The sequence below is a fragment of the uncultured Chloroflexus sp. genome (assembly GCF_937951745.1).
GTDB lineage: Bacteria > Chloroflexota > Chloroflexia > Chloroflexales > Chloroflexaceae > Chloroflexus.
Genome location: NZ_CALFBQ010000007.1, coordinates 1 through 57,671, shown reverse-complemented (window position 1 = coordinate 57,671; position 57,671 = coordinate 1). Strand labels below are relative to the sequence as shown.

Annotated in this window: 43 protein-coding genes and 1 pseudogene (1 of these 44 running past the window's edge); 28 read left to right on the top strand and 16 right to left on the bottom strand. The window is 59.5% G+C overall.

What is annotated here, in order from left to right; genetic code table 11:
* The 6 genes from Q1A59_RS02465 to lepB all read right to left on the bottom strand — a co-directional run.
* On the bottom strand, nt 1-797 hold the 5' portion of the coding sequence (locus Q1A59_RS02465) for an alpha/beta fold hydrolase (protein ID WP_299643704.1). Its footprint begins 34 nt before the window's first position; the window shows 797 of its 831 coding nt (coding positions 1-797); its start codon is at nt 795-797; its stop codon lies beyond the left edge, outside the window.
* Complete coding sequence (locus Q1A59_RS02460) at nt 794-2,272, bottom strand: S10 family peptidase (RefSeq protein WP_299643701.1); 1,479 nt, start codon at nt 2,270-2,272, stop codon at nt 794-796. Before Q1A59_RS02460 ends, Q1A59_RS02465 begins: the two co-directional genes overlap by 4 nt.
* On the bottom strand, nt 2,269-3,588 hold the full coding sequence (gene obgE, locus Q1A59_RS02455) for a GTPase ObgE (RefSeq protein WP_298404571.1): 1,320 nt from the start codon (nt 3,586-3,588) through the stop codon (nt 2,269-2,271). The genes Q1A59_RS02460 and obgE overlap by 4 nt, the downstream gene beginning before the upstream one ends.
* 414 nt (nt 3,589-4,002) lie before the next feature.
* Nucleotides 4,003-4,191 (bottom strand): twin-arginine translocase TatA/TatE family subunit, encoded by a 189-nt coding sequence (gene tatA / locus Q1A59_RS02450; RefSeq protein WP_066791399.1) that lies wholly within the window; start codon nt 4,189-4,191, stop codon nt 4,003-4,005.
* Between the two features lie 114 nt (nt 4,192-4,305).
* A complete protein-coding gene (locus Q1A59_RS02445; protein ID WP_298404572.1) occupies nt 4,306-5,439 on the bottom strand; it encodes a glycosyltransferase family 1 protein in 1,134 nt (377 codons plus the stop codon).
* 11 nt (nt 5,440-5,450) lie between these two features.
* Nucleotides 5,451-6,161, bottom strand: a complete 711-nt coding sequence (lepB, locus tag Q1A59_RS02440; protein ID WP_298404574.1) for a signal peptidase I — start codon at nt 6,159-6,161, stop codon at nt 5,451-5,453.
* A 494-nt stretch (nt 6,162-6,655) separates the two neighbouring features.
* On the opposite strand from lepB, the gene Q1A59_RS02435 reads away from it, so the two are divergent.
* The 5 genes and pseudogenes from Q1A59_RS02435 to Q1A59_RS18120 all read left to right on the top strand — a co-directional run.
* Nucleotides 6,656-7,657: a radical SAM protein gene (locus Q1A59_RS02435; protein WP_298404576.1), complete on the top strand. Its 1,002-nt coding sequence runs from the start codon at nt 6,656-6,658 to the stop codon at nt 7,655-7,657.
* Nucleotides 7,658-7,690: 33 nt separating this feature from the next.
* Nucleotides 7,691-10,192 (top strand): DUF3656 domain-containing protein, encoded by a 2,502-nt coding sequence (locus Q1A59_RS02430; protein ID WP_367280889.1) that lies wholly within the window; start codon nt 7,691-7,693, stop codon nt 10,190-10,192.
* Between the two features lie 11 nt (nt 10,193-10,203).
* A complete protein-coding gene (locus Q1A59_RS02425; RefSeq protein WP_298404580.1) occupies nt 10,204-11,280 on the top strand; it encodes an aminopeptidase in 1,077 nt (358 codons plus the stop codon).
* Nucleotides 11,281-11,428: 148 nt separating this feature from the next.
* Nucleotides 11,429-11,650, top strand: a complete 222-nt coding sequence (locus Q1A59_RS02420) for a hypothetical protein (RefSeq protein ID WP_298404582.1) — start codon at nt 11,429-11,431, stop codon at nt 11,648-11,650.
* 111 nt (nt 11,651-11,761) lie between these two features.
* A pseudogene (locus Q1A59_RS18120) lies at nt 11,762-11,848 on the top strand (hypothetical protein); the annotation flags it as partial.
* Nucleotides 11,849-12,132: 284 nt separating this feature from the next.
* Here the strand turns inward: Q1A59_RS18120 and hutH are convergent.
* From hutH to Q1A59_RS02395, 5 genes are all read right to left on the bottom strand, one after another.
* Nucleotides 12,133-13,686: a histidine ammonia-lyase gene (hutH, locus tag Q1A59_RS02415; protein WP_298404584.1), complete on the bottom strand. Its 1,554-nt coding sequence runs from the start codon at nt 13,684-13,686 to the stop codon at nt 12,133-12,135.
* A 428-nt stretch (nt 13,687-14,114) separates the two neighbouring features.
* Nucleotides 14,115-15,401: an imidazolonepropionase gene (hutI, locus tag Q1A59_RS02410; RefSeq protein WP_298404586.1), complete on the bottom strand. Its 1,287-nt coding sequence runs from the start codon at nt 15,399-15,401 to the stop codon at nt 14,115-14,117.
* A 44-nt stretch (nt 15,402-15,445) separates the two neighbouring features.
* Complete coding sequence (gene hutU, locus Q1A59_RS02405) at nt 15,446-17,098, bottom strand: urocanate hydratase (protein WP_366144838.1); 1,653 nt, start codon at nt 17,096-17,098, stop codon at nt 15,446-15,448.
* 103 nt (nt 17,099-17,201) lie between these two features.
* A complete protein-coding gene (locus Q1A59_RS02400) occupies nt 17,202-17,927 on the bottom strand; it encodes an MBL fold metallo-hydrolase (RefSeq protein ID WP_298404588.1) in 726 nt (241 codons plus the stop codon).
* A gap of 227 nt (nt 17,928-18,154) precedes the next feature.
* Entirely contained in the window at nt 18,155-19,408 is a 1,254-nt protein-coding gene (locus tag Q1A59_RS02395) for a hypothetical protein (protein ID WP_298404590.1), read from the bottom strand.
* 128 nt (nt 19,409-19,536) lie between these two features.
* Here Q1A59_RS02395 and Q1A59_RS02390 point away from each other — a divergent pair, with 128 nt between their 5' ends.
* From Q1A59_RS02390 to Q1A59_RS02345, 10 genes are all read left to right on the top strand, one after another.
* Nucleotides 19,537-20,724, top strand: a complete 1,188-nt coding sequence (locus Q1A59_RS02390; protein ID WP_298404592.1) for a THUMP-like domain-containing protein — start codon at nt 19,537-19,539, stop codon at nt 20,722-20,724.
* Between the two features lie 341 nt (nt 20,725-21,065).
* Complete coding sequence (locus Q1A59_RS02385) at nt 21,066-22,283, top strand: MFS transporter (protein WP_299643691.1); 1,218 nt, start codon at nt 21,066-21,068, stop codon at nt 22,281-22,283.
* A gap of 94 nt (nt 22,284-22,377) precedes the next feature.
* The gene (locus Q1A59_RS02380; protein WP_298404597.1) at nt 22,378-23,301 is read left to right on the top strand and encodes a branched-chain amino acid transaminase; all 924 of its coding nucleotides are present in this window, start codon (nt 22,378-22,380) and stop codon (nt 23,299-23,301) included.
* Between the two features lie 210 nt (nt 23,302-23,511).
* Nucleotides 23,512-25,098, top strand: coding sequence for a diguanylate cyclase (locus tag Q1A59_RS02375; RefSeq protein WP_298482283.1), 1,587 nt, complete (start codon nt 23,512-23,514; stop codon nt 25,096-25,098).
* Between the two features lie 149 nt (nt 25,099-25,247).
* Complete coding sequence (locus tag Q1A59_RS02370) at nt 25,248-25,640, top strand: isoamylase early set domain-containing protein (RefSeq protein ID WP_298404603.1); 393 nt, start codon at nt 25,248-25,250, stop codon at nt 25,638-25,640.
* A 111-nt stretch (nt 25,641-25,751) separates the two neighbouring features.
* On the top strand, nt 25,752-27,293 hold the full coding sequence (gene guaA, locus Q1A59_RS02365; RefSeq protein WP_298404605.1) for a glutamine-hydrolyzing GMP synthase: 1,542 nt from the start codon (nt 25,752-25,754) through the stop codon (nt 27,291-27,293).
* A 33-nt stretch (nt 27,294-27,326) separates the two neighbouring features.
* Nucleotides 27,327-28,019, top strand: coding sequence for a (d)CMP kinase (gene cmk, locus Q1A59_RS02360; protein ID WP_298404608.1), 693 nt, complete (start codon nt 27,327-27,329; stop codon nt 28,017-28,019).
* Between the two features lie 39 nt (nt 28,020-28,058).
* On the top strand, nt 28,059-29,750 hold the full coding sequence (locus Q1A59_RS02355) for a PH domain-containing protein (protein WP_298404610.1): 1,692 nt from the start codon (nt 28,059-28,061) through the stop codon (nt 29,748-29,750).
* Nucleotides 29,747-31,618 (top strand): hypothetical protein, encoded by a 1,872-nt coding sequence (locus tag Q1A59_RS02350; protein WP_299643685.1) that lies wholly within the window; start codon nt 29,747-29,749, stop codon nt 31,616-31,618. Before Q1A59_RS02355 ends, Q1A59_RS02350 begins: the two co-directional genes overlap by 4 nt.
* A gap of 16 nt (nt 31,619-31,634) precedes the next feature.
* Nucleotides 31,635-32,582, top strand: coding sequence for an ABC transporter ATP-binding protein (locus Q1A59_RS02345; RefSeq protein ID WP_298404615.1), 948 nt, complete (start codon nt 31,635-31,637; stop codon nt 32,580-32,582).
* Between the two features lie 238 nt (nt 32,583-32,820).
* On the opposite strand, the gene Q1A59_RS02340 is transcribed toward Q1A59_RS02345, so the two are convergent.
* Both Q1A59_RS02340 and purB read right to left on the bottom strand, forming a co-directional pair.
* The gene (locus tag Q1A59_RS02340; protein ID WP_298404618.1) at nt 32,821-33,099 is read right to left on the bottom strand and encodes an NAD(P)H-dependent oxidoreductase subunit E; all 279 of its coding nucleotides are present in this window, start codon (nt 33,097-33,099) and stop codon (nt 32,821-32,823) included.
* A gap of 441 nt (nt 33,100-33,540) precedes the next feature.
* On the bottom strand, nt 33,541-34,941 hold the full coding sequence (gene purB / locus Q1A59_RS02335) for an adenylosuccinate lyase (protein ID WP_298404620.1): 1,401 nt from the start codon (nt 34,939-34,941) through the stop codon (nt 33,541-33,543).
* Between the two features lie 206 nt (nt 34,942-35,147).
* On the opposite strand from purB, the gene Q1A59_RS02330 reads away from it, so the two are divergent.
* The 11 genes from Q1A59_RS02330 (at nt 35,148) to Q1A59_RS02280 (ending at nt 47,999) form a co-directional block, all read left to right on the top strand.
* Nucleotides 35,148-35,669 carry a MarR family winged helix-turn-helix transcriptional regulator gene (locus Q1A59_RS02330; protein WP_298482286.1) on the top strand — a complete coding sequence of 174 codons (522 nt, stop codon included), beginning with the start codon at nt 35,148-35,150 and terminating at the stop codon, nt 35,667-35,669.
* A 120-nt stretch (nt 35,670-35,789) separates the two neighbouring features.
* Nucleotides 35,790-37,616 (top strand): efflux RND transporter periplasmic adaptor subunit, encoded by a 1,827-nt coding sequence (locus Q1A59_RS02325; RefSeq protein WP_298404623.1) that lies wholly within the window; start codon nt 35,790-35,792, stop codon nt 37,614-37,616.
* 18 nt (nt 37,617-37,634) lie between these two features.
* Entirely contained in the window at nt 37,635-38,882 is a 1,248-nt protein-coding gene (locus tag Q1A59_RS02320) for an ABC transporter permease (protein WP_298404626.1), read from the top strand.
* A gap of 60 nt (nt 38,883-38,942) precedes the next feature.
* Nucleotides 38,943-39,887, top strand: a complete 945-nt coding sequence (locus Q1A59_RS02315; RefSeq protein WP_298404628.1) for an NAD(P)-dependent oxidoreductase — start codon at nt 38,943-38,945, stop codon at nt 39,885-39,887.
* Nucleotides 39,884-42,088: an ATP-binding protein gene (locus tag Q1A59_RS02310; protein WP_298404630.1), complete on the top strand. Its 2,205-nt coding sequence runs from the start codon at nt 39,884-39,886 to the stop codon at nt 42,086-42,088. The genes Q1A59_RS02315 and Q1A59_RS02310 overlap by 4 nt, the downstream gene beginning before the upstream one ends.
* A 408-nt stretch (nt 42,089-42,496) precedes the next feature.
* Entirely contained in the window at nt 42,497-43,444 is a 948-nt protein-coding gene (locus Q1A59_RS02305) for a histidinol-phosphate transaminase (protein ID WP_299643678.1), read from the top strand.
* A 286-nt stretch (nt 43,445-43,730) separates the two neighbouring features.
* Nucleotides 43,731-44,834 (top strand): zinc-ribbon domain-containing protein, encoded by a 1,104-nt coding sequence (locus tag Q1A59_RS02300; RefSeq protein ID WP_299643676.1) that lies wholly within the window; start codon nt 43,731-43,733, stop codon nt 44,832-44,834.
* Between the two features lie 503 nt (nt 44,835-45,337).
* A complete protein-coding gene (locus Q1A59_RS02295) occupies nt 45,338-45,946 on the top strand; it encodes a hypothetical protein (protein WP_299643673.1) in 609 nt (202 codons plus the stop codon).
* A gap of 30 nt (nt 45,947-45,976) precedes the next feature.
* The gene (locus Q1A59_RS02290; protein ID WP_298404640.1) at nt 45,977-46,294 is read left to right on the top strand and encodes a transcriptional regulator; all 318 of its coding nucleotides are present in this window, start codon (nt 45,977-45,979) and stop codon (nt 46,292-46,294) included.
* A gap of 42 nt (nt 46,295-46,336) precedes the next feature.
* Nucleotides 46,337-47,278: an ABC transporter ATP-binding protein gene (locus Q1A59_RS02285; RefSeq protein WP_299643670.1), complete on the top strand. Its 942-nt coding sequence runs from the start codon at nt 46,337-46,339 to the stop codon at nt 47,276-47,278.
* Entirely contained in the window at nt 47,268-47,999 is a 732-nt protein-coding gene (locus tag Q1A59_RS02280) for an ABC transporter permease subunit (protein WP_298404649.1), read from the top strand. The genes Q1A59_RS02285 and Q1A59_RS02280 overlap by 11 nt, the downstream gene beginning before the upstream one ends.
* A gap of 139 nt (nt 48,000-48,138) precedes the next feature.
* On the opposite strand, the gene Q1A59_RS02275 is transcribed toward Q1A59_RS02280, so the two are convergent.
* From Q1A59_RS02275 to Q1A59_RS02265, 3 genes are all read right to left on the bottom strand, one after another.
* Nucleotides 48,139-50,535 (bottom strand): ATP-binding protein, encoded by a 2,397-nt coding sequence (locus Q1A59_RS02275; protein WP_298404652.1) that lies wholly within the window; start codon nt 50,533-50,535, stop codon nt 48,139-48,141.
* 245 nt (nt 50,536-50,780) lie between these two features.
* A complete protein-coding gene (locus tag Q1A59_RS02270) occupies nt 50,781-51,707 on the bottom strand; it encodes an A/G-specific adenine glycosylase (protein ID WP_298404655.1) in 927 nt (308 codons plus the stop codon).
* A gap of 15 nt (nt 51,708-51,722) precedes the next feature.
* The gene (locus tag Q1A59_RS02265; RefSeq protein ID WP_366144842.1) at nt 51,723-54,047 is read right to left on the bottom strand and encodes a bifunctional (p)ppGpp synthetase/guanosine-3',5'-bis(diphosphate) 3'-pyrophosphohydrolase; all 2,325 of its coding nucleotides are present in this window, start codon (nt 54,045-54,047) and stop codon (nt 51,723-51,725) included.
* Nucleotides 54,048-54,532: 485 nt separating this feature from the next.
* Here Q1A59_RS02265 and Q1A59_RS02260 point away from each other — a divergent pair, with 485 nt between their 5' ends.
* Entirely contained in the window at nt 54,533-56,143 is a 1,611-nt protein-coding gene (locus Q1A59_RS02260; RefSeq protein WP_298404659.1) for a gamma-glutamyltransferase family protein, read from the top strand.
* Nucleotides 56,144-56,178: 35 nt separating this feature from the next.
* Nucleotides 56,179-57,671 (top strand): acyl--CoA ligase (locus Q1A59_RS02255; RefSeq protein ID WP_299643664.1); only part of this gene is annotated, 1,493 nt, incomplete at its 3' end.

Here is a 57,671-nt window from a genome sequence, read left to right as displayed (position 1 = left end):
GCCGCGTATGTTGGGCCATACCCCGGCCCGCGCAGCATATTATGATTCGTGCCGGGAATAAGCTGCATCCAAACGAGACCCGGCGGCGCCGCAGCCCGTAATTCGGCTTGCACCGCCGGCGGTACTATCGTGTACGCCGGTTCGGCCAGCAAGATCAGCAACGGCACCTGCACCTGCCCAATCCGCGGCGCCAGCGTCCAGTCATCCGGGATGAGGAACAAGCCGGCCACTTGCTCATAGCGGCACTCGGCTAACGCCTGCGCCTTCCAATGATAGTCACACGGATGCCAATCAGGGTTTGTCTCACGTAGCATCGGCAAGGTCGCTTCCGGTGGCTCACCCACTCCTCGGCTAAACTGGGGCAGCCACGACGGCGCCACCGCCGCTTCTTGCCGGATCAGCGGGTCGATCAGCACAGCCCGCTGCACGGCTGCCCGCGCCGGATGGTCACGGCTTAACAAGGCAAGCGTTGTTGCCCCACCCCACGAATGACCAACCATCACTACGTCGCTTAACCCCAACGTCACGATCAGATCACCCACAATGCCGGCCACCGTATCAATATCGTAGGCCGGGCTGAGATCACTCTGGCCGTGGCCGGGCATATCAATCGCGATCACCCGCCAGCCCTCGGCAGCCAGATCCTCCCCCAACCGCCACATCGTAACAGCGCTGCTGGTGATACCGTGGCAAAGCAGGGCCGTAGGGCCGGCGTTGGGCCATTCGAGAAAACTGACCCGGCCATGGCCGAGTTGGGCAACATGGCGTAGGGCGTTGATATGGCATGGTTCGGTCATTGGCTTGCTCCCTCTGGCGCAACAGCGACGAAATCGGCCAGCACCGCCTTGAGTGCCGCTAATGACGATTCCTGAATGTACATCATGTGGCCAGCAGGGTAGAAGCTCTCGCTGATCTGGCTGCGCAACGCCGGATCGAGGGCGAGATGGTTGAGCGTATAGCGAGTAGCGAAGTAGGGCGTTGCCAGATCGTAATAGCCGCTGGCGACATGCACCCGCAGCGCCGGGTTACGGTGCATGGCCCGCCGCAACGTCTCGGCGACATCAACGTAGCGATTTTGGTGATCGTTGAAACTCCACGGCCACACTCGCTCGGTGAGGATTTCGTAGGGCAGATCGCTGCTAAAACCCAACTGCTCGCGCACGTAATGATTGAGTGCGGCAGTATAAGGGCCGGTAATCGCCGCAAGGCTCGGGTCGAACTCGACCGTCTCGCCTGCCGCGTCGCGGTCGCGGCCGATAAACCGGCTGTCGAGCCGGCCCACCGTGCGGTGCTGATCGCGTAGCAATTCCTTCACAAACCGGTCGTCGCGAATCCGCAAGCGCGAGCGGGTAATATAGTCGTAGTTGAGGCCGGTGTAGCGGGCTAATTGAATGGCGATGCGATCAAAGGTGTCCGGATCGAGCTGATCGCCTTGCAACAAGGCCAGCGCATAGTCGCCGAGCGCAAACGCTTCAGCAGCGCGCAGAGTCGCGACCAAATCGCGCTGCAATGCTGGTTCGAGCCGGTAGTGGTAGAAGGCAGTGGCGGTGTAGGCCGGCAAAAAGAGCATGTACGGCAAATCGTTGCCGTGATCGAACGAGAGGGTCTGAAAGTGCAACACTGCTGAGATCAGCATCAGGCCATTGAGGTAGAGGCCGTGCCGTTCTTGCAGATAGCCGGCCAAGCCGGCGGCCCGGGTGGTGCCATAACTCTCGCCGGCCAGATACTTGGGTGATAGCCAGCGCCCGTAACGGCTGGTGTACAGCCGGATAAAATCGCCCACCGACTCGATATCTTTGCGGAAATCGTGAAACTGCTTGGCAGACTCGCCAGCAACGGGACGGCTATAGCCGGTGCTGACCGGATCGATAAAGACCAGATCGCTGACATCGAGCAACGAGTACGGGTTAGGCGCGAGACGTCCGGGAGGTGGCAACGGCCTCCCCTCTTCGTTCATCAGCACCCGCTGCGGGCCAAGTAAGCCGAGGTGCAGCCACACCGACGACGAGCCGGGACCGCCGTTGAAGGCAAAGGTAATCGGGCGCCGGCTATAATCGCTCACATCATCGCGGGTATAAGCGACGAAGAAGATACCGGCTCGCGCCTGCTCACCGGCGCTGACGCCATCCTTCTCCGCCTCCTCCTTCATAATGATCACGCCGGCGGTGGCCGTATACGCGATCTCAACGCCATTGATTACCACCGTATGCTGGGTCTGCACAAGCTGATCGGCGGGTGGCGACGCCGGGGCAGTAGGTTGCGTTGTTGTCATGCGATATGCCGTCCGCTATCATCCCACACCAATTCGGCGCGCCCAATGCGCACCAGATCACCATCTTGGACGCCAGCCGCGATCAGGGCCTCGTTAATGCCGCTCGCTTCCAGCACGCGCTGAATCCGGTCGAGCGCCTCATCTTGGTCGAGATTACTCATCGCGATCAGGCGCTCAATCTTGACCCCGCGCACCCGGAATGCATCGCCTTCGCGCTCGATGGTAAAGGCATTTTCATCAACCGGCGGCAACGGCCACTCGAGCGGCGGCTCATCGGGATCAACCGGATCGCGCTGGGGCGGCGGATCGGCGCGCAACAGCTCGGCCACCCGCTGCAAGAGCGGTTCGATACCGGCGCCGGTTGCTGCCGAAATCACAAACAGATCCTCTGGCGCCACTGGCAGGCGGGCACGCAAGATAGGCACGTTTTCCTGCGCCGCAGGCAGATCGGCCTTATTGAGCGCCACCACCTGCTTGCGCTGGGCCAATTCAGGCTGGTACAGGCGCAGTTCGGTATTGATCTGCTCGTAGTCATCCCACGGCGCACGGCCATCGACACCAGCGGCATCGATGATATGAATGAGCAAGCGTGTACGCTCGACATGGCGGAGAAAATCGTGACCAAGACCGACGCCAGCATGCGCCCCTTCGATCAAACCGGGAATATCGGCCACTACAAACCGCTGCAACCCAACCTCGACAATACCGAGATTGGGGGTAAGAGTGGTAAACGGGTAGGCGGCAATCTTGGGTCGAGCGGCGCTGATGACTGAAAGCAGGGTTGATTTGCCGGCGTTTGGAAAGCCAACCAACCCCACATCAGCCAGCATCTTCAGCTCGAGCTCCAGCGTCAGTTCTTGGCCGGGTTCGCCCAACTCAGCCAGCCGCGGCGCTTGGCGGGTAGGCGTAGCAAAATGGATATTCCCCAAGCCGCCGCGCCCACCGCGCGCAGCAAGCAGCCGCTGGCCGGGCCGGGCAAGATCAACGGTGTAAGGTACGCCATTGATCGTGGCCCGCACCACCGTACCGGGAGGCACCGGTACATAGACATCGGCGCCATTGCGGCCATGCATCGCATTTTTGCCGCCATGGCCGCCATTCTCGGCGATAAACTTGCGCTGATAGCGAAAATGCAGCAGAGTATTGTATTCAGGGTCGGCGACGAGGTAAACATGGCCGCCGCGCCCGCCATCGCCGCCATTGGGGCCGCCACGTGGCACATACTTCTCGCGGCGGAAGGTCGCCGCCCCGTTGCCGCCATTGCCGGCTCGCACCACGATGGTTGCCTGATCAAAAAAATCGGTGGTCATACGCAAACAGCACGAGGGCGCGGATCAACGCGCCCCGTTTCTTTTTAGCAACAATGTCACGGATACGGTTATTTTCGTGATGCTCCCTCTTCAGGCAGTAATCGCGCTAGCGAAGGGGGCTGCGTTGACGCATGGAGGGATCATGCGCCGCATTTCCCTCTGCGCTGCACGCAATCACAAGGGAGTGAGCGCACCGTTACCGGTACAACCCAAGAAATTGGACAACAAAGCTATGCTCGGGCTTGCCTTACCGGAAGCTGCGCGACATAAGCAGTGGATTGCCGCTATCAGAAAACGTTTGCGACCCTATCACAACAGGGCAGCAGCTAAACTGCCACACTTCATAGAGCAGCATCTACGTTGAGAGTTCACCGCAACCAGTGAACACGTGAATGTACTCAATTTTCGCCAAACCCACCGCTACGCTTTGGTTTCGCCCTCGGTTTTGGCGTCATTGCGCGGCTCTTCGTCACCCTTTACCGCCTTGCGAAACTCGCGGATGCTGCTGCCGAGCGCGCCGCCGAGGCCAGCCAGCTTGCCAGCGCCAAAGATCGCAATCACGATCACGAGGATAATTAACAATTCACCCCAACCAAGACCGCCAATCATACTCGCACTCCTTCCTCGTGCAACCGGCGCGCACCAGCGATGCGCGTCCCTCATCATTATACCCTAGTGTAAAGGTGTGTCAACGCAAAGGGTAACGTTGCGGCGGCAACACCCCTACCTCGCCACCGCTTCCCGATAGGCCGCCAGTGTCTTGGCAGCGGTATCCGCCCACGAAAAGCGGCGAGCATGGACCAAACCGCGTTGGCGCAACTCGGCACGGAGATCGGCGTCAACCAACACGCGCCGGATCGCCTCGGCCAGCGCGATCGGATCGGTAGGCGCGACCATCAACCCCGCCTCACCGACCACTTCAGGTAGGCTCGAGGTATTGGAAGTAATCACCGGCGTGCCGCAGGCCATCGCCTCAAGCGGCGGCATCCCAAACCCCTCATAGATCGAAGGAAAGACGAAGACGGTCGCCGCCGCGTACCAGAGCGGCAACTCCTCTTCAGGAATATAGCCGGCAAACTTCACCCGATCGCGCAGATTCAACTGTTCCAGCCGGACGAAGATCGGCTCATACATCCAGCCCTTGCCGCCACCGATCAACAACGGCACATCAGGCACGCTCCGGCTCACCAATGCGAACGCCTCCAGCAGTGTGGTCAGATTCTTGCGCGGCTCCAGCGTACCGACATAAAGCACAAACCGCTCAGGCAAGCCATACCGTGCGCGCAACTGCTCGATGGCCGCCGGCGCCGGTGGGCGAAAATGGCTGCGGGCAGCGTTCGGCGTCACAATCACCCGCTCTGGCGGAATGCCGAGCAGACCAACCACCTCGCGCTTGGTGTGTTCGGAAACCGCCAAAATCCGGCTCGCGCGGCGGGCGCTCAGCCGGGTCGCCAGATCGAGATAGATGCGATTGTAGGCGCGAAAGGTCTGCGGGAAGCGGATAAAGGCCAGATCGTGGATCGTAATTACCGTTGGCACCGGGCTGAGCAGCGGGGCCACGTTGAGACAGCCATGGTAGAGATCAGCCGTCCCGCGCAACATCAGCGGCGCAATCCCCTGTTCCCAAGGAATCCGCACCCGCGGATTGATCGTCGGCAAACGGGACGGCTTCACTACAAAATTGGCCGGCAGACCCAACGCCGCCTGATCAAGGCCGCGAGTGGTATACACGGTATAGTGATTGGTGGGATCGATCTGCGCCAAATGGAGCAATACCTGCTCGATATAGTGCGAAACACCGGCCCGGCGAAACGAACGGGTATGAGCAAGGAGATGGGCATTAACAGCAATGCGCATAGCAACACATCTTACGGCGTCGCGGCGGTCACGGTATCGTAGCGATGGTGGGGTACCAACCCCCAATCGCTGAAAGGAAAATAGATCAGCCACGCCTGCCCGACCACCCGATCGAGCGGCAGCGCATCCCATTCCCGCGAATCGGAGCTATTGCCGCGATTGTCTCCCATCACAAAGATCGAACCGGACGGCACAGTGATCGGCCCCCGCGCGCAGGGATAGCCGCCGAGACAGTAGGTAAACGCGCCGCGCAGGTACGGCTCGTCGAGCAGCTCGCCATTGACATAGACCCGACCCTCGCGGAATTCGAGCACATCGCCGGGCAAACCGATTACGCGCTTGATATAATCTTTCCGTACATCACGCGGATACTCAAAGACGACAATATCACCACGTTGCGGCGGTCGGAAGGGGTAGACCACGCGTGGCGGCAAATCGGCCTGACCGGGAAGCAGGCGCAGCGGCGCATTCAGGTCAAAGTGAAAATAGATCAGCTTATTGACCAGAATATACTGGCCTGTATGAAGCGTTGGCTCCATACTTGAGCCTTCGATCTTAAAATTCTGCACTACGCCGCGCACGATCAGAAAGATGAGCAGAATAAAGATCGCTGTCTCAAGCAATTCGCGCACCACATAGCGTAACGGCGCACGCGGATGGCGCACCGGCTCAACCTCAAGGGAAGTAGCCAATGGATCTGGTGACGAATGACTGTCGCTCATAGCACCGTTTTGCGTGCTCTATGCTACACTACAGGATAGAGCGCAACATGAGAATGGCGTGCGGAGGGAAGGTTTCCCTCCGCAATCGTTGGCATTATACTCGAACACGGGGCAAATTGCCAACCCATACCTATAGATAAAGTGTAGATAAAGGCGTGACAAGCCGCAAACAACGCAAAACCGGGAAGGTCTTGAGGAGCGATTATGACGCGCTGGGTGACAGGCGGCGGGCTTGCTGCTCTGCCAGCCGACAGATCGCGTTGGTACAAGCATCCCTGCTGTAGGATGAGCCGGTTCACCCTCACCCCCAGCCCTTCTCCTACCAACGCGGGAGAGGGGAGCGCGGAGGCGAGCGTCGAGGCATCGCCCAGCAATCAACGGTTATACTTTATCAAATGTTCTGACTACGCCCCTCTCCGCGAGGGGGAAGAGCAAGCATAGGCATTCGTTTGGCACTCGCACATCTTGATTGAAGATAGAAGAAAGCTGAGATTATGTCATCGCTGGCCACCTTAGCACAGCCGCTTGGCGAGGGAAGCTTTCAGTGTCTGGCCTGCCATTGGAGATGCACACTGGCGCCGGGAGAGGTAGGACGCTGCCAGATGCGGGTCGGGAGTACAGATGGCATCAAGCTGCTCAATCATGGCTTGATTAGCGGCGCCGCCATTGGCCCAATCGAAGATCATCGCCTTTGGCACTTCTTCCCTGACACCACGGCGCTAGCTATCGGCGGCTGGGGCTATGCATTGCCGGTTGATCAACAGCGCGGCTCATACGGCGCGTTGCCCACTGATCCGGCCAAACAACGACGGCTTGATCCGCAACGCGCAGCCGACTTCGCCCTCGAACGGCTCTGTCGCGGCGTGGTGTGGGCGTTTGGCGAGCCAGCGGTGAACTTTGAATACCTGCTCGCGTTGCTGCAACTGAGCCGCGCTGTCAGCCGCTATACCGCTATTGTCACCAGCGGCATGCTGAGTAGCGAGGCGCTGAGCGAGTTAGGGCCGTACCTGCACGGCATCAGCCTCGATCTGCGCGGCTTTTCCGATAATGCCTACCACCGGCTAGGCGGGATCAGCGACTGGCGGCAGATTTTGCGTTTCGCCGAAGAGGCGCAACAACGCTGGCAGTGCCATATCGAAGTAACGACCCGCATCCACCACGGCGTTAACGATCATCCCGATGAGCTACGTGAGATGGTCAATTGGATCAAGACCACGCTCGGCGAGGACACGCCGTGGCACGTTTTGCCGGGTGATGCCGGCAGTGAAACTGCCGCCGCAACCATGCGCGCGCGCCGCATCGGGCACGAAAGCGGTTTGCAGTTTATCTATGGGCCGGAACCTAACCAGCCAACGCGCTGCCCAGTATGCCAAGCAACCTTGATTAGCCGGCAGAACGGGGTAAGCCGGAAGGTCGGGCTAGAAGGCAACCGCTGCACGAGTTGCGGTTATGCAGCGAATGTGTATCTGTCGATTTTTAAGGTACATCGTGGATGACGGCGACGCGATCATCCTATGGAACAATCAACCATGCGCAAGCCTGAGATTATGAGTCCCGCCGGCTATTGGCCGCAATTGCACGCCGCGATTGAAGCCGGCGCCGACGCGGTCTACTTTGGTTTGACCCATTTCACCGCCCGCGCCAAAGTAGGCTTTACGCTTGATGAGCTGCCAGAGGTGATGAAGACGCTGCACCGGCGGGGGGTGAAAGGGTATGTGACCTTTAACACGCTCGTGTTTGACCACGAGTTGCGTGCAGCGGCGACGGCGCTAGCCGCGATTGCCGCTGCCGGGGCCGATGCGATTATCGTGCAAGATGTAGGCATCGCGGTGCTGGCCCGCCGGATCGCGCCCGATCTGCCGATCCACGGCAGTACCCAGATGAGCATTACCAGCGCCGAGGGAGTCGCACTAGCCGCTCGTTACGGTGTGTCGCGGGTGGTGTTGGCTCGCGAGTTATCGCTGGCAGAAGTCGCGGCGATCCGTGCCCGCAGCCCGATCGAACTGGAAATCTTCGTCCATGGTGCGCTCTGTGTCTCGTACTCCGGCCAGTGCTTTTCATCCGAAGCATGGGGCGGGCGCAGCGCCAATCGCGGCCAGTGCGCCCAAGCCTGCCGGTTGCCTTACGATCTGATCGTTGACGGCCAACATCAGCCGCTCGGCGCAGCCCGTTACCTGCTCTCACCCGGCGATTTGGCGGCGATTGACGAGATGGCGACGATTGCCCGCCTCGGTGTGAGCGCGCTCAAGATCGAGGGCCGCTACAAAGATGCCGAGTATGTGGCGATTACCACCAACGCCTACCGCCGCGCGCTTGATGCGGCGTGGGCCGGTCTGCCGCCCGATCTAACTAGTGCCGACCGCTTACACCTCGAGCAGGTCTATTCACGCGGGTTAGGGCCGCACTTCCTGCGCGGCACCAACCATCAGGCGGTCGTGGAGGGCCGCGCGCCGCGCCATCGCGGCTTGTTGATGGGCCGGGTGGTGAAGGTGCGGCCCGACGCCATTCTTATCGCACCGGAGCCGGGCCGCGATGCGGCTCCACTCAAACCCGGCGATGGGGTGGTGTTTGATGCCGCCGATTGGCGCAGCCCGGAAGAGCCGGAAGAGGGCGGGCGCATTTTTACCGTCACCCCAGCCGGCAATGGCCTGCTGGCGCTGACCTTTGCCAAAGGCGCGATCAACCGGCGCCGCATCCGCGCTGGCGATCTGCTCTGGCGCACCAGCGACCCGCAGACCGAACGGGTGGCCCGTCCGTTCGTGCAGCCCGCCGCGCCGGTGCGCCGCCAACCGGTGCGGGTGGACGCTAGCGCCTGCGCCGGCGCGCCGCTCATACTGCGCTGGACGCTGATTGATCAGCCAGACCTCACCGTTGTGGTGCAGAGTGCGGAACCGCTGACGACAGCGCAAAACCGCCCGCTTGATGAAGCAACGCTGCGCGACCAGTTGGGCCGGTTGGGTGACACAGCGTATCAGTTAACCGAACTCACTGCCGTGATCGAGGGCAAGCCGTTCGTGCCGGTTTCGCTGCTCAACCAGTTGCGCCGGCAAGCTACCGCCGCCCTCGCCGAATTGCAAGGCCAACCGCCGGCTATCACCATCCACGACCCGACGCGCGTGCTCGATGAGATGCTGGCCACTGTGGCGCCGGCAGCGCCGCCGGACACCACCCATCTCCATCTGCTCATCCGCTCACCTGACCAGCTTGCAGCAGCGATTGCGCTGCGTCCGGACAGCATTACGCTCGACTATCTCGATCTGGAAGGGCTAAAGCCGGCGTTAGCGCAAGTGCGCGCCGCCGGCATCGCCGTTCGCATCGCTGCACCGCGCGTGCTCAAGCCGGAAGACGATCGGGTCGTGCGCTTCTTGCGCAAACTCGACGCGCCGCTCTTGGTGCGCTCGACCGGTTTGCTCAACATGCTGCGCGACGATCCGGCAGTAGAGTTGACCGGCGACTTCAGCCTCAACGCTGCCAACATTCTTACCGCCGATCTGCTGCTTGGTCTAGGCTTGCGACGGCTCACCCTGACGCACGACCTCAACGCCGACCAGATCGCCCATCTGGCCGAGCAGATCGGTGGTAGCCGGTTGGAAGCGATCGCCTATCACCATCTGCCCGTGTTCCATACCGAACACTGCGTCTTCTGCCGCTTCTTGTCGAACGGTACCAGCTACAAAGATTGTGGCCGCCCGTGCGAACGGCACCGAGTAGCGTTGCGCGACGCGCAGGGCCGCGCGCATCCGGTGATCGCCGACGTCGGCTGCCGCAACACCGTGTTTGGCGCTGAAGCGCAAGAGGCGAGCAAATACCTCGACCGCTGGCGAGCCGCCGGCATCGCCCACTACCGACTCGAATTCGTGCATGAATCGGCAGCGCAGATCACTGCTGTCACCGAAGCGTTCCGTGCCTATCTCAACCAGCAGATCGACGCCGCCGAATTAGGCCGGCGCTGGCGGCACAGCGCGCCGCAAGGCGTCACCGAAGGTAGCTTCTTTGTGCCGGCGAATTACCAGTACATTCCGTTGATGTAAGGAGATCAGCCATGGCCGAGAGTTTGTGGAATCAACTAGCAGCGCGGCTAGTTGATGCGCTCGGCGCGCAGCGCGGCGAATTGGTCGAGGTGCGCGATGAGGCGGGTAATCAGCGCCTGTTGCATGCGGTGTTACTGGCGCTGGAAAGCATTGGTGCTGAGCCGCTGGTCGCTATTCTGCCGGCGCAGCACGTCGAACGATTGTTGGTCACAACCTCGCCAGACATCCTCGCCTCCCGTGACCGGCGGCGGATGGAGTGGCTACAGCACGTAGATCGCTCGTTGGCATTGATCGGCGCGCAACCCGATCTGCGCCGCGCGCCGGACGCAGCGTTGCGCGCGTTTACAACCACGTACAACCAGCTTGAAACGATCCGGTGCGAACGCCGCATCCCGCAAGTGATCGCCGCCATTCCCTCCATCGGCAAAGCGGCCCAGCTCGGTCTCAGCCATGAAGACTTGGAATTGCGCATAATGCCGGCGCTACTGCTTGATCCGGCAGCATTGGTCGCAGCCAGCGAGCGGGTGCTAAGCACGTTGGCACAGGTGCAGACTATCACCATCACCAGCGGGCCGGGTTACAAACTGCGCGTGCAGCGCGGCGAGCGGTCATGGCTGCGCGATACGGGCCGGTTGGAAACGACCAGCGGAACCGCAGACACGATTGTGAGCAACGTGCCGGCAGGCTTGCTCTACACCACGATCGTTGAGGAGAGCGCCGAGGGTGAACTCTTCCTGCCGGTGGCTGGCCCAGCGCGCGCCGCCCATCTCCAATTCAACTACGGTCGTATCACCCGCATTGAAGCTGCCAGCGGCGGTGATCAGCTCACGGCGCTCTTGGCCCAACGCAGTGGTGAACTGGGCCGGATCAGCACGATCGGGATTGGCCTTAACCCACACCTGCGCCAGCCGATTGGCTGGCCGCTGGTTGACCGGCACATTCAGGGGGCGATCAGCATCGCGTTTGGCGAGAACCAGTATCTCGGCGGGGTCAATGTCTCGTCACTCGCGATCGACTTCGCCACCACTGCCGCCAGCTTGCGCGCCGATGATCGGGTGATCGTGGACGGGGGCAGGTTGGTGGTATGATCGAGGTAGGCAAGGCTACGTTTCAACCCGAATGCTATGAGCAATACGCCGGTTGATCGTAATCGCCTGCTGCATGATCCTAGGCAGCAGATGGTCGCCATCGCCCACCTGCGCCGCAGCATCCTCTTTGGATCGATAGCGCGGTCAAATGCATGCTGACAGCGATATTGACATCCCCATCGCGATGCCTGATGGCGTCCATCGCCGACAGACAGCGCAACATCTGTACCACGATTTGATGGCTCTTGGCGTAGCGAAAGATCTGATTGTTGTCACCAAGAGCGATGTCCAACGTTACAGCGACTACCTATCGCTGGGGTTATATCCGGCGCTGCGTGAAGGGAAAGAACTCTATGCCGCCAAGGGATAGCCCTATGCCCGACGATCCGGCAGAATGGCTGCGCCGCGCTCGCTCTGATCTCGCAATTGCGAGCATCACGCTGCCACCTGATAGCGTTTACGAAATTAATGTTTTCATGCTCAGCAAACAGCGGAGAACGCCATTAAAGCTATCTACCACCCTGACCGCTGGCATTTTCAGTACACTCACGATATCAAGAGTTATTAGCCGGTTTACACCGCAACGGTCTTGCGCTACCGCCAGAGGTGTATGAAGCGGTGACGCTGACCATTTTGCGCAGTAAGCTCGCCACCCCGGCTTCGAAGAGCCGGTGACCGAGCAAGAGCATGCGGCTGCGGTTGCGCGTGCCCGGCGTGTGGTTGAGTGGGCAAGCCGATGTATTGAAGGCTCGTCACCGGCTTGATTGGCTAGCCGTTCTCTTGCAAAGGCAGCCGTCTCACTACGACAACCACCAGTGCTTCACCACCAGCGCACGATACAAGCCCCAACCCTCATCCTCCCTGCTGGGCAGCGGCCACGATCCGGCCCTGCGCGACCAGTTCGCTGATGGCAGTAATGTAGGGATGCAGCAGCGTATCCTCGGCCACGAACGGCACGTGGCGGCGGATCAGCTCGTAGACCGGGCCGGTGCCGCGCCCCAGCCGGGCTTGCGCTCCTAGCTCTTGGCGGCGGAAATCAATCCCCTGCGCTGCGGCAAACAGCTCAAGCGCCAAAATCTGGCTGACATTATCGAGAATCGTGCGCAATTTGAGGCCAGCAGTCAGACCCATACTGACGTGATCTTCGACGTTGGCTGAGGTGGGAATACTATCAACACTGGCCGGATGGGCCAGCACTTTGTTCTCAGTCGCGAGAGCCGCCGCCGTATACTGCACAATCATAAAGCCCGAATTGAGACCACCAGCGCGAGTGAGAAAGGCCGGCAAGACATGTGTATTCGAGGCTTCGTCGGTCAGACGCATCAGCCGCCGCTCGGCGATATTACCCAACTCGGCTACCGCAAGCCCCAGATAATCGAGCGCAATCGCCAGCGGCTCACCGTGAAAATTGCCGCCGGAGATCACCTCAACCGCGCCATCATCGCCAACAAAGAGCAGCGGGTTATCGGTGACAGCATTCAATTCGATCTCAAACACCCAGCGGGCATAAGCGATTGCGTCGCGCACCGCACCGTGAACCTGCGGAATGCAGCGCAAAGTATAGGCATCTTGCACGTGGCGCGGATCGTTGTGGCGGACAAATTCGCTGCCGGCCAGCAACTGGCGCAGATGAGCCGCGCACTCGATCTGGCGGGGGAAGGGACGCAAGGCGTGCAGACGCTCATCAAACGCTGCCGGCGTGCCATAGAGCGCTTCGAGGCTGAGACAGCCGGCAATATCAGCCGTGGCGCTGAGCAACTCGGCCCGCGCAGTTGCGAGCACGCCGAGCGCGCACATCACTGCGGTGCCATTGGTCAAGGCCAACCCCTCTTTAGCGGCTAGTTGCAGCGGCTGCCAACCGAGCCGCTCGAACGCAACGGCGGCTGGCATCACCTCGCCCCGCCATTCAACCTCGCCCAAGCCGATCAGCGGCAGCGCCATGTGGGCCAACGGCGCTAAATCACCGCTCGCGCCGAGCGACCCCTTGCTGGGGATGCGGGGATGCACCCCGGCGTTAAGTAGATCGATCAACCGTTCGAGCGTCGCGAGGCGCACACCCGAATGGCCGCGGGCGAGGGTATTAGCCCGGATGAGCATGATTGCGCGGGTAGTGGGAATATCGAAGACCGGCCCTACTCCCACCGCATGGCTGACCAGAATGTTGTATTGCAACTGCTCAACCTGCTCAAGCGTAATCACCCGATCCTTAAACGCACCGAAGCCAGTGGTAATACCATACGCCATCACCCCACGCGCCAACAAATCTTGCACCGCCTGCGCCGCCCGCACCACCCGCTCGCGGGCAGATGGCGCCAAGCGCACCGCCGGAGCACCGGGTTGACCATAGGCAACTGCTAAGCTCTGTTCGATGGTCAGGCTGGCACCGTCGAGAAGAATGTCGTTCATAACCCCTCAGCCGTTTGTGCAAAACACGTAGGAACGCGAGCCACCGGCCCGCATGAAACATATTGCCCCCCTAGCCCCTCGGTTGCCCCACCCCTAGCCCCTCCCCGCTGCGGGAGGAAATGGGGAGGGTAAGGACAACCGCAGAGGAGCTACACGCAAAAGATTCGATAGAACGCAACCAAGCGCACTTGTGCCCCGCCCTCCTCCGTGTCCTCTGCGCCCTCGGCGGTAAACAACGATGTTGTCCCACCTCCGCTAAGGGATGGGAGTGCTATTGGAGCCCGTACAGGCATCCTTCCCGCTGAAGTGGGAGATTGCTGCGGGGGCGCAGGCAGTGCGGCGCACTACCCGCTACACCCCCTCGCAATGACAACAGGGCACGGCATCAGGGCACGCCCCACCCCTCCGCTATCATCTCGCAGAAAACATCATTCATTATCCCCCACCACAACCTGCCCGCGCTTAATCACCAGCTCAACCGGCGTCCCGCCCAATTCGTACATCAACCAACGATAATCCGCCTCGGCCAGCAGCAGCAGATCGGCCTGCATCCCCGGCATGATAGCGCCAACCTGCCCACCCAAGCTGATCGCATGCGCGGCGTTGACCGTTGTCGCTAGCAGCGCCTCAGCAGGGACCATACGCATGTAGCGGCAGGCAATCGCCATCGTCAACGGCAACGACAGCGACGGAGCCGAACCGGGGTTGGCATCGGTGCTGAGTGCCACAGCGACGCCGGCGTCGATCATCTGCCGAGCGGCGGCAAAGTGGCTCAGGCCAAGGTTGAGCGAGACTAATGGCAGCAAGACGGCGACCGTAGCGCTCGCAGCCAGCGCAGGGAACAGCGCCGGACTCGTTACGTCAAGATGATCAACCGACGTTGCGCCGAGTTCGAGCGCCATTGCCAACCCACCCAACTCGGCAAACTCATCAACGTGTGCCTTGAGCGGAAAACCAAGCGCCTGCGCCGCTGCCAACACGCGCCGGCTTTGGACGACATCGAACGCGCCGCGTTCACAGAAGACATCGACGAAAAGCGGGATGCCGCGAGCAGCAAATGACGAGGTGCGGTACCAGTCGCGAGCGAGGGGCAACATCTCTTCAATCACAAGATCGACATAGGCATCAGCTCGTCCGGTAAACTCCGGCGGCACTGCGTGGGCCGGCAAGAAGGTCGGCACGAGTTCGACCGGTTGGGCGGCGGCCAGCAACACAATTGCCGCCAATTGGCGCAGCTCGGGATCGCGTGCGAGACCATAGCCGGTTTTGACTTCGGTGGTCGTGGTACCGAGGCGCAGCATCTGCTTCAGGCGAGGCAGCGTCGCCTCGACCAACTCGGCGGTAGTAGCGGCGCGGGTGAGGCGCATAGTGCGCAGAATCCCGCCGCCGGCAGCCATAATCTCTTGGTAGGTCGCACCGGCGCAGCGTTGTTCAAACTCGGCCACCCGATCGCCGGCATAGACGATATGGGTATGGCAATCGACCAGACCGGGGCAGACGGCGCGGCCACGGGCATTGATCTCACGGGCCGGGTGAAACCGGCGGCGCAATTCGGTGCTCGGCCCCACACCAACAATCGTCGCGCCGCGGATGGCTACGGCGCCATCGCTGATGATGCCGAGTTCGCGCATAGCCACACCCCGCCGGGGGCCGGGAGGGCCGGCGCAGGTGACAACCTGCGCGGCGGAATGGATAAGCAGGTCGCATGGTTCCATAAGGTTCCTCGGAAACACGAGCAACGTATGGGTCGCCCCGACGATTATGGCGCGATCATCGGCATATCAATTCCATAGCGACGAGCGAATACAATCGCTTCAGAGTAGCCAGCGTCGGCATGACGCACCACCCCCATACCGGGATCGGTTGTCAACACCCGCTCGATCCGGCGGGCTGCTTCGGGGGTACCATCGGCCACAATTACCTGCCCGGCGTGGATGCTGTAGCCAATCCCCACCCCGCCACCGTGGTGGATGCTGACCCACGTCGCCCCGCCGACCGCGTTGATCAATGCGTTGAGCAGCGGCCAATCGGCGATCGCATCGGAACCGTCGCGCATGCCTTCGGTTTCGCGGTTGGGGCTGGCCACCGAGCCGGCATCGAGATGGTCGCGCCCGATCACAATTGGCGCTTTGACCGCACCGCTGGCGACGAGATCGTTGAGCAGCAAACCGGCCTTAGCCCGCTCGCCATAGCCGAGCCAGCAGATCCGGGCAGGCAGCCCCTGAAAAGCAACGTAGTCGCGGGCCAGTCGCAGCCAACGACCAAGATGCTCGTCGTGGGGGAACAGCGCGCTGATCGCGCGGTCGGTCACGTAAATATCTTCGGGGTCGCCAGAGAGAGCCACCCAGCGGAACGGCCCCTTCCCTTCGCAGAAGAGCGGACGAATATAGGCCGGCACGAAACCGGGGTAGCTAAAAGCATCGCTGACACCAGCATCAAAGGCGCGCTGGCGCAGATTGTTGCCGTAATCGAACACAATGCAACCGCGTCGCTGCCACTCGAGCAACACGCGCACGTGCTCGGCCATCGAGGCCATAGCGCGGCGGTCGTACTCAGCAGGCTCGCGTTCGCGCAACGCGGCGGCTTCGGCCAGCGACAACCCGGCGGGAATATAGCCATAACGCACATCGTGGGCGCTGGTCTGGTCGGTCGCCACATCGGGGGTAACACCCCGGCGGAGCATGTCGGGCAACAACTCGCTCGCATTGCCGATCAGCGCAATCGAAAGCGGTCTACCAGCAGCACGAGCCTCTTCAGCCCATGTCATCGCTTCTTCCAAATCATCGCTCAACCGGTCAACCTGCCGTAAACGTAGCCGGCGCTCGGCTCGCCAGCGATCGATCTCAACGGCAATCACCACGCCTTCATTCAGCGTCACAGCCAACGGCTGCGCGCCACCCATCTCACCCAAACCAGCCGTCACCACTAGTTTGCCGCGCAGCGTCCCCCAGCCAGCCGAGCGAGCCAGCGCGCCGAAGGTCTCGTAGGTGCCTTGCAAAATGCCCTGCGTACCGATATAGATCCAACTCCCCGCCGTCATCTGGCCGTACATCGTCAGCCCAGCCGCTTCCCAGCGATCAAAATTGGCCTGTATTGCCCATGCCGGCACTAAATTGGAATTGGCCAGCAACACTCGCGGCGCATCGGGGTGGGTACGGAAGACGGCGACCGGCTTGCCCGACTGCACAAGCAGCGTCTCGTCGGGTTTGAGCCGGCGTAGCGTAGCAAGGATAGCGTCAAAGCATTCCCAATTGCGGGCCGCGCGCCCGCGCCCGCCATAGACGATCAAGTTGTCAGGATCAAACGCTACATCAGGGTCGAGGTTATTTTGGATCATGCGGTACGCCGCTTCGATCAGCCAATTGGCGCAAGTTAGGGTCGTACCGCGAGGCGCGCGGATAGTGCGGGGCATAACGTACCTCCTTGTACGGGAATGGCATGCGTTGCCGGTATGGCGCTATGGTACCGTAAAATGAGGCGTGCGGCAAGCGTTTGCCGAATGCAGCAACACAAAGCTACCTCGCCTGTACTGCTACATAGCGATGAAAAGCCGCGGCGGCATTCTCGCTCAGGACCGGGCCGTGACCAAAGCAAAGAGTCGTAAACTGGTAGCGATCGAGGCGGGCAAGACTGGTGATCGCCGCCGTTTCGTCTTCAAGCACGATCGGCGACTGTAACCCCTTGCCGCGATACATTACCGCATCGGCGGCAAAGAGTACTTGCTGCGCCAGCCAATACAACCCGATCTGACCGGCACTATGTCCGGGAATGTGAATCACATTGAGACCACCAGCGACCGGAATAACAGCGCCATCGGTGACCAGCCGGTCAACGCGAGCCGGATTGATCGTCGCCGGCATCAGCCATTTGCCCACCCCAAACGCCAACCGGTTAACCCAACCGGCAGCGCTGTGAGCGGTTGACCGCAGTGCCTGCCCTTGTGCAACCAGCTCGGCATCGAGCGGATGCATCCACACGGTTGCGCCGGTACGTGATTGCAATGTGGCAACATTCCCCGCGTGATCGATGTGATGATGAGTGACAATAATGTGCTGCACATCTTCTGGCTTGCGGCCTAACGCAGCCAACCCGGCGAGCGCCCCGGCACCGCGATCGGGGTAGCCGGTATCGATCAAGATCACGCCGCTCGCCGTCAGTATGAAAAAGACGTTGACCGATCCCAGCGGGATCGGTAACGACAGCTCGTACAATCCGGGCAGAATCAGGCGCGGCGCTGGCATACGGGGTGCTCCTTCCTTACAATGATGAATCCGGACGGGTGGACGGTACTAGGTTTTACGCCGTCTTGGAGACGGCCATCTGTCGCTCAATGTACGGTAGCGGATCCGGAAGGCCGTCCGGCGCTACGTTTTGCGACGTGGTGATGGCGTTACCTCTACCGCCCGCCCCCCTTCCCGCTGCGTGGGCGTGTCCATCGCTGAGGAGACGGCCGGCCATCGCTACTGGGTCAATAATTTTCTTGCAGCCACTGCCGCCAGCCGGCATCAAATTCGGCGTAGGTCATGCCAAACGCCTTCTGCAACGCCTTATCGTAGAACTCGATCCCGGTACCCGGCGTATCGCGCACTGCCGCGGCAAGACGCCAGAAGCCATCAAGCCCGCCCTGCGTCTCGACGATATAGGCCACGAGCGAGTAGGCAAACCCATAGGCAAGGCTCCGATCGACTTCGAGCGTCGTCATGTGATCCATATCTTGCGGGCGCACACCACCATTCGGATCAACCAGCGGGATGATCCGACCCATCCGCACTGCGGCACTCACTGCGTTGCGGCGCGGATTGTTTGAGACATATTCAGCCAACCCTTCGCTCATCCAGTCGGTAATCCGGTACTCTTGGGCAAAGGCGCGAGTATAAGCCCAGTGGGTCAATTCATGCACAATCGTGCCGTACAAATCCTCCTCCCAACCGGCCTGCGGATCGTAGAAGCCAAAGGCATACGAGAAGGGGGCAAAGATATCAACCCGATCGTTGCGCGGGCGCGAACCGGCAGAGTACCACGCCAGCGAGTTGGGATTGACCGGCGGCGTGATACCGAAGATTGGGCGCAGGTACACATTGAACTTATTTTCAGGTGTGCGGCCAAGGGTATCGATCACCTGTTGGCGCGCCCGCAGCACCATATCTTCGATCACCTCATTCACTTCCGCCGACCATTCGTAGGTATTGAGCGTGAAATACTCGTTGTCAATCTTGATCTTCGCACCCAACTGCTCTTCGGTCGGCTCACTCATCACCCAGCGTCCATCCTCCATCTGGCAGAAGAGAATGTCACGCCGGTAGCCGCCATCATCGATCGCCGCCTGCCAGAAGCCGTGTTCACGTTGCTTGACTTCAAGCACGCGCATGCGGCTAAACCGCGAACCGCTGAACGATGATTGTTGAAACGTGTTGAACCGCTCTTCGACCAAGCGCCGGAATGGGGCGTTAGTCTGGTCAACGACTGAGCGGAGCAGTTCAATGTTGTTGGTGTTGTAAGCTTCGACATAGCTATCGAGCGCCGTTTGAATACCAGACGCAACCGCTTCCGGCGTCAATGCACCGGTAACCGGCGTTGGTTCGCTCGGCGCTGGCACCGGTGTATTGGTGGCTGGCACCGTTGTGGGCGGCAGGGCGACTGTAGCGGTTGGCGATTGGGTGGTTGGAGTAGTACAAGCCGCCAACACAAAAGCAACAAGGATGAACCAGCTAATCCTGCGCATCACAGAACCTCCCCAGAGAGCATTTGATCTCGTTCATTTATTGTACCGCGCTTGCGGTGGGTTTGGGGTATACTACGCAGCGCAACGCGAGAAGTTGCAGGAAAGCCATTTATAAACGTCACCTCACTATGGATCTCGACCTCATCAACTGGCTGCGTTCAGCCGCAGGCGCGGCACTGCTGGCCGACCTAGCCGGACGCGACCTGCGCGAGAGTGATGTCTTGGCTGAATTGAGCCGGTTGCGCCGCCATTTGCCTGCTGAACGGGCGCGAGCAGCAGTTGAGCAGGCATTGCTGCGACGAAAAGCGGCGACCAAGTTTCCCAATGCCGACCGCATGCTCTTCACCCGCGAGGCGCTTGAGCAGGCATCAGCAGCGCCAGTGGCAGCCCAACGCGCGCAGCGTTTGGCCCAAGCTGGGTTGGTAGCTGATCTCGGCTGCGGCATCGGTGGTGACACGATTGCCTTGGCCGCCGCCGGCGCGCAGGTGATAGCCGTTGATCGCGATCCGGTGCGGCTGGCGCTGGCGCATGCGAACGTTGCGGCGCTAGAGCTGAGCGAACGGGTGACGTTCCTTGAACGCGATCTGCTGCGTGAACCGCCGCCACCGGCATCGGCGTTATTTTGCGATCCGGCCCGCCGCGCCGGCGACCGGCGCGTGTTCGATCCTGAATCATTCCAACCGCCGCTTAGTCACGTGCTGGGTTGGCGGCAACAGACTGCAGCGCTGGCGGTGAAACTGGCACCGGGGATTGATCTGGCACACCTGCCGATTGATGCCGAGGTGGAGTTTGTTTCACTTGATGGTGAACTGAAAGAAGCAGTGCTCTGGTGCGGGCCGTTGGCGACGGCCAACCGGCGAGCGACGGTGCTGCGCAGCGATGGTGCAACGGCAACAATGGCGGACGCCGCCGCATCGCCACCGCCGTTGAGCGCACCGCTGGCCATCCTCTACGAACCCGACCCGGCGGTGATTCGCGCCGGCTTGGTGGCCGCCTTGGCCGCCGAACTCGGCGCAGCCCAACTCGCGCCCGATATTGCTTACCTCACCGCACCGGCCTATCGCCCGACGCCATTTGCCCGCGCATGGCCGGTGATCACGTGGATTCCGTTCCAACTCAAGCGGCTGCGCACATTGCTGCGCGACCTCAACGCCGGGCCGGTGACAGTCAAGAAGCGCGGTTCGCCCCTCGATCCCGATGCGCTGGCGCGCCAACTAAGCGGGAAGGGTCGCCGGGCGTTAGTGGTGGTGTTGACGCAGATGCCAAGCGGGCCGGTAGCGGTGGTGTGTGCTGAGGGAGTGGGGAGGGGGGTGTAGGGAGGTGGGGATAACGTATTTTACCGCAAAGAACGCAGAGGGCGCGAAGGATTAGGAAACGGATCGCTGCGTCCTCCGCGCCCTTCGCGGGGCAACTCGTCCGGCGGCAGCTTCCCTCACCCCCCAGCCCCCTCGCCCACCTGACGGCGGGCGAGGGTGAGCCGCTGCACTGCCGGCCAAGCCATACCCTCCGCCGAACGCAATGATTGCCCCTCTCCCACGAAGTGAGAGAGGGACAGGGGATGAGGGACGCAACGATCCATCCAACGATTGATCGCAAACCACAACCGGCTATGGTACTGTATACCGAGATTAGTTGACGGATCAGAAAGTTGTACGCCATGACCCTCTCGCGCGCCGCCCGTTACCGGGGCTTGATTCTCTTGATCGTCATCAACTTCATGATGTATGCCGGCTTTTTTATGGTCATCCCGCTGGTGTCGGTGCATTACGTGCAAACGCTCGGCTTTGCCGCGGTAACGGTAGGAATAGCGCTAGCGTTACGCCAATTGGTGCAGCAAGGGGTCAGCGTCGGCGGCGGCGTGCTCTCAGATCGGTTTGGCGGGCGCAGCTTGATCACTGCCGGCGTCTTGGTGCGCGCTGCCGGTTTTGCCAGTCTCGCGTTCGCCAACACGCCGCCGTTTCTGTTCTTCGCTATGCTGCTCTCGGCGTTGGGCGGCGCACTGTTTGAAGCGCCGAGCCGGGCCGGGATCGCCACCCTCACCACCGAAGACGAACGGGCGCGCGCCTTTTCGATCAACGGCGTTGGCGGCGGGCTAGGCATGGTCATTGGCCCCTTTACAGGATCACTACTGCTCGAATTCGGCTTCAGTACCGTGGCGCTGGCGGCGGCAGCCTGTTTCGCCCTGATCGGCGCGATGAGCCTGCTCTTGCCCCCGATCGAGACGGCCACCGACCGTAGCCGCCTCGGCTTCGGCTTAAGGCTGGCGTTGCACGACCGACCCTTCCTCATCTTCACCGCCCTGCTGATGGGTTTCTGGTATATGTGGGTGCAACTGACCATCAGCTTACCATTGGCCGGCGAACGGCTGGCCAACGCTGCCGATGCGGTGCGCTGGATTTATGGTGTCAACGCTGGGATGACGGTCATATTGCAATTGCCGCTAATCGGATTCTTGGAACGGTGGCTGCGCCCGCTCAGCATTCTCATTCTTGGCATTGCCCTGATGGCGTTGGGGCTGGGCATGGTGGCACTGGCCGACTCGTTCCCACGCTTGATCGGCTGCGTCATCGTCTTCACCCTCGGCACTCTCCTCGCTACCCCCTCGCAACAGAGTGTGACCGCAGCACTGGCCGATCCGCGCGCGCTTGGCTCATACTTCGGCGTCAACGCGCTGGCCTTGGCTGTCGGCGGCGGATTGGGCAATCTCAGCGGCGGCCTGCTGATTGACCTCGCCAATGCGCTCCAAGCGCCGGCCCTGCCGTGGATCGCCTTCACCTGTATCGGGTTGGCCAGCGCGATTGGTTTGATGATCCTCGGCAACTACCTGCAACAACGTCGTGCCACCGCCCATCTGGTCGGGGTGCAACAGCGGTAACAAAGCATACGCCGCGCTACCGGCGCTACCATGCATCGGCATCGATGTTTTACAATAGGTGCCACACCTTGTTAGCCAAGAAAGGATAACCACCGTGCCCAATAATCGTTTCGCCTTTTTTAACGGAGAGATTGTACCCATTGAGCAAGCGCAGGTCAGCGTGATGACCAATGCGCTCAATTATGGAACTGGCTGTTTTGAAGGTATTCGCGGCTACTGGAACCCTGACTACCAACAGCTCTACGTCTTCTGTCTGCGCGAACACATGGAGCGGCTCCACCGCTCGGCCCGCATTTTGTTGATGAAATTGCCATACAGTGTTGATGAACTGTGCCACATTACGATTGATCTGCTGCGGCGCGAAGAGTTTCGCGAAGATGTCTACATTCGCCCGCTGCTCTACAAGAGCGATCCGGCGATTGCGGTGCAGATGCATCATCTGACTGACAGCTTCACCATGTTCGCAGTCGGTTTCGGCCAGTATCTCGCCGGTTCAGCTATCAGAGCATGCATCTCATCGTGGCGGCGGATCGACGACAACATCATTCCTTCGCGGGCCAAAGCCTGCGGCTCGTACCTCAACTCGGCGCTGGCTAAGAGCGAGGCGCTGCTCAATGGCTACGACGAGGCGATCGTGCTCAGCAATGATGGCCACGTGGCCGAAGCGTCGGCAGCGAACCTCTTTATTGTGCGCAATGGCGTGCTGATCACGCCGCCTACCAGCGGCGACATTCTCGAAGGTATCACCCGGCAGGTGGTAATGGAACTGGCTCGCAACCAGTTGGGCATTCCGGTGCGGGAAGCGCCGATTGACCGCACCGAACTCTACGTCGCCGACGAAGCCTTCTTCTGCGGCACCGGGGCCGAGATTAAGCCGATTATCGAGATTGACCGCCGCCCGATCGGTACCGGTGCGATCGGCCCGATCGGTACGATGCTGGTCAATTTGTACGCCGACGTGGTGCGCGGACGGATCGGCGCGTACCGCCACTGGTGTACGCCGGTGTACGCAGCGTGAGTGGCAACACCATCACAGCGAAATCATACGGAGTGCGGCAGTGATCCTGCCGCATCCAAATCTTATAGCACCACTATTCCGCGTGAACTTGTTCACCCCTCAACGTGCATCTACACTGCGGTATGATATAAGCCAAACTTGATCCGTACACGTTGCCGCTGCACTCCCCAATCATTCCACTCCCAACCATCAGCGCAAAGGAGCTAGTCCTTGCCAGAGCATTTCTTCCTAGCAACTACCACCTTAGTTCCACCAGTGCTCTGGTATGGGACAGCGCTTTTCGCAATCGGGCTGATATGCCTCATCCTAGCCTTGCAGATTTTCCTACTTGCGCGCCACTCGCCGGACGCCATCACTCTAGGATTACTCCTGATTGCCCTCAGTTGGTGGGACATCACCTATGCGTTGTACTGGATTGACGCACCGGCGCCCACTGACCAATTCTGGGTTGATGTGACCTACGTTGGCGTCGTCAGCACGCCAACGCTCATCTTCATCTTTGCGATCCAGATCAGTGGCCTGTTCGACTCCTCACGGCTGCTGCGCTGGCCCTTCTTTCTCGTGATGGCGATTGAGCCAATCCTCACCTTGCTGGCATTATGGACTGACCAGTGGCACAACCTCTTTTTTGCCGGGTTGCGCACCAACTATCAAGGCGTGATTTTACGCGGCGGTCTATTGTTCTGGAGCAATGTCATCTATTCATATCTGCTCTTGTTGCTCAGTCTGAGCATTCTGGCCGCCGGTTATGCGCGAGCCAACGGCATCTTCCGCAAACAGATTCTGATCGTCTTGCTGAGCTTTGCCATCACGTGGGCCAACAGCATCATCTTCGTCACCGGTATCAATCCGCTGCCGGGAACCGATAACACGCCCTTTGCCTTTTCAATCGCAAGTAGCCTCTTTGCGTATGCCTTGTTCCGTTATCGCCTATTCGATGTTGTGCCGATAGCGCGCAGTTTAGTCATCGAACAAATGAAAGATGGCGTGTTAGTGCTCGATGCCAACAAGCGGATCGTTGATATCAACTTAGCGGGTCAACAATGGTTGCCATATGTCGCGATTGGAGACTCGCTCAACCAACTGCGGGATCAATTACCGGTCACATTGCAACAGCTTCCGCTCGATCACGACCAGCGGCTCGAAGTCACCCTCGAACGAACGGGGCGTGTGCTCGACCTACAAGTGACCCAAATTTACGATCTACGTCACCGACTGCTCGGGCATTTGATTGTGTGGCGTGAGATTACCGACTTCAAACATCTGCAAGCCCAATTGCAACATTTCGCCAACTATGACCCCCTGACCGGCATCTACAACCGGCGTGAATTCGTGCGGCTGGCTGCTATTGAACTCGGGCGCGCGCAACGCTATGAGCACGATCTAGCACTGGTTTTGATCGACATTGATCATTTTAAAGCGATCAACGACCGGTTTGGCCATCACACCGGCGACGAAGTGTTAAGATACTTCGCGGCAGTTTGGACGGCGGAAAAGCGCGCCCAAGACATCTTTGCCCGCTGGGGCGGCGAAGAGTTCATTTTGCTACTGCCAGAAACCAACCAGCAACAAGCCCGGCAACTAGTCGAGCGCGTCCGGGGCAAGACGCTAACCACACCGTTAGCCGCTCACAACGAACCTCTAGCCATCAAGTTTAGCGCCGGCATCAGCACGCATACCCGCGACGAAACGTTCGAACAACTGGCGCAACGCGCCGATGTGGCGCTCTATCAGGCCAAACAGAATGGGCGCAACCAGACCATCATCGCCGAACTGCCATTTGCCGCGGGTCAATGAGCGAGCCGACATTCCTCTGCTTAGCCGGCAAACGATGGTTGGGATTGGACAAGTATTCTTCCCCTCGACTCACCGCAGCAGCCGTGCTATAATGGCAATCAAACTGTGACAATGTTGTCAAACCAACGGCCCGACAAAGGAGTTTGGCCATGATCACGAAACGTCTCGACCCTTCCGGTAAAGTGCGTGTCACCTTTTCACTGCCTTCAGCATTATGGGCCGACACCATCTACCTCGTCGGCGACTTTAACGGTTGGGATCGCCACGCTACCCCGCTACGCGCCACCGAACACGGCTGGATGATTACGCTTGACCTTGAAGCTGGCCGCACCTACCAGTACCGCTATTTGATTAATGACAACGAATGGCATAACGACTGGAACGCTGACGGGTATGCGCCAAACCCCTATGGTGGCGACAATTCGGTCATCGATACAACGATTTTTGCCGAACTGAAGCAAGAAGAAGTGCGCGCAGTGGGTGAGTCGATAACGCCTGTTCCGCACGTTCACACGCGCCTTCGCCTCGTCTCAACCGGCTAAGAAAAAGTTTGTTATAATGCCGGTAGCGATGCGAGAGGGGCGCAGCAACCTGCGCCCTTTCGCATATTGATGGCTAATCACCGATCACACGCTACCAGCATAAGGTATATCATGACCACACACAGCATACCCGTGCTCGATTTTGGTTCGCAGACAGCGCAATTAATCGTGCGCCGGCTGCGCGAATTGGGCTATTACAGCGAACTATTGCCGCACGATGCGCCCGAAGCGCAGGTGCGCGCCCTCAACCCGGTTGGGATCGTGCTGAGCGGCGGGCCGGCCAGCGTGTACGAACCGGATGCACCTACCTTGCCGGCGTGGCTAGCAGAGAGTAATCTGCCAGTTTTCGGCATCTGCTATGGGATGCAATTGATCAGCCACACCCTCGGCGGGGTCGTCAACCGGCCAGCCGGACGCGAGTACGGCCCGGCGATGATTACCGTCACCCAACCGCACCCGCTCTTTACCGATACGCCCACCGAGCAGCCGGTTTGGATGAGCCACGGCGACCGGATCGAGCAATTGCCCGCTGGGTTTCGCTCGATCGCGGCGAACCCGGCGACGCCGTTTGCCGCGATCGCCGACGATCAACGGCGCTGGTACGGCGTCCAGTTCCATCCCGAAGTGGTGCATACGGTGTACGGGCGGGCGTTGCTAGCCAACTTCGCCAAACTGTGCGGCGCCCAACCCGAATGGCAACCGGGCAGTTTCGTAGCCGAAGCGGTCGAGCGAGTGCGCGAGCAAGTCGGCCCGCAGGGGCGCGTGATCTGCGCCCTCTCTGGCGGGGTCGATTCGGCGGTGGCAGCGTTGATTATCCATCGCGCCATCGGCGACCGGTTGACCTGTGTGTTCGTAGATAACGGTCTTTTGCGCGCTGGTGAAGCCAGACAAGTGATCAGCACCTTCCGCGAACATTTCCATGTGCCGCTGATCGCGGTCGATGCCTGCGAAGAGTTTCTCGCTGCCCTAGAGGGGGTCGTCGATCCCGAACAGAAGCGCAAGATCATCGGCGAGAAGTTTATCCGCATCTTCGAGCGCGAGGCACGCGCGCTGGAAGGGGTCGAGTTTCTCGCCCAAGGCACCCTCTACCCCGACGTGATCGAGTCGACGGCGCCTGACCGACCCAAGGCGGCCAAGATCAAGACTCACCACAATGTCGGCGGTTTACCTGCCGATATGGAGTTGAAACTGGTCGAACCGCTACGCTACTTGTTTAAAGATGAAGTACGTGCCGCCGGTTTACAGCTCGGCCTGCCCGAAGAGTGGGTCTGGCGGCACCCCTTCCCCGGTCCCGGCTTGGCGGTGCGAATTATCGGCGCAGTCACATGGGAGCGGTTAGAGATATTGCGCCAAGCCGACAAGATTTTCCTCGATGAACTGCGCGCGAGCGGCTATTATCGCGCTACCCAACAGGCGTTTGCGGTGCTGCTGCCGGTGCAGAGCGTCGGCGTGATGGGTGATGGCCGCACCTACGGGGTGACAATTGCGCTGCGGGCCATCACAACCGAAGACTATATGACGGCAGATTGGGCGCGCTTGCCGTATGAACTGCTAGCCCACGTCAGCAGCCGGATCGTCAATGAGGTCGAAGGCGTTAACCGCGTCGTGTACGATATTTCTTCCAAACCGCCGGCAACGATCGAGTGGGAGTAGCCACAATCACCGCTGACATGCTACAATGAAGCCATGCGCGTACCACAAACCATCGCAATCGACGGCCCCTCAGCCGCAGGCAAAAGCACGCTCGGCGCATTGTTGGCCAATGCGCTCGGCTATCTGTATTTCGATACCGGCGTGATGTATCGCGCATTGGCGTTAGCTGCCCTGCGCGCCGGCATCGATCCTGATGACGAAACGGCGCTGACGGAATTGGCGCACCGGCTGGCCATTGATGTGCTCCCGCCAACCGTTGCCGACGGGAGGCAATACACGGTCCTGATCGATGGCGAGGATGTGACGTGGGCGATTCGGGCGCCAGAAGTTGAACGGATCGTCTCGCGTGCAGCCCGCTTCCCGGCGGTACGGCGCGAAATGGTGCGCCAACAACAGATCATTGGCCGCCGTGGGCGGGTGGTGATGGTCGGGCGCGACATCGGCACGGTGGTCATGCCCGACGCCGACCTCAAGATTTACCTACAGGCGTCGCTGGCCGAACGGGCCCGCCGGCGGTTGGCCGATCTGCGCCAGCGCAATATTGATCTGCCGCTCGATCAGATTGCCGCAGCATTGGCCGAACGTGACGCGCTCGATGCTCACGTGTCGCAACCGGCTGCCGATGCGATTGTATTGGTGAACGACGGGTTATCGCCCGATGAAGAGGTGGCATGGGTGCTGCGCCAATTTGTGCATGGCGAACAAGCGCTTGAGAGCGGGCACTAAGCACTCGCCCCGCTGCGGGTTGCAGAAGGGGAGAACGCCATGAAGCTCGGCAATCTCATCGACCAGCTTTTATATGAAGACGCCGATGCCGCCCTCGATCTGGCGGAAAATGAGCAGATTCTCTACGTGACGGGCCGGCATTGGGTCATTCTCCTGTCACGGCTTATTATCCCATTGTTGGGAATTAGCTTTTTTGGCGGCATTGCGATCTATCGCGCGATCGGTGGCAGCTTTCTCGTCACCGAAACCGGCGAGCCAACCGGCTTCGATCTCTTCAACATTATTCTGGTCTTGATCGAAGCGGTGTTGATGCTCTTCTGGGTGGCGTTGTGGGTGCGCGGCGGCAAAGATCCTAATCCGGGCCGGGTGCTGCTGGCAGCCAATCTGGCCGTACTCGGCTTAATCTATTTCCGCTACAATGGCGGACGCATCTTCTATATCGATCCCGGTCGCTTCTTCGGCCAAGCCTTCGATCCGCTTAACCTGCTGCTGATAGGGTTAGCGACGGTGAGTCTCTTCTTTGTCTTCTTCGTCGTCTACGACTGGCTCAACGATGAGCTGATTCTCACCAACCGCCGTGTTGTGTATGATAACGACCAAGTCTTCATCCCTAAATTGCTCGAACAGCGCATCCAGCAACAGATTTTCATCGAAGAAATCCAAGACGTGCAGGCGGCCACCAAGACCTACCCACAACACTGGCTCAAGTATGGCACGATCGAAGTGAAATCGGCCCGGATTGGCGGCAACATCGTGTTTCACGGTGCGCGCAACCCGAAGGAGATGCAGCGCCGGATTATGACGCAGGTGAATGAAAACCGGCGCAAACGGAGCGAAGCCGATTTAGAGAAGATGATCGAAACTCGGGTGTATAATGAACCGCCGCCCAAGGTGAAGCGCCCGCTGCCAGAAATACGGCCAAGTTTGGGATGGTTGAGCTGGATCTTGCCGCCGAACCCGGAAGTCCAAGCTGAAAAAGAGACCATCATCTGGCGCCAACATTGGCTATTTTTGTTGCAAGGCATCTTTCCGCCATTGGTGATGCTCTTCATTGGCTGGATTCTGATCGTGTTGCTGGGGAGTTGGGGGTTGTTACCGCCCGTGTGGCTGACGGTGCTGAGCATTGCCCTCGTGATCGCATTTCTGGCATGGTCGGCGTGGGAGGTGGAGGATTATCGCAACGATGTGTACATTCTCACCCCCACCAACATTATTGACGTAGAGAAGAAACCGATCGGCCCCGAAGATCGGCGCGCCGCTAGTCTCGGTGCGATTACCAATGTCTCGTTTGAGACGACGTTTGTCAGCAACCTGCTCGGCTACGGCAATGTTGTGGTCGAGACGGCAGGCAGCGGCGGCAAGTTCACGTTTACGCACGTGCCTAACCCGCGCAATGTCGTGTCGATTATTAATGACTACTACGTCATGTTCAAGCGGAGCGAAAAAGAGCGCTCGCTGAATGATATGCTCGAATTGTTGCGCCATTATCATCTTGCCCAGCAACGGCACAATGAAATCCTCTCTCCTCATCCCAATGGCGCCACGCATATTGCACCAGCGCCAGAGGCGACAACCACACTGCTCTTACCACCGGGAGATGAGAAAGCACCCGCTGCTGCCGGCCAATCGCCGCCCGCAATGGTTGAACTGCTCCCACTGCAAGGGAATAGGACGCCACCAAGCCACGATGATCAGCAACCGCGCGCTACCGAGGAGCAGAAGTCTGCATGATCCGGTATCTTGGTTTGATCTTGCTGTTGGCGCTGTTGTTAGCGCCGTTCCCCGTCGCTGCCCAACCGCCATCACCGATTAGCATCTCGTTGAAGGCCGGTATTGATGGCGAGGGTTCCTTCCGCACTAACCACTGGTTTCCGGTACAGGTCACACTCGCCAATGACGGGCCTGATCGCCGGGTGACGCTCGAATGGCGCGATCTGAACAATGCCATCCTGAGCCAACGGTATGCAATTGACTTGCCCGGCGGCGCGCGCAAGCAGATTACCTTCCCGGTGATGCAGTCGGGATCATCGGCGCAGCTCGTCGCTACCGCTGATGGGTCAGAGATCTTCCGCCAGCGGATCAACCTCAATCAACTGAGAAACGATCTGATGACAATCGGGTTACTCAGCGCCGATCCATCCGTATTGAGCAGCATTGCCACTGCCGATTTTGACGGCGGACGGCGCGCAGTGATCTTGCCGCTCAATCCTACCGTGCTAGCTGATGATCCGCTCTTGCTAAAAACGTTCGACGCGCTGGTTGTACGGGAATTGACCACGGATTTACGGCCAGCCCAACGTGACGCGATCATCCTCTGGGTGCAGCAAGGAGGCACCTTGCTAATCGGTGGCGGCGCCGTGGGCGAGACGGCGATCCGCGCGTTTGCCGATGTCTTGCCGGTCACGGTAGGGCCGCTGCGCCGCGATGCGCCGGTTGGCGAGTTGGAGCGATTGGCGAATCTGAGCGGGATCAGCAACTTCGTGCCATCGCTCACCGCCAATACGGTGACGCTCCGGCCTAATGCGCAAACGCTGACCAACGATGGACTGATTAGCCAAATAACGATCGGCGCCGGTAAGATCATCTTCGCCTCGTTCGATCTCGCCGCGCTGCGGGCATGGCCGGGAGAGAGCAACGTGTGGGCAACTGTGCTCGACCTGCAACCGCGGCTCGATATCGGTGCTACCTTCCGTTTCAGCTTCAATGACCTGCTGCAAAGCAGTTTAAACACCAGCCTCTTCCCGCTTCCCTCCACGATGGCATTGCTGGCATTGATTGGCGTATACATCATCGTAATCGGCCCGATCAACTTCCTCGCCCTGCGCCGGTTGCGCCGGTTAGAATGGGCTTGGGTAACGACACCGCTCCTTGTCGTCATCTTTCTGGCTACGTCTTACGGAATGAGTTTTGCGCTGCGCGGCACGCAAACCCAACTGCTGCAATTGGCGATCGTGCAAAGCGCAGCCACCGGCGGCGAGGCGACAGCTACGACCTTTGCCGGCATCTTTGCGCCGCAACGGCAGAGCTATACCTTGACCTTTGCCGACTCGGCTCTCGTCACACCGTTGCGGATAGACGAACGCCTTGTGATCGAACATAGCGATGCCGGACTCACCATCCCCGACCTCTTGCTGGATGCGGCGGCCTTCCGCACCTTGATCGTCGAACAAATGACAACTAGCCCAGTGCAAATCCGCCACCAAATCGCGCTGAATGGCCAGCGCTGGATTGGAACCCTCGCCAACGCCAGTTCGATACCCTTACGCGATGCGATGGTGGTGCATCGGAATGATATGCAGTGGATCGGCGCGCTGGCTCCCGGCGCTGAAGTCGCAATCGATCTGAGTATCGACAATGATAACTTTCTGCACGATTTTATGCCCATCGAGGCAGAGAGTCTGTTTAGCCATACCTTTGTGCTCGAAAACTTGTTTTGGTACGTGTCGAGTCGCTTCGATCCATTCATGAACGGCCCGGCACTACCCGGCGATGACATCTACTTGATCGGATGGAGCGATCAGGTGGCGCCGGTCGTGCAGATCGATGGCGCACCGGCGGCTGCCCGCGGCGAAACGTTGTATATCATTGCGCTGCGTTAGCACATTGGAATCGCTTATGACCGCTATTGTCGAAACGAAAAACCTGACCCGTTACTACGGTGAACACCTTGCCCTCAACCATTTGAACTTGCAGATCCCGGCGGGAGCTGTATACGGGTTTATTGGCCCTAACGGTGCCGGCAAGACGACCACCATGCGGATTCTGACAACCCTGCTGCGTCCATCAGGCGGTGAAGCATGGGTGGCGGGATCGTCGGTCACGCATCAACGCGCTGAGGTGCGGCGCGCAGTCGGCTTTATGCCCGACTCGTTCGGCTTCTACAATAACATGACCGCCGCCGAATATCTTGACTTCTTTGCCGCTGCTTACCACGTGCCGCCGGCCCGCCGGCCTGCCCTCATTGACGATCTGCTGGCACTGGTTGATCTCGGTCACAAGCGGGATAGCGATGTGATGTCGCTGTCGCGCGGCATGAAACAGCGGCTCAGTCTAGCCCGCACACTCATCCACGACCCGCAGTTGCTGATTTTAGATGAACCGGCCAGCGGGCTAGACCCGCGCGCGCGGGTGGAATTGCGCGAACTGCTGCGCGAGTTGCGCCGGCTGGGCAAGACGATCATGATCAGCTCGCACATCCTCACCGAGCTGGCCGAGATGTGTACCCATATCGGCATTATCGAGCGCGGCACGTTGCTAGCATCGGGTGATGTCGAGACCATTATGCGTTCGTTACGCCCGCATCGCACGTTTGTGGCGCATGTGATCAGCGATGCGCAAGCAGCGGCTGAGGTGGCCGCTACCGCGGAACACGTACTGGCAGTACGGGTGCTCAACGACGATGGCCCACCGCGGATTGAGGTAGACATCGACGGCGATGACCATGCGGTGAGTGCCTTGTTAGGGCAATTAGTGCGGAATAAGGTCGAGATTACCCATTTTGCCGCCCAAACCAGCAATCTGGAAGAGATCTTCCTCAAAGTGACTGAGGGCGTAGTGGGGTGAGGGCGATTACCCAGCCGGCAGGTAAAGATGCTAACATCAAGATGCAGAGGGCATAAAGATCGCAGAGGGTGAAACGCAAAAGCGCAGAGGGCAGCGGAGGCGAGCATGAAGCATCATTTCTTTATCCTCTGTGCCCATCGTGGCGGTAAACTCGTCGCTTCCCCGCGCCAGTCTTCCCCACTGACAGTGTGAAAGGATCTTACGACCAATCTCATACCGGCAGGTGAAAAATATTGCCCTACGACGCAGCCATCGCCTTCAGACGGCTCTCGATCAACTCAACCAGTTGCTGAGGCGTCACGCGGGGGTGATAGTCGTACTCGATCATAATTGCTGGCACGTCATCACAGGCGGCCATACAATCAAGCTCAACAATGTGCAGCTCGTTGGGATGGGCAGCGCGCAGGCGGGCCAACGTCTGCCAAATATCGGGGCGGCTACGCGCGCAAAGCCGGCAGACGGTTAATTCAACCACGGCCATCCTCTGCCTTCCTTTCTGATCTGAGCGCCGGGCCAAAGGCAAGAGGCCATTGGATTGCTAGGGTACAATGAAATGTGTACAATGCGTTCATGCGTGTAGAGATGCCAGAACGGCCACCGCTGCAAGGTTGAAATAAACTACGAGGCATCGTATCAACATTGAGCGAGTCGCCGTTGCTGCAATGAATATCGAGGCCGATACGCAATATCTGTGCAAACAAGCACAACGTACTCTTCTAGTGTACACGCTTTGCCAATAGATTGCAAATACAAAATTGTGCATACGTTGAGCCAAACGAACAGCGCGGCTCCAACCTCCCAGTTGGAGTCGTGGAATTATCTGGCAAACGAATCTCGCTCCGTCCATTGGGAAGCGAACGATAGTTATATACCGCCTAAGCAGGGGCATCGTGGTGCGATGCTCCTGCTCAAGCAGCTTGGCCATGACAAGAGAGCACGCGCGATAACGACCGCCGTCTCACGTCCAATTGCCGACGGTCGCCTCATCGCGAAGTTGGGCAAGCTTTACGGCTAACCCAATATAGGCTGCCGGCGTCAGCGCCTGCAACTCGGCGCGCACGGCATCGCTCACCGGCAGACTAGCGATGAAGCGGGCCAGCTCATCAGCGGTGAGAGCGCGGCCACGGGTAAACTCCTTCAGCAACTCGTAAGGCTCGGCAAAGCCTTCGCGGCGCAGGATGGTCTGAATCGCTTCCGCCAACACTTCGGGATGGGCTTCGAGATCGCGGCGCAGGCGGGTGCGATCAACCGCGACCTTCTGCAAGCCGCGCAACAAGCGCCGATAAGCGAGCAGGCAATAGCCGAAGGCCAGCCCTAAATTGCGCAGCACAGTACTATCGGACAGATCGCGTTGCAGGCGCGAAATGGGCAACTTGCGGCTGAACAGCTCGAGCAGCGCACCGGCCAAGGCCAAATTACCCTCGGCATTCTCAAAATCAATCGGGTTCACCTTATGCGGCATCGTTGATGAACCCACTTCGCCAGCGCGCGCTGCCTGCACGAGATAACCATCGCTGATATAGCGCCAGCAATCTTGGCTAAGATCGGTCAAAATGGCATTCACCCGCTTGAGCGCGTCGCAGAGTGCGGCCAAGGTATCGTGCGGCTCGATCTGGGTCGTGAGTAAGATCGGTTCAAGGTCGAGCGAGCGAACGAAGGCGCGCGAAAACTTAAGCCAGTCGATCTGCGGCAAGGCCGCCTGATGGGCAGCAAAGACGCCGCTGGCTCCATTGAGCTTGCCGGTGATGCGGATGGCGGCGACATCATTGATAGCGCGTCGCAAGCGCATATAGAAGACATTTATCTCTTTACCGAAGGTAGTGGGGGTGGCAGGTTGGCCGTGGGTACGAGCCAACATCGGCGTCGCCGCTTCTTCATCGGCCAAACAGCGTAGTGGCTCGAGCAATGCTTCAAGTGCCGGTAACACCACCAGCTCACGCGCTTCTTTCACCATAAGCGCATAGGCCAAATTGTTGACATCTTCGGACGTGATCGCAAAATGCACCGCCTCAAGGTGGCTGGTCAAGCCAAGCGCCGTCAGCTTTTCGCGCAACCAATACTCAACCGCTTTGACATCGTGATTAACCCGTCGATCCCACGCGGCAATCGCCAGCGCATCTTCATCGCTAAACTGGCGGTAGAGCGCGCGCAGCGCCGCTTGCTGCGGCGGGGTTAGGGATGGCACGAACGTGATGCCGCGGGCGCGCGCGAGAAAAATCAAATACTCAACCTCAACCCGCACCCGATAGCGAAAGAGCGCCGCTTCGCTGAAAAAGCCGGCCAGCGCCGCCACATCGTTGCGGTAACGGCCATCGAGCGGGCCAAGCGCAGCCAGACGAGCCATGTCCTCAGTGGTCATCGCTTCCTCCGTATCATTGTTTGCTTGCTGTGCGGAAGGGTACCACAAAAATGGATCGGGCATAGCACAGTGGTAAAAAGGCTAGGATATTACCTGTGCAAGACATTGACATTCCACCAGCAATCGGTTACGATGGTTATCAGAAGTCTAAATATTTGTAGCCAGAATAATTTACACCTTGAGCATACTTACCAGTGAGGACGTGCATGCACGAGCACAACCCCCGCTCTCATCATACCAGCGCAATTGACGATATTGTCCGCCAGATTACGTGGCAAAGCCAGAAGCAGTTGTTGCAAACGCTCAGCCGGCCTGAAATCAACCTGACGCTGCCACAGATGGTCACATTGTTTGCCATTCGCGAAGCCGGCGTCTGCCGCATGAGCGAATTAGCCGAGATTACTCAACAATCAGCCGGCACGCTGACCGGAATTGTCGATCGGCTGATTGACGAGCATCTGGTCGGGCGAGTGCGCAATGGCGAAGATCGGCGGGTGGTGCAAGTGATGCTCACCCGGCAAGGCGAACAACGATTGGCGCTCGTCGAAGCGGCGCGCCGCGCTGATATGGATCGGATTCTGGCCCGGTTTAGCCTCGAACAACTACGCGATCTTGAGCATCTGCTGCAATTGTTGCTCGATGGGATTACTGAATTGATCAGCGAAGGCGACCTCTCGCACGCCACCAATGGTCAATCCAACCCATCATCACTCTCGCGCAGCGCCTAAACGGCGCACGGATCCGCAACCTTTTTCACAATCACCCGTCAAATGTAGGAATACTATCCCAGCTTCGTAGTATGATGATGCTGGTAGGTAGTGTGTGTGTCACAACGACTGAGGATCATTATGAGCCAATCAACCCACCTCCGCCGCCGCCAGAATCGTCTCGTTTGGGGGATCGGCGCGTTGCTCATCATCGGAGGCATCGTTGCCGGTCTCTTCTTTTTTAATCGCGGTCAACCCACGAATGTCCGGCTCAACTATGCGCTTACCACTCCGCAACGCGGCCCAATTAGTGCCACGGTCAACGCGAGTGGTTCGATCCAGCCGCAGCAGGTGCTCGATCTCACCTTTACCAGCAGCGGGTTGATCAGCGAAGTGCTGGTGCAAGTGGGAGATCAGGTCACAGCCGGACAAGCGCTGGCCCGGCTCGACACGCGCGATCTGGAATTGCGCGTCGAGCAGGCGGCGGCGCAATTAGCCCAAGCCCAAGCAAGCCTCGACCGGCTACGGGTCGGGCCGCGCGAAGCCGAAGTTGCGGCTGCGGAAGCGCAATTAGCTCAAGCGCAAGCGCAACTGCGCCAAACCACCGGCAACGTGACCGAGAAGGATCTGGCTGCGGCGCAGGCGCAAGTTGAACAGGCACGAGCCAATCTCGAACGGCTCTTAGGAGGGCCAAAAGCTAGCGAGGTAGCGCAGGCGCAAGCGCAGGTTGATCAGGCGGCAGCGGCCTTGCAAGCCCAACGCGACTCGCTGTCGGCGGCCAAAACGCGGGCCGAGTCGCAGTTGTTGCAAGCGGCGAACACCTTGCGAGATCGCCAAGCCGAGTACAGCCGCATTTACAACGAAAACCGCGAGCGCGAGCAGCAGTTGGCGCGGTTTGGCCAATCGTTGCCACAATCGGCACTCGATACAGAAGCGGCGGCATTGCGCGCGGTCGAGAATGCTGAAGAGCAGATGCGGCAGGCCCAAGTCGCCTTTGAGCAGGCCAAGCAAGCCGAAATTACCGGCATTGCCCAAGCCGAAGCGCAACTGCGTAGCGCGCAGGCCAACCTTGAACGGATCTTGGCCGGTGCTGATCGCGACCAAGTCGCGGCGGCGCGCGCCCAATTGGCGCAGGCCGAAGCCAACCTGAACAAGTTGCTGGGCGATCAGCGAGCCGGCAGCTTGGCCGCCGCGCAAGCTGCGGTTGCCAGCGCCGAGGCCAACTTACAACGGATCACTGCGCCGCCGAGCGAGGCCGATTTGGCTAGCGCCGAAGCTCAAGTTGCCAGTGCCCGCGCCAGCCTCGCCCAAGCGCAATTGGCGCTAGAGCGAGCGACTCTCACCGCCCCGATTACCGGCGTCGTGGCCGAGGTCAACCTCGAGATCGGTGAATTCTATAACGCGGCTCGCCCAGCGGTGGTGCTGGCCGATCTCAGCGGTTATTATGTTGATGTCACCGTTGATGAGATAGATGTTGCCCAGATCGCGGTGGGCCAACCGGTCACACTGGTGCTTGATGCACTGCCCAATCTCGATCTACGAGGCAAGGTAGCGCGGATCAACCCGCTCTCGATTGTGCAATCGGGGGTCACGGCGTATACGGTACGGATCGTCACCGACAATCCGCCAGCGGCGGTCAGGCCGGGGATGTCGGCCAGCGCCGACATTATCGTGGCCGAGAAGAGCGACGCATTGATCGTGCCGCGCCGGGCAGTGCGCGCCGCCAGTGGCCAGTTCTTCGTTGATGTCACCGCCGATCCCGGTTTGTGCAAGGTGGATATTGCGCAGCGCCCGCCGCAACCGGCATTGCAGGCTGTCGCCGTGCAATTAGGGTTGAGCAACGATCAAGTAATCGAGATCGTCTCCGGCAACATCGACCTGAACAGTTGCGTGTATGTGCCGGGGGTAGATGCGCGGATCAACCTGTTTAACGCCGGCGGGCCACCTCCCGGCGTGCGTAACCGGTGATGGCGCGGAGCAACGTCTATGAACATCCTTGAAGCGCTTCGCATTGCATTCAATAGCCTACTGGCCAACAAGCTGCGGGCTATTCTAACGATGCTCGGCATTATTATCGGCGTGGGAGCCGTCATTGCGCTGCTGGCATTGGGGGGCGCGATCCAAACGCTGGTCACCAGCGAATTGCAAGGGCTGGGCAGCAATTTGGTCTTTCTCTTCCCCGGCACCAACGACCCGGAAACGAACCGGCGAGTGCCGCCGCGCTTGACCAACGAAGACATTGCCGCTATCGCCGATCCGCTCAACGTACCGGCGGTCGCAGCCGTCTGCGCCGAGTTCAGCCGGCGCGCGCTCACAACCTACAGCGGGGCCAGTTACGACGCCCTGATCGCCGGCGTCAGCGCCAATTACCCGCAAGTGCGCAATGCGCGGGTGGCGGAGGGAACTTTTTTTGACGATCGGGCGATTGAATTGCGTTCGCGTGAAGCGGTGCTCGGCCACCGGGTGGCGCAACGCCTCTTTCCCGACGGCGCGGACCCGATTGGGCAGCGCATCCGGATCAATGGGATTGGCTTTCAAGTGATCGGGGTGATGGCCGAACGCGGCGGCAGTTTTGCCTCGAACGAAGATGACCAGATCTTCGTACCGATCACGACCGCCCAAACCCGACTCTTCCCGCCGGCACAAAATGTTGCCCGCCGGGTCGAAGTAACAGTCGTCTATATTCAGGCCCGCGATGAAGACAGCATTGATGAGCTGATCGACCAGATCACCGCCTTGCTGCGCCAACGAAACGGACTGACCTACCAAAACAACAACTTCACCATCGTCACCCAACAAGATCTGGTCAGTTCGTTTGCGACCATCACTGGCGCGATCACCATCTTTTTGGGGGCAATTGCCGCCATTTCGTTGGTAGTGGGCGGGATTGGGATTATGAACATTATGCTGGTCAGCGTGACCGAACGCACCCGCGAGATCGGGCTACGCAAAGCGGTTGGCGCGCGGCGCAACGACATTCGCCTCCAGTTTTTGGTTGAAGCGACAGTCTTGAGCCTGATGGGAGGGGTGCTCGGTATTGCGCTAGGGTACGGCTTAGCCGCAATCGGCACCGCCTTGCTGGCAAACTTCTCGCCCAATGCCCGCGCTGAAGTCAGCCTTGACGCCATTTTGCTAGCGACGGTTACGTCGATTGCCGTTGGCATTTTCTTTGGTCTCTATCCTGCCGACCGGGCGGCACGACTCGATCCGATCGCGGCGTTGCGGTATGAGTGAGCGTGATATACTGAGGAGCAATAGACCGCATAATCCCGCAGTAAGGAACATAGTACGGCGATGCGCATCTTGATCACCGGCTCGTCAGGCATGATCGGTACCAATCTCGGCCTGCGCTTACTAGCGGAGGGGTATCAGGTCTTTGGGATTGACCGGCGGGTCAATCCGTGGACTGACCGCATTCCAACGCTCTTGCAAGACCTTGCCACGCCGCAGCGCGACTTCCGGGCCGGGATCGGTGGTGCGCCCTATCCGGCGTGCGACTTGGTCGTACATCTAGCGGCCAATGCCAAGGTCTACGAGCTGGTGAGCGAGCCGTACCGCGCGCTCGAAAACATCAACATTACCTACAACGTGCTCGAATATTGCCGCGCGCATGACCTGCCAATCATTTTTGCTTCGTCACGCGAAGTCTACGGTGACATTCACCGCTACCTCACCGAAGAGACGCGGGCCGATTTCAGCTTTACCGAAAGCCCATACTCGGCCTCGAAGATTGCCGGCGAGGCGTTGATCTACGCCTACTCGCGCTGTTATGGCCTGCGCTATATTGTCTTTCGCTTCTCGAACGTCTATGGCCGCTACGACAATGACTTAGCGCGGATGGAGCGGGTCATCCCGTTGTTCATTCATCGGATCAGCCGCAGTGAGCCGGTAACGGTATTCGGCGGCGATAAGGTGCTCGATTTTACCTACATTGACGATTGCGTTGACGGCATTGTGCGCGGGATCACCCGTTTATTGAGAGGAGAAGTTGGTAACCGCACGATTAATTTGGCCTACGGTGAAGGTAACACCCTCATTCGCGCCGCCGAATTGATCGGTCTTGCCCTTGGTCGCCGGCCCGACATCATCGTGCAACCAATCAAGCGAGTCGGTGAAGTCGGTTACTATGTTGCCGACATCCGGCGCGCCCGCGAGCTGTTGGGCTATCAACCGCAGGTACCCCTAGCCGAGGGGATCCGGCGTGCTGTGGCATGGTCGCACGGAGAGCAAGCGCCATGACCGAGCCGCAACAAGAATTAGCCGCAATGACCCAACCTCATACACGCTTTATCCCAACCGAGCGGGTGCGGCGTTGGATGCAGGCGAGCACTGCATGGCTGGCGTTGCAAGAGCCAGAACGGCTCTTTCCGGCGCTGGTCGGCAGTTTTGTTGAGGTTGGGCCGGCGCTGCGCGCGGCGATCCTCTGGCTCGCCACACCTAGCGGATTGCAACCAGTGGCGCAGGCTGGGTTAACGATGCCACCGCTCCTCGAAGCGCAATGGCGGCAAATTAAATTGCGGATAGGCGAGGGCGTGGCCGGTCTAGCATGGCAACGTGACACTATCGTGCAACAGCACGGCGAGCATAGCTACCGCGAATTGCAGGGGTTGGTCTCGGCGCAGGCCCAAACCATCTTTCAAGAGTTAAGCGATCTCGTGCCGCGCAGCTTGACGATTACGGCCACGCCATTGCGCGCCGGCAATCAGTTTGTTGGTGTACTCGAACTCATTGGCGTTGATACCGAACCACTGGAGCTGGAGCCGGACAATCTCGAAATGATCACCAGCATTGTCGCGGCGGCCATCCGCAATGCCCAGTTGTACGATGAGATCCGGCGGAGCAATCAGCGGTTGAAAGCGTTTGACGCTGTCGTTACCTCAATTAGTACCGCGGCCGATTTGACGGATCTGGTGCAGAGTGTGCTCACCGTCGTGTTGGAATTGACCCCGGCCCACAGGGGCGCGCTCCTGATCTTCGATCCGGCGCAAGAACGCCTACAGATCGATGCATGGCACGGGATTGATGTGGCTGCGTTGGCCTGTTTTGATCAAGCGCCGGTTGATGCTAGTCCATGCGCCGAAGTCGTGCGTTACGGCCAACCGGCGATCCGGCCCCTGCTGAGCGAACGTGGCGAGACGGCATTGATCGCCGCCGGGATGACGGCTGCCGCCTACTTGCCCTTGCTGGCCGGCGGCACTGTGACCGGCGTGTTAGCCCTCTTTGGCGGTCTTGACTTGACCAGCCAGATCGATAAGGACTTGCTGATGCCGATCTGCAATCAGGTCGGTTTTGCGATTGCCAACGTGCGGTTGTATGAAGACAGCCAGCGCGAGCGTCGCAAGCTGAATACGGTCGTCGAGTCAATTGCCGAGGGGGTGCTGCTCTGTGATCGTTACGGACGCTTAACCTTGGCCAATCAGGCGGCGCATGAATTGCTCGAACAAGACAACCTCAGCTTTGAGATGCCGTTGGCTGCCATTCCTGACTTATACGATTTGCGCGATTTAGACGGCAATCCGCTGACGCCTGACGATCTGCCATTTACCCGCGCCTTGCGCGGCAACACCTTCTACGACTACCGGTTGATGCGCCGGCGGGCAGACGGGAGCGAACGCTTTTTCAGCTTCACTGGCGCGCCGGCGGTGAACGAACAAGGTGATGTGGAAGGAGCAGTGATCACCTTCCGCGACATCACAACCAACCAGAAGGTACAGCGCGCCAAAGACGAGTTTCTGGCCGTGGCTGCGCATGAACTGCGCAGCCCGCTGGCGGCGGTGCGCAGCTATGCCGATCACCTGCTCCGCCGCGAACAGCAGCGTGACGGCGATCCGCGCGATATTCACGGGCTGACCATCCTCATCCAGCAAGTCGCCCATATGCTGCGTCTCGTTGATAACCTACTCGATGTGTCACGGCTCGACGCCGGCCAGTTCGATCTCCAATACCAGCCAACCAATCTGGTGATGCTGGCCCAGCAAGTGATTGACCAACAGCGGCCTAGCGCTGGCAATCGTGAACTCTTGCTCGAAACCGAAACTACCGAATTACTCATCGTCTGCGATGCTGTCCGCATCCGGCAAGTATTGACCAACTTGCTCAACAACGCGATTAAATACAGCCCACCCGATAGTGTGATCAGCGTACGCCTGCGCAGCGCGTTGCTGCCGGCTAACAGCGCGCCAGCAGTCTTGATCAGCGTCAGCGATCAAGGGCTAGGCATTCCGGTGAGCGAACAAGAACGGGTCTTCCAACGCTATTACCGGTCACCGGGGCGGCGGGGCGAGGGATTGGGCCTCGGTTTGTATCTGAGCCGCGAGATTATGCAGTTGCACGGCGGCCAGATTTGGATCGAGAGCCGCGAAGGGCAGGGTAGCACATTTATGGTGTTGTTGCCGGTTGAGCGGCCACGAGAGATGGGAGTAGGGAATGAGGGATGGTGAGCAAAAAGCGACAATGGTGGAGCAAACGGCAGTCAGATCCTGCACCTTCAGATCATTGCAATGGGGTGAGGCGATGGAACGTATCGTCCTACCCTCAGGCAATTGCTGCTGCAAGCGAGCGATTTAGGGTTGGATGACGCGCAATAGCAATGAATGAACAGTGGTTTCATCTCACTCTCGCAGGAGATTGCTGCGGGTGTGACGCACCCTCGCAATGACAATGGAGAAGACGGTGGGTTGCCGCCACCGGTGGCTCGCACCGGCACGGCGGGGCAAACAGCAGGCAACTCCCACCCTCACAGAGACTGCTGCGGGCATTGCGCACCCTCGCAATGATAACGAAGAACATCATGCAAACCGCCGTATCATTACCATACGACAGATTTGCAGTGACCCGGAGTATTGCCTGTGCCGATCCGAAAGAAGCTGTTTCTCCAAGCCCTCTCACCGGCGCCGCCACCGCGACTTGGGCCGGCAGGGCGGCCACCGATTCGCATGGTTGCCAACGAAAACCCCTTAGGGCCATCACCACGGGCAGTGGCCGCGGTGCAAGCAGCGTTGGCCGAACTCCATCGCTACCCTGACGCCGGCGGGGTAGCGCTCAAGCATGCGCTCGCCGCGCGCGTCCAGCTTGCCCCGGAAAGCGTGATGCTAGGCAATGGCTCTGACGAATTAATTATGTTGATTTGCCATGCCATGCTGAGAGAAGGCGATGAAGCGGTGCTAGCACACGGCTCATTCATCAGCTACGTGCGGCGCATACAGGCGCAAGGCGCGATTGCGCGCCAGATTCCGCTGCGCGATATGACTCATGACTTACCGGCAATGGCCGCAGCGATCACGCCGAACACCCGGCTCGTCTTCGTCTGCAATCCCAATAATCCCACTGGCACGACGGTCGGGGAGGCGGAACTGCGCACTTTCCTCGATCAGGTGCCGGATGAGGTACTGGTGGTGGTGGATGAAGCCTATATCGAGTTTGTCACCCGGCCCGACTTTCCCGATCTGCCGCCACTCATCCGGGCCGGACGCGATAATCTGCTGCTGTTGCGCACCTTTGCCAAAATCCACGGATTGGCCGGTCTGCGGCTTGGGTATGCCTTTGTGCCTGAACTGATCGCCTATCTGGAACGGGCGCGGCCCGTCTTCAACGTCAATTCGTTGGCGCAGATTGCCGGCCTAGCTGCGCTCGATGACGCCGAACATCTCGCACGATCGTTGGCCCACGCTGCGCACAGCCGCACGGTGCTGAGCGAGGGTTTGCGAGCCGTAGGCTTGACCGTCATTCCCGGCGAGACAAACTTCGTAGCTGTGGCGGTGGCTGACGATCAGGGGCTGGCAGCGGCACTAGCCTAGCGCGGGGTGCTGGTGACGCCGCTCAGTGGTTGGGGGTTGCCGGGTTGGATTCGGATTTCGTTCGGTACCGATGACGAGAACCACGCTTGTATTGCAGCGTTAGGTGAGATATTGGCCAATGAGTGAACGATTTGCACTACTCGGCGGCGGCTGGTTCGCCTAGGCGCGAGGTTGGCGTACCACGGACTGGCAGCACGCACGCTGAGGCCCTGCGCCAGCGGGCCGGCGGCGCACGTTCCCGGCCACCCATCGACACAGAGAGGTCACGCACTGATCAGGAGTAGATATGAGTGAACCGCAACAACCATCTTTTTGCCCGCAATGCGGCCACAAACTAACGGCGAACGACCGTTTTTGCCCGGAGTGCGGCGCGCGCGTGCCAGAAAAGGTCGCCCCGCCGACCACCATCATCCCGCCCGACCAGCCAGCCGCCCCGCCGACCACCATCATCCCGCCGGAGCGGCCCGCCGCCCCGCCGACCACCATCATCCCGCCCGACCGGCCCGCCGCCCCACCTACTCCACCGGTCATTCCGCCCACCCAAAGCGCCAGCAGCCCGCCCGATCCTTTCATACCGCCACCACCATCGTATGGGATACCGGCCAGCAGTCCTCCGCCGCACCAGATTCCATCGAGCGTCGAGATGCAAGCTACCCCTCCGAACAACAAGCTCATCTGGTTGCTGGTTGGCGGTATTGGCTTGCTGCTGCTCATCTTTATTGGCGCATGCGTCTTTATCGTGATCTCGCTGTCCTCATTTAGCTTCAGCGACGTGACCAATACACCGACCCCTGTTACCGGAGAGCCTTCTACAAGCGGTGGCGGTGCAGTGGAATCAGTGATTGGCGGCGAGATTGTCTTCCGCGATGATTTCGAGAACCCAGCGGACAGCAACTTAGGCACTAGTGAAGACAGCAGGGCGCGCTACGCTTACGAGCAGGGAAACTACATCATCGAAGTCAAGGAGCCGGAGCTGTTGGTGTGGGCACTCGTTGACGGCAGCTATCGCAATGTCGTGATCAAGGCAAGTTATTCAATCCCGCGCAATAGTCCGGCTGGCGCCGCCGGATTGATCTTTCACTATCAAGACGCAGACAACTTCTACTTGTTTAGCGTCTCGAACGACGGTTACTACGCGCTTGAATTGCTGGAAGATAATCAGTGGGAGACGATCATTGACTGGACGCAGCACGAGGCCATTAAACCGGGAAACAACCGCATGCGGGTCGAGCTGCGCGGCGACGAGATTACGCTGTACATCAACGACCGCCGGTTGGAGCAGACGCGCGATCCGACCTTTACTCGCGGCGAGGTTGGGTTGGCGGTCACCAGTTTCGATGAGAGCGGGATCATCGTGCGCTTCGACGAGATCACGATCCGGCAGCGGTAAGAGGGAGTCCGGCCCTGAAGGGCCGGGCTACGATTACGAAGCCCGCTGCGCGGGCTGAGTTCCCCCCGGCCTCCTCTCCCGCTATGAGGTGGGGAATAGCCACTACAAAGACCCAAGCAGCACAAAAAATTGTTGTGGTTTTTGTATCTCTTTGAGGCTATTCCCCTGCAACTCGGTGGTAGCCCTCACCCCCGCCCCTCCTTTCCTTCCTCACGGCAGGAGAGGGGGAATCGCCGGATTGGCGGCAAAGATATTGCTACAGCGAAACAGAGCAGCGCCCCGCTCCCGCGTTAGTGGGAACAGGGTTGGGGACGAGGGTCAAATGACCCATTCTAAGGCCATAACCTGCATCTACGTTCATACGCTCTGTCCGCCCTTGACCTCGGAGGGGGAAGGCTGAGGTGAGGGCTTGCTCCCGCCTAAAAATCCCTGACAAGCTCATCCCGGTTGTCTTATAGTAAAAACAGGTTTGTAACACAGACCAGTTTACAAAAAGTGTAGCCATGAACCCGGTTCCCGACCTCAGTCAACGCACTCGGCGCTACTGGATGATCGACGGTTTGCCGGAATTGCTGATCGGCAGCATCTTTTTGTTCACCGGCTCTGTCCAGCTTATACTATTGTCAGCGCCGGCCAACATCGCCGACTGGACCAATCTCTTGCTACCGCTCGCGCTAATCCCGCTGATCCTGTTAGGCAGAACGATCCTCCACGCGCTCAAGATACGCATCACTTACCCGCGCACCGGTTATGTCGCCTATCGCCAACCGCCTCGATGGCAACGCGCGCTCGGTGGGTTGGTGGGAATCGGGGTAGGCATCGCATTGGCCAACCTCACCTTCAATGTCCAGCTCGCCGAGGCATGGATGCCGGTGCTTATGGGCGCGACCTTGGCCGCCGGCTTGGGCTACCTCGGTGCATATCTTGGTATGCGGCGCTTCTACGCCTTAGCTGCATTTGTGACGGCACTTGGCATATTCATGCACTGGACGCCAGTGAATGGTTTTCTCGGCGCCAGTCTGGTGATCGCAACGGCAGGCGCGTGGATGCTGATTAGCGGCAGTGTCACGCTCTACCGCTATCTCCAACACACATCGATCGAGGTATCATGATGAAACTCCAGCTACACCAACTGGCCAGTCTTGATCGTCATTCATGAACCGGCGCGCCTGATGATCGTTGCGCTGCTGTATACGGTCGATAGCGCCGATTTCCTCTTTTTGCAACGCGAGACCGGCCTCAGCAAAGGGAATTTATCGGTTCATCTCGCCAAACTCGAACAGGCCGGCTATGTGCGGATCGAGAAGACCTATCGCGGCAAGTCGCCATTGACCCTTTGTTCGTTGACCGAGACCGGCAAGGAAGCGTTTCAGTACTACTGGTGCAGTTTGCACCATCTGGTGGCCGCCACCGGCAATAGTGATGAGCCGCCAGCTATAATGCCGGCACCGGCGGGGTAGAGAGTGGTGGCCGTTGGGAAGCTAGTCGATCAGAGGCGCATAATGAACACGTTCGCCATCCGCACCCAGCAACTGACCCGCACCTTTGGCCCGGTGCGAGCAGTTGACCAATTGACGCTTGAAGTCCGGCAGGGTGAAATTTTCGGCTTTTTGGGACCAAACGGATCGGGCAAGACAACTACGATCCGGCTGTTGCTAGGTTTATTACAACCCGATGCCGGCCAGATCGAGGTGTTAGGCTTGCCGGTGCCGCAGCAAGCTGCCGAGGTGCGTGAGCGCACCGGCGCACTGCTGGAACACGCTGGCTTATATGAACGGCTGAGTGCCGCTGACAACCTTGATTACTATGGGCGTATCTGGCGAATGCCGGCTGCCGAGCGCAACCAACGCATCCGCGAACTGTTAGAGCCGTTGGGATTGTGGGAACGACGCAACGAACAGGTCAAGATGTGGAGCCGCGGTATGAAGCAGAAGCTCGCGATTGCGCGCGCGCTTTTGCACCGGCCCCAACTCATCTTCCTCGACGAACCAACTGCTGGCCTTGATCCCATTGCTGCCGCCGTATTGCGCGACGATCTGCGCACACTGGTTGAACGCGAAGGGGTGACCGTCTTTCTCACCACGCACAATCTCGCCGAAGCCGAGAAACTCTGCCACCGAGTCGGGATTATCCGGCAAGGGCGGCTGTTGGCGCAAGGCAGTCTCGCCGAGCTACGCCGCCATGAAACGCTGCACCTCGAAATCATCGGGCGCGCTTTCACGCCGCATGTCGTGACGGTTCTCCAATCCCAACCGGCTGTGAAGCGAGTGGAAGCCAACGGCTCGCGCCTGCTGATCGAACTCGCCACCGCGAGCGATCCGGCCTCGCTGGTGAAGCTAGTGGTTGAGCACGGCGGACAGATCGAAGAAGTGCGCCGCAGCCATGCCAGTCTCGAAGCGGTCTTCCTGACCTTGATGGAAGAGGAGGAAGCCCATGCTTACTGATGTCTGGACAGTCATGCGCAAAGAGCTGCAAGAGGCGTTCAACTTTGGCGATCGGGTTGGCAAATTTGGCATCCTCTTCATGATCCTTTCCTTCGGTATCTTGTTACCGTGGCAAATGGGCAAATCGTGGGTTGAGTCACCGATCACGCTCATCTACTGGAGCTGGGTACCGCTCTTTCTGGTCAATGCGGTTGTGGCGGATTCGTTTGCTGGCGAACGCGAACGGCACACGCTGGAAACCTTGCTCGCCAGCCGACTGGCCGATCAGGCGATTTTATTCGGCAAACTACTGGCCGCGTTGGCGTATGGGGTCGGACTCACGTGGGTCAGCCTGCTGGTAGGGCTGATCACCATCAACCTCGTTCACGGTGAAGGGCGCTTGCTCTTCTACCCGCCAGCAGTAGCGTTAGGCGTGATCGGCATCTCGTTGCTCAGCGGCGGCCTCGCTGCCGGCGCGGGAATCTTGGTGTCGCTGCGGGCGAAAACTGTGCAGCAAGCCACACAAATGTTGAGCATCGCGGTGATGTTGTTAATCTTTGTGCCGACGTTTGGCCTACAGGCATTGCCGGCAGCGTGGCAAGAACGGCTGTTGCATCTCATTGCTGGTTGGAATGTGCCACAAGCGGTGCTAACTGCGATTGCTGTATTGGCCGTGATCGACAGCGTGTTGATCGGCGCGGCGATGCGGCGCTTCCAACGGACGCGACTGATTCTTGAGTGAGGCTCCGGCTGGAGGATTTGTACCGCCGAGTATGCGAAGGATGATCCCATCCCAAATATCTTGCGTTCTCTGCGGAGCCGGACAGCCATCCGGCTCTCCTGCATCTTGGCTCGCTTTGCGGCTTTGCGCTAACACTGTTTCACCGCAGCGAGGCCGGTTCGGTAATGCTAGCGAGAGCGCGGCGAGTACGTTCGCGGTCGTGGTAGGCGGCTTGCACGGCAGCCATCAACTCATCGGCGGCAAACGGCTTGCGTAGCACCGCATACGCGCCACTCGCCGCCATTGCTGCTACCTGATCCGGTTCAATATGACCAGTAAAGAGAATGACACTAGCGACCGGGTCATACGAGCGCAAGACATTGAGCAACGTAATCCCATCGAGTTCTGGCATCACTACATCGCTCAGCACTATATCAAACTGGTTAGCGGTATAGATAGCGACCGCCTCGGCACTGTGAGCGCAATAGGTGACACGGTGGCCAGCTCTTTCCAACAAGTCAATTAATCCGCGAGCTGTCGTTTCGTCATCGTCAATGACAAGCAGGTGAAGCGATGGGATCGGCGCTGGCGCCGTTTCGGCCGGCTCTTCCTGCACAATCGGCAAGCGGATGGTCATCGTCGTCCCCCTACCCACCTCGCTCTCGACCTCGAAGCGACCGTTGTGATTTTGGATGATCCCATACGATACTGCTAACCCTAAACCGGTGCCCGATTGGTTGCCGGTAGCATTCTTCGTTGTGACAAACGGCTGAAAGATCTGGCGACGAATGGCTTCGGGAATGCCACAGCCGGTATCCTCAACTCGCAACACAATCCAGCCTTGCTCTGCCTTAAGCGTGACAGTCAACGTGCCACCCTGCGGTTTCATCGCATCACGAGCATTGGTGAGCAGATTGAGGAAGACCTGCGCAATCTGGCCGGCATCACAGATCGTTAGGGGCACCGCCTCGATCTGGCGCACCACCTGAATGCCGTGTTTGCGTAATTCAATTTCCATCAAAGTGAGCGTACCGTCAACTACTTCACGCAGATCCGACAACTCACGCCGCGATTCGCGCCGGCGAGCAAAGGTAAGCAGACTACCGGTAATGCTGCTCCCGCGCTTGCAGGTATCGAGCACCACCTTTAACGCCTCATTTTTCGTCTCAACATCATCATCAGCTAAACCCAATTGGGCATAGCCGAGCATGCCAGAGAGAAGGTTGTTAAATTCGTGCGCAATACTGGCAGCAAACGTGCCAACAGCCGCCAGCTTCGCCGACCGGCCCAATTCGATCTGCATCTCTTGCCAGCGGCGAAAGAGGCGCGCGTTTTGAATCACGGCAGCAGCGTGGCGGGCAAAGGCGGCCAAGAGAAGTTGCTCGTCCTCTTTGAGACCACGAACCTGCTCAAAAGCTAAACAGACGGCGCCAAGCGGTTGCTGCTCGTCCAATAGCGGCAAGAGAATGATCGCTTGCCAAGGTGAGTGCTCGGTCAACGCAGCCACTGGCGCCAGCGTCTGCACGTGCTGGTCGGTAAAGAGGGTGACGCGCCGCCGTTCGAGGGCGAGATCGTAGTCACGAGGCAAGGGAATAGGTTGCGGCCCCACTCCTTCGGTCGGTGCCGGCAAATGGTGTGACGCAACCAATTGCAGATTGCCATGCTCATCGTACAGCGTCACCCATGCGCTATCCGCTTCCATCAGCGCGCTCAGCCGCTCGCCGAGCAGATTGAGCATTGTTGGCACATCACGACTAGCCATCAATGAGACGACCAGATTTTGCAAATGTTCACTTTGGCGTGAGAGGGATAACAGCCGGGCGTTGGCGGTGCGCAGTTGGGCGTCGGCGATGCTTAACGCCTCTTCAAGTTTGTGCTGGCGACGCAAACTGATCTGCACCATCGCCAGCGGGACGATGCCAAGAGCAAAGGCCCACACCTCCTGTTGCCAGAGGATAGCCAACATCCCCCCCAGCGGGGCAAAGATAAGCGCATACCAACCGGCATCGTCGAGACGCAAACGCAGCGCCGCCGGTAAGGGTTCCCCTGTGAATGGCGCAACCAAACTCGCGCTTGCCACCCGTTCGATCAGATAGACAACCAATCCGCTGCCGATCAAGCCAATGAGTGCCGATGGCGAAGCAATGGTTGCGCCATAGGTATGCTGTTGCGCAAAAATCATCAAAACCGCACTGCCAGCCGTTAAAGCGATCCAGCGCGTCGCGGCTAACGAGAGCGCCTGCCACCATGGCGCCGCGCGCGCTAATGCGCCGGCCACCGCGCCAATCGCAACCGCGAGCAGAAACAGTGGCCACGGCAAGATGATCATTGCAGCAATGAGCAAGACGAGGGTGATAGTAAGTGGACGATCATGCTGGCGCACGATAGTCAACCCTTCAAAGATGGTCAGACCGAGCGCAAAGAGGATCATAGCCAGCCATGTGCCCACATCAAGCAGGGTAGCCGGTGCTAAGAGCCAAGACATCACCCCCACCACGATAGCAGCACTCCACAATCCGATCAGCGATCCGCGCACGGGCGACGGAATGGTGTGCATGTAGGAAGTCTCCTTGTAGCGCGCCGTTGCCTGTCCAAAAAGGAGGCATTGGTGAAACTGCACGACAGCTATTGGCTGACAGGCTGCCTGCGTCTATCACCAGTCGCTAAAGATATTTTATACCTTTTGTCGTACTAAACGAGGGCAAAGACCAGATTGGCATATACATATAGCCATACGCAGCTCGTTCCGTGTTGGTTGCAAACAAGATGAGCTTACCGCACGCTCAACGGCCTCTGCCAGAGTTAAGCGGGCAAGCGCACGCCTTGTTCCGTGATCACCAACAACCCATCACGGGCGAGATCGTGCACCAATTGCAGAAGCCACTGTTCATGGTCAGCCGCGAAATCAGGCCGCACTTGCCGGCCTAGTTCGAATAGGGGTAACGCCGTCCCGGCAGGCAAAGCGCGCAGCGCGGCGATAATCCGGCCTCGGTACCAACGGCGCGACCCGACGAACGGTTCGGCAGGGCGCGGCTCGGCAACGCGCTTAAGCGCAGGAGTGGTCATCATTTCAGCCAGAGCGGTATCAGCGGCGACTGCGGCAGCGTATGCGCGGCAGTACTGACGCAGCGGACAGCGCCAACAAGTTGGGCTAACGGCAGTGCAAACCAGCGCGCCTAGCTCCATGATCGCTTGGTTCCATGCCCAGCCTTGCCCCGGCGGAATCAGCGCCTCGGCGTGGGCCAGCAATACGCTATCGGCAACCGCAGCCAAATGGTCAGGGCCAACGCAAAGCCGGCGCACCACCCGCCGGATGTTGGTATCGAGAAAAGCGACATCACGCTCGAAGGCAAAGCAGGCAATCGCGCCGGCAGTATAGGGGCCAATACCGGGCAACGTGCGCAAGGCGGCCACCGAATCCGGCACCTTCCCACCGTGTTGAGCGACAATCACCTGCGCTGCCCGTTGCAAATTGACGGCGCGCCGGTTGTAGCCAAGCCCAGCCCACAACCGGATCACATCAGCGGTGGGCGCAGCAGCAAGGGCTTCGATAGTAGGGAATGTGGCTAAAAAGGCCTGATACTTCGGAATCACCCGGTCAACCTGCGTCTGCTGGAGCATTACTTCGGCAACCATAATCGCATACGGATCGCGAGTCCGGCGCCATGGCAGGTCGCGGGCATGGTTGGCAAACCATTGCAGCAGGCCGGCACGGAGTGATTCGATCATCGCTGAGCGCGGGAGTTACGTCTTGCGATAGACATCAAGCACATCAGGAATGCGGTTGATCTTCTCGATCAGCGGCGAGAGCTGAGCCATTGACTGGAGCGAGACGGTGACATTCAACACCATCCGCCCATTGGCGCGTGGTTTGCCATGATTGACTTCGGTGATATTAATGCCGGCCTCGGCGATCACATTGGATATATCGCGCCACAAACCAACCCGATCCCACGCTTCAATTCGTAACGGCACGGGGAAAGTCTGGTTTGTCACCGAACCATTGCCCCAACAGACCGGCATGAGGCGGCCTCGTTCAGCTTCACTTAGATGTTGAAGGGTGCGACAATCGGCTCGATGAACGGTAACGCCGCGACCGCGAGTGGTAAAGCCCACGATCGGTTCACCAAAGATCGGATTGCAACAACGAGCGATGCGTGATGGAATCTTGCCAGTGCCAGCGAGATAGATCTCACCGCTTGCGCTCACCTGCGCCAGCGGTTGGGTGGGGCTGGGCGCGGGCACCGGCGCAGGTGCGGGAGGCGCTTGACCATCGAGTAATTTCGCGACCAGCTTGCGCTCGTTGATATCATCAACCCCGATCTGGTAGAAAAGATCCTCTACCGAGCGCACCGACGGGCCGGCTAATTCAACCAGCTTCTCAAAACTCACATGGGTAAGACCAACGCGCCGCAGTTCTTTCTCAAGCATCTCGCGTCCGGCGGCGATATTCTCTTCGCGCTCGAGCCGGCGGAAGTAGCGTTTGATATGGTTTTTGGCCGACGGCGTCTTCACAATCCGCAGCCAATCACGGCTAGGGCCGCGCGGCGTCTTCGAGGTCAGAATCTCGACAATCTCGCCGTTGCGCAGCTCGTAATTAAGCTGCACCATGCGATCGTTGACTTTCGCGCCGATACAATTATGACCCACTTCCGAGTGGATGCGGTAAGCGAAATCGATCGGCGTCGAGCCTTCAGGCAGGTCGATAATCTTACCTTTGGGCGTAAAGACAAAGACGCGCTCTTCAAACTCGGCGCGCAGCATATCAACGAATTCGCTATCGGTCGTCTCGTTGCGCCATGTAATCAGCTCGCGCAACCAGCGAATCTTGTTTTCGTAATCTTTATCACTGCGAGTGTTGAAACCTTCCTTGTAACGCCAGTGAGCGGCAATGCCGTGCTCGGCCTCTTCGTGCATCTTGCGCGAGCGGATCTGCACTTCGCAGTGAACGCCTTCGGGTAGGATGACCGTGGTATGGATCGAGCGGTACGAACTCTCTTTGGGGGCGGCGATGTAATCATCGAACTCTTGCGTCACCGGCGTCCAGTTCATCTTGCTATGAACAACACCGAGTGCCCGGTAACATTCCCCCACTTCGTTGTTGGGATCATCAACAATAATTCGCACCGCAAGCTGGTCATAGATCCGCTCTAGCGGCACCCCTTTGCGCTCCATCTTGCGCCAGATCGAATAGATATGCTTCGAGCGACCGGTCACTTCGGCCTTTATACCTTCGCGGGCCAGCGCCTCTTTCAACTGGGCAATCACCCGCTGGACGATACGGTCGCGTGCTTCCTTCCGCATCGCCAGCCCTTGGGCAATCTCTTTGTAGCGATCGGGATGGAGGGTCTTAAAGGCCAGATCCTCAAGCTCCGACTTCATCTGCCACATGCCGAGACGGTGAGCGAGTGGCGCATAAATGTCAAGCGTCTCGCGCGCGACGCGCTGCTGTTTGTGGGGCGGAGTAGCGTGAATGGTGCGCATATTGTGCAGGCGGTCGGCCAGCTTGATCAACACCACCCGCGGATCATCAGCCGAAGCGATAATCAGTTTGCGGTAGGTGCCGGCCTGCACCTCTTCTTTGCTTTTATTCTCGTACCCCGAGAGCTTGGTCACGCCATCAACGAGATTAGCGACTTGCTTGCCAAAAAAACGCTCGATCACCTCGATCGGCACACCGGTATCTTCGACCACATCATGTAGTAGCGCTGCGGCGATCGATTCGGTATCGAGGCGCAAATCGAGCAGAATCAGGGCAACTTCAATTGGGTGATCAATGTAAGGTTGGCCTGATTGGCGGCGCTGGCCTTCGTGGGCCACGGCGGCGAGCGCATACGCGCGGCGAATCAGATCAAAATCGGCGGTAGGAAGATATTCGCGGTGACGGGCAATAAGCGCTTCGACCGAGGGCGAGAGATAGGCATGGATGAACGCAGCTTGCACCGTCTCGAGCGAGGATTGGCAACCACGTCGCTGTTGTTGCTCGACGATGGTGAGCATGACTTTGTGCTTCAGCAGTTCAGATGCGAGGGGCGGAAGTTCATCCCTCATCACCGGACCGTCTGGCATATCTGCAATCAATTCAACCGGATCAGCGGTAGCAGTTACATCGTCCATGGTAGCCGCTCCTGTTCAGGCAGGCTATGTACTGCCGATCTGTCGCGTGGCTGGCCAGATGATATGCGGATAGCAACGCAGCTCTGAGACGGCAATGCCAGTTTATCGCATTCGTCAGATGGCATATCACCACCGTCATTCAATAGCATTTCCGGCAAGTGTAAGAGAAAGCAGGTTCGTTTGGCGACAGTGAAATAGTCACTGATGAGAGAACCTTGATAGCGATCGAAGTAGCTGATCAAAAACGCCCGGCGTGCAACGCCAGGCCGCATCCTACTACTGAAACGATCATCTGCGATCGCAACGCACATTATGTCTTTGTTATGTAGGATAACACTCGCGGGCGGCAATGTCAAGCTGCGTCATTTGGATGTACGATCCATTGTATAATCAACTATCTCACCCTTAGCGCCTTTGTGAGGTGAAGGAGCTGTTTCATGGATCTCAACCTGCACCATTTCCCCTACCCCGGACGGCGAGTGCCGGTCGTGGCCGAGCGTGGCGTGGTCGCGAGCAGCCATCCGCTGGCGTCGCAGGCCGGGATGCAGGTGTTGCAAGCCGGCGGCAATGCGGTTGATGCGGCGATTGCGACGGCGGCGGCGTTGACGGTGCTCGAACCGACCTCGAATGGGTTGGGGGGCGACGGTTTTGCCCTGATCTGGGCCGGCAATACGCTCTACGGCATCAACGGTTCGGGAGCGGCGCCAGCCGGCTTGACTGCCGAGGCGTTAGCATCTGCTGGTCATACCGAGCTGCCGGTGCATGGCTGGTGGCCGGTGACAGTGCCGGGGGTGGTGCGATTGTGGGGCGATATGCACGAGCGGTTTGGCCGCTTGCCGCTGGCACAGGTGCTGGCACCGGCGATTACATACGCCGAAGAGGGTGCGCCGGTACCGCCGATGGTGGCCTACTTTTGGGCGCGTGGGGTGGCGGCGGCTCATGCTCGCACCGGCCCGGCGTTCGCCGGTTTTCTGCCGACCTTTAGCCGCGATGGCCGCGCCCCGCGCCCCGGCGAGCGGTTCGTGAGCCCCGGCCATGCCCGCACCCTGCGCTTGATCGCCCGTCACGGCGCGGATGCGTTTTATCAGGGTGAAATTGCTGCGGCGATCGACCGCTTTGCCCGCGCAACCGGCGGCCTGTTGCGAGCTGAGGATTTGGCTGCCCATCGCTCAGAGTGGGTGACGCCGATCACGATGCAATACCGCGGCTACACCGTTCACGAGATTCCGCCGAATGGGCAAGGGATTGCCGCGTTGATGGCGCTCGGCATCCTTGACCACGTTGATCTGGCCCGCTTCCCCCGCGAGTCAGCGGCGGCGTTCCATTGGCAGATTGAGGCGATGAAGCTGGCGTTTGCCGATAACTTCGCGTATGTGGCCGATCCGGCCAAAGCGCCGGTGCCGGTTGCCCAGATGCTTGACCGTAACCGGCTGGCGGCACGCAGCCGGTTGATCGGCGAGCAGGCCAACGACTATGGTCCAGCGGCGTTGCCCAAGGGCGGCACGGTCTATTTCGCCGTCGCTGACCGTGATGGTATGATGGTGAGTATGATCCAATCGACCTATATGGGGTTTGGGTCAGGGGTAGTGGTGCCTGAGTATGGCATCGCGCTGCACAATCGCGGCTGCGGGTTTGTGATCGATCCTAGCCATCCCAATCACGTTGCGCCGGGCAAACGCCCATTCCATACTATCATTCCCGGCTTTCTCAGCAAAGACGGCGCACCGATCGGCCCCTTTGGCGTGATGGGTGGTCATATGCAGCCGCAAGGTCACGTGCAGGTGGTTGTCAATACCCTCGATTACGGGATGCATCCGCAGGCGGCCCTCGATGCGCCGCGGTGGAGGTGGGAGCGCGACGGTACGCTGCGCCTCGAACTCGAAACGCCGCGCCACGTGATCGAGGGTCTCGCTGCTCGTGGTCATCAGGTAGTGGTCGAAAGCGAGTTGAGCGGGTTTGGTCGAGGACAGATCATTTGGCGCTTGCCAAGCGGTTGCTACGTCGCCGGCACCGAGCCACGTTGCGATGGCTTGGCGGTCGGATGGTAACACGCATTGCACGTGTGGATGAGGAATACGGTGCTATGACCACAAACAGAGCAACACTGTTTGACCTCTTGCGCGCTGGCGCCGAGCACGATCCGGCGTTGATCGCGCCGGGCGGGCTGGTGTGGGCATTTGCCGATCTGCGCACGCAGGTTAGCCGGTTGGCCGAATGGTTGCAAGCCCATGGGTTGGGCCGGGGAGACCGGATCGCGATCGCGCTGGGTAATGGCCCGGCGATGGCGATGACCTTTCTGGCTGCGGCGACGGCGGCCACCGCTGCGCCGCTCAATCCCAAGTACCGCCGCGATGAGTTTGCGTTCTACTACGAAGATACCAATGCCCGCGCGCTGATTGTAGCTCCCGGCGAGGGCGACGAAGCGCGGGCCGCGTTGCGTCCGGGGATGCTGTTAATCGAGGCGGCGCTCGACGCTGCTGGCCGCTTAATCTTCAGCGCGGCCAGCGAGGCCGGCCCGCCGCGCCGTGATGGCTGGGCTGAAGCCGACGATGTGGCGATGATCCTACATACCAGCGGTACGACCAGTCGGCCCAAGCGAGTGCCGATCCGCCATCGCAATTTGGTTGCTTCGACCGCCAACATCATCACCACCTACCAGCTTAGCCCCGCCGACCGCTCGCTCTGCGTGATGCCGCTGTTCCACATTCACGGCATTGTCGCTTCGTTGCTCAGTCAACTGGCGGCGGGCGGCGCGGTCATCTGCCCTCCCGGTTTCGATGGCCTCAAGTTCTGGAGCTGGGTTGAACAAGCGCGGCCAACGTGGTATTCGGCAGTGCCGACGATGCATCAGGTGCTGCTGGCCCGCGCTGAGCGCAATGCCGCGATCATCGCCGCCAACCCGTTTCGCTTCATCCGCTCGTCGAGCGCGCCGCTGCCCCCGGTGGTGATGGAGCAGATGGAGGCGGTGTTTGGCGCACCAGTGATCGAGAGCTACGGTATGACCGAAGCATCGCACCAGATGACCTCGAACCCGCTGCCTCCCGGCCAGCGCAAACCCGGCTCGGTCGGGATCGGTTTTGGCGTAGAAGTCGGCATCATGGACGAAAGCGGCAACTTGTTGCCGAAGGGAGTGAAAGGCGAGGTGGTCGTGCGGGGGCCGAATGTGGTTGACGGCTACGAGAACAATCCTGAAGCGAATGCGGCCGCATTTGTGCGTGGTTGGTTTCGCACCGGCGATCAGGGCTATCTCGATGACGATGGCTACCTGTGCTTGACCGGCCGGATCAAGGAGCTGATCAATCGCGGCGGCGAGAAGATTTCACCGCTTGAGATTGACGATGTGCTGCTGCGCCACCCGGCGGTAGCCGAGGCGCTGGCCTTTGCGGCGCCCCACCCTACCTTGGGCGAAGAAGTGCATGCAGCAGTGGTCTTGCGCGAGGGGATGGAGGCCAGCGAACGCGAACTGCGCGACCACTGTGCCCGGTGGTTGGCCGATTTCAAAGTGCCGCGCGCGATCCATATCCTCAGCGCGTTGCCACGCGGTGCGACCGGTAAGCTGCAACGGATTACAATGGC

What these genes read in the sequence shown, in the direction of transcription:
- Q1A59_RS02460 (WP_299643701.1), bottom strand. Translation starts at nt 2,272, where the DNA reads ATGACAACAACGCAACCTACTGCCCCGGCGTCGCCACCCGCCGATCAG.
- tatA (WP_066791399.1), bottom strand. Translation starts at nt 4,191, where the DNA reads ATGATTGGCGGTCTTGGTTGGGGTGAATTGTTAATTATCCTCGTGATC.
- Q1A59_RS02445 (WP_298404572.1), bottom strand. Translation starts at nt 5,439, where the DNA reads ATGCGCATTGCTGTTAATGCCCATCTCCTTGCTCATACCCGTTCGTTT.
- lepB (WP_298404574.1), bottom strand. Translation starts at nt 6,161, where the DNA reads ATGAGCGACAGTCATTCGTCACCAGATCCATTGGCTACTTCCCTTGAG.
- Q1A59_RS02435 (WP_298404576.1), top strand. Translation starts at nt 6,656, where the DNA reads ATGTCATCGCTGGCCACCTTAGCACAGCCGCTTGGCGAGGGAAGCTTT.
- Q1A59_RS02430 (WP_367280889.1), top strand. Translation starts at nt 7,691, where the DNA reads ATGCGCAAGCCTGAGATTATGAGTCCCGCCGGCTATTGGCCGCAATTG.
- Q1A59_RS02425 (WP_298404580.1), top strand. Translation starts at nt 10,204, where the DNA reads ATGGCCGAGAGTTTGTGGAATCAACTAGCAGCGCGGCTAGTTGATGCG.
- Q1A59_RS02420 (WP_298404582.1), top strand. Translation starts at nt 11,429, where the DNA reads ATGCATGCTGACAGCGATATTGACATCCCCATCGCGATGCCTGATGGC.
- hutH (WP_298404584.1), bottom strand. Translation starts at nt 13,686, where the DNA reads ATGAACGACATTCTTCTCGACGGTGCCAGCCTGACCATCGAACAGAGC.
- hutI (WP_298404586.1), bottom strand. Translation starts at nt 15,401, where the DNA reads ATGGAACCATGCGACCTGCTTATCCATTCCGCCGCGCAGGTTGTCACC.
- hutU (WP_366144838.1), bottom strand. Translation starts at nt 17,098, where the DNA reads ATGCCCCGCACTATCCGCGCGCCTCGCGGTACGACCCTAACTTGCGCC.
- Q1A59_RS02400 (WP_298404588.1), bottom strand. Translation starts at nt 17,927, where the DNA reads ATGCCAGCGCCGCGCCTGATTCTGCCCGGATTGTACGAGCTGTCGTTA.
- Q1A59_RS02395 (WP_298404590.1), bottom strand. Translation starts at nt 19,408, where the DNA reads ATGCGCAGGATTAGCTGGTTCATCCTTGTTGCTTTTGTGTTGGCGGCT.
- Q1A59_RS02390 (WP_298404592.1), top strand. Translation starts at nt 19,537, where the DNA reads ATGGATCTCGACCTCATCAACTGGCTGCGTTCAGCCGCAGGCGCGGCA.
- Q1A59_RS02385 (WP_299643691.1), top strand. Translation starts at nt 21,066, where the DNA reads ATGACCCTCTCGCGCGCCGCCCGTTACCGGGGCTTGATTCTCTTGATC.
- Q1A59_RS02370 (WP_298404603.1), top strand. Translation starts at nt 25,248, where the DNA reads ATGATCACGAAACGTCTCGACCCTTCCGGTAAAGTGCGTGTCACCTTT.
- guaA (WP_298404605.1), top strand. Translation starts at nt 25,752, where the DNA reads ATGACCACACACAGCATACCCGTGCTCGATTTTGGTTCGCAGACAGCG.
- cmk (WP_298404608.1), top strand. Translation starts at nt 27,327, where the DNA reads ATGCGCGTACCACAAACCATCGCAATCGACGGCCCCTCAGCCGCAGGC.
- Q1A59_RS02355 (WP_298404610.1), top strand. Translation starts at nt 28,059, where the DNA reads ATGAAGCTCGGCAATCTCATCGACCAGCTTTTATATGAAGACGCCGAT.
- Q1A59_RS02350 (WP_299643685.1), top strand. Translation starts at nt 29,747, where the DNA reads ATGATCCGGTATCTTGGTTTGATCTTGCTGTTGGCGCTGTTGTTAGCG.
- Q1A59_RS02345 (WP_298404615.1), top strand. Translation starts at nt 31,635, where the DNA reads ATGACCGCTATTGTCGAAACGAAAAACCTGACCCGTTACTACGGTGAA.
- purB (WP_298404620.1), bottom strand. Translation starts at nt 34,941, where the DNA reads ATGACCACTGAGGACATGGCTCGTCTGGCTGCGCTTGGCCCGCTCGAT.
- Q1A59_RS02330 (WP_298482286.1), top strand. Translation starts at nt 35,148, where the DNA reads ATGCACGAGCACAACCCCCGCTCTCATCATACCAGCGCAATTGACGAT.
- Q1A59_RS02325 (WP_298404623.1), top strand. Translation starts at nt 35,790, where the DNA reads ATGAGCCAATCAACCCACCTCCGCCGCCGCCAGAATCGTCTCGTTTGG.
- Q1A59_RS02320 (WP_298404626.1), top strand. Translation starts at nt 37,635, where the DNA reads ATGAACATCCTTGAAGCGCTTCGCATTGCATTCAATAGCCTACTGGCC.
- Q1A59_RS02315 (WP_298404628.1), top strand. Translation starts at nt 38,943, where the DNA reads ATGCGCATCTTGATCACCGGCTCGTCAGGCATGATCGGTACCAATCTC.
- Q1A59_RS02310 (WP_298404630.1), top strand. Translation starts at nt 39,884, where the DNA reads ATGACCGAGCCGCAACAAGAATTAGCCGCAATGACCCAACCTCATACA.
- Q1A59_RS02300 (WP_299643676.1), top strand. Translation starts at nt 43,731, where the DNA reads ATGAGTGAACCGCAACAACCATCTTTTTGCCCGCAATGCGGCCACAAA.
- Q1A59_RS02295 (WP_299643673.1), top strand. Translation starts at nt 45,338, where the DNA reads ATGAACCCGGTTCCCGACCTCAGTCAACGCACTCGGCGCTACTGGATG.
- Q1A59_RS02285 (WP_299643670.1), top strand. Translation starts at nt 46,337, where the DNA reads ATGAACACGTTCGCCATCCGCACCCAGCAACTGACCCGCACCTTTGGC.
- Q1A59_RS02280 (WP_298404649.1), top strand. Translation starts at nt 47,268, where the DNA reads ATGCTTACTGATGTCTGGACAGTCATGCGCAAAGAGCTGCAAGAGGCG.
- Q1A59_RS02275 (WP_298404652.1), bottom strand. Translation starts at nt 50,535, where the DNA reads ATGCACACCATTCCGTCGCCCGTGCGCGGATCGCTGATCGGATTGTGG.
- Q1A59_RS02270 (WP_298404655.1), bottom strand. Translation starts at nt 51,707, where the DNA reads ATGATCGAATCACTCCGTGCCGGCCTGCTGCAATGGTTTGCCAACCAT.
- Q1A59_RS02265 (WP_366144842.1), bottom strand. Translation starts at nt 54,047, where the DNA reads ATGCCAGACGGTCCGGTGATGAGGGATGAACTTCCGCCCCTCGCATCT.
- Q1A59_RS02260 (WP_298404659.1), top strand. Translation starts at nt 54,533, where the DNA reads ATGGATCTCAACCTGCACCATTTCCCCTACCCCGGACGGCGAGTGCCG.